Here is a 57,671-nt window from a genome sequence, read left to right on the forward strand (position 1 = left end):
GTGGCGAGGATCGGCGGCTTCACTACCCCGGCGTAGACCGCCGCCGATTGTGATTGCCGAAAGGCAGTCGAACATGCGCCGGCGTCGCCGACGAGGACGTTTATCTCGGTGACGTCAACGCCTGCTTCGATAACGTATTGGTAGGTGTTGAGCTGATCGAACGAGAACTTTTTCGTCTCGTCGCCGACCGTGGCTATCGTTGTCCAGGCGTCGTCGTTCATGCCTGAGCGGACGTAACGTCGCGGCTCGACCGGGTCAAGCTTGCCGCCCGAGGTCGATACCGTCACTTCGATACTGTCTGACACGCTCGTTGCTGGGTCCGAGGAACTATCCGAGGAACTATCCGAGGAACTATCCGCTGGATTGTCCGACACACAGCCGACTGTCAAGAGGGCCAGTACCGTCAAGGTTGCTAGGCTAGCAAGTCTGAGAGGTCTAAACATGACCGAAACCTACTTGATCTGAGACGGGGCTTCTGTCGGGCGGTTTTGGATTTACGTCCGAAACCCACCCCCTCCCCCACGCCCAGTGGTTTCCAGGGTCGAATGGTTCACCGTCGCCACGACGTCGACGCTGCTGCGATCCGGCGGTAGGTGGCGCTCCGGCCAGCCAGACCGCGGGGATTATGGGGCACCCGGTAAGGGTCGAAGTGTGCGGGTCATCCTGGAATTGCGGACGGATAATTGAGCGGTGATACGGAGCGGTTTGGACGGCGGTCCAAGGCTTGCGGAGAGCGCCGAGATCGGGCATTCGGAGGGCTCGCGAGGGCAAGCGCGCTGGCCCGAGTGCGGCGAGAGCACCCGCCGAGCAGCAGGTGGCTCGCTCGGGTCTGATCGTCGAAGGTACTGGGAGTCATGAGCGCGCCGAGGGTTTGGGCGGCCCAGCGGTAGGCGACGGCGGGTCGTGCGCTGCGATCAGGCTGAGCGATGTTCACGAGCGTGAGTCGCAATCCGCTCGAGGACGTCCGCGACGATCGGTCGTTCTCCGGGTTCGATGAGATCGATCAGGAATTCCCGGACGTCGCGCACGTGGCCGGGAGCGGCAGTTTCGATTCGAGTCATTCCTGCTGGCGTGATCACAGCGTGGACCCCTCGCCGGTCCTCGTGGCACTGCTCACGGCCCACCCAGCCCCGTTTGACGAGGCGATCGACCCGCTGCGTCAAACGCGACTGCGAATGCACCAGTCGCTGTGACAGTTCGGTCATCCGCATTCGATGATCGGGCGCTTCGGATAACAGGACGAGCACCTCGTAGTCGTCACCGGTCATGTCAGCGTTCCGTTTGAGCGCCTGCTCAAGCTCATGGGTGACTCGTCCGTACGTCTCGAGGAAGCCGCGCCAGATCCGCATCTCCTCGTCGTCGAGCCATCGAGTGTCGTCCATGAGGAGGATTCTACCTTCCAGGTTGCGTGTCGTTCAAAGTTAAAGTATTATACTTTAAATCTTAAGTATGTTCGACAAAGGAGATCACACACATGACCATCACCCCAACCACCGACGCCATCGCGGGCATTTGGAGCATCGAACCTGCCCACTCAGAAGTCGGCTTTACCGTCCGCCATCTCGGCTTGTCCAAGGTCCGCGGCCGTTTCAACAGCTTCAGTGGCACGATCCAGATCGCGGATGCGCGCCTGTTCAGCTCCGTCGAAGCAACGATCGACCTTGCCTCGGTGGACACCAACAACGAACAGCGCGACGGTCACCTGCGCAGCGGGGACTTCTTCAACGCCGACGCGAATCCTCAGATGACCTTCCGTTCCACCGCCCTCACGGCTGACACTCTCGTGGGCGATCTGACCATCAACGATGTCACCCGCCAGGTCATCCTCGATCTCGAGTTCCATGGCGTTGCCGTCGACGGCTACGACACGACCCGCGCGGGATTCAGCGCGGCCGGCCAGATCAGACGCTCGGACTTCGGCATCAACTTCAACGCGCCACTCGGCCTCGACGGTGCCCTCATTGGCGACAAGGTCACCATCGAACTCGAAATCCAAGCCGTCCCAGCAGGCTGAACCTCCCCAACATCACGACTCAGAAAGAGACAACACACACATGACAACTCAACAACACAGCGACGTGCTCCGCACCGGGACGTGGCACATCGACCCGGCCAAGACGACCGTCACGGTGGCCGTCAAGAAACTCGGCATGTTCACCGTCACCGCAGGGCTCAACGTCACTGCAGGCACCATCAGCCTTGGGAATGACGACAACACTGTGGAGGTCGATGTCACCGTCGATGCAGCCTCCTATGCGAGCCCGATGGCCAAACGGAACGAACATGTCCGCGGCGCCCACTTCCTCGACACCGAGCACAACCCGACCATCCGCTTCACCGGCGGCACCCTCGCTAGCGATGCGGCCGGTAACTATCGAGTCGCCGGAGACGTCACGATCAAAGGGCGCAAATCGCCCGTCGAGTTCAGGGTCACCGACATCGACGCATCGACGGACGTCGCATCGTTCAAGGCGACTGCGAGCGTGGACCGCAAATCGGTCGGAATCGACAAGATGCCTTCGTTCATCATCGGTAAGACGCTCAATCTCACGGTCACCGCATACATGAACCGCTAACAGCGTGGGGCACACGACCCATTGAACCGGCGGTCGCGAGATCGGCCTCATCGACTGAAGCGACCATCCACAGGCCGAGCAATGCGCGGCGAACGACTCCGACCGCGACATTCCCACCTCATCCCTACTTCTCACGAAAGCAGCAACACCTATGACAGTCACAACCCCCATCACGCTCGTCCTTGGCGCCACCGGCAATATCGGCGGCCAGCTCTCGCAGCCCTTCGAGACACTCCTCGGCGAGGAAGTGCGCCAGCACGTGGCACGCGGCGCCGAAGCGGAACTCACCGACGCCGTCGAGGACGTGTTCCGAATCGACCACGGCGGTGAACCACCAGTCGAACCCGAGCTCGCACTCGCCGGGGCCACCCCGGCGACAGTGCACGCCGCGCAGGGTTTGAAAGAGAAGACGATGGTGGACTCCGAGGGACTCGAACCCCCGACATTTGCCTTGTAAGGGCCAAGGAGTCCTTGCCTGTGACCTGCGGAAACGCTGGGATGCCAGGCAGAAGCGTTGCACCACCCCCCTCTACTCCCCGTTGGTGACCCCTACTCCCCGTCTGCTGTGGCACACGTGTGGCACGAAGTCAGACCACGACCAGGGAAACGCGGCAGGACACCGCTTCACTCATGGCGTAGGTCGTCGATCGCAGCGAGGAGGGCCAGGAGGCGCGTGCGTCGGCGTTGGGCTTCCCCCTCGGCCACGCCTGCCGTGATCGCCGGGAGGCTCGCACCACCGGGTCCAAGTTCTGCCCGAAGGATCGGCAAGACCGCCACCAGGTCTGGATCCTCAGCGGCCACGTCGATGCCGAATTCCGTATTCACGAGCTCGATGCAGCGCCACAGATCCTCGGCGTCCCGGGTCTCGGTGCGAACCGACCGGACGCGAGCTTTTAGGACGAGCATGGCGATCAGGTCCGGGATCTGAACTGTGGCCTCAACCTGGGACCCGTCGGTCAGGTGCATCACCGCGTTGACCTCTACCGGCGAGCGACGCAGGGCCTCGCTCAGCCCGGGTACCTCCGTCGAGTTGACCGATCCGACCCGATGCGCTGATCGAAGGCGCGTGGTGTATCCGGGGATCAGGATGTCGATGGCGGCACGGCGTCGATCATCCACCTGTCGTGCCCAGCGGTTGCCAGCCTCCTTCCGGTAGCCGGTGGCCTCGATTAGATCGACGAGCAATGCATCGTCTTGGAGCAAGCCGAGCGGGATCCCGAAGTCAGCGTCGCCGGTCGCCCTGATCGGCAGGTCCGAACCGAGACGTTGAAGGTGGATCATCACGGCGATGCCACCGATCAACCGATGATTGCGGCCATCGAGGATCCTCGCCATGTCCCCAATCGCCACGTAGCCCCCATCCGTGGCGAGGGATTCGGAGACGAGGTGAATAGGTGAGATGCCTCCGTCGTGTTTGTCGCCAACGTTCAACGGAGCACCTCCGGTGAGATTCCCATCAAGATGGCAGCCGCCTCCGCCCTGTCGCTCCCTCCGAGATCCATGAGGTCCGTCGCCTGCTGGAAGCGCTCGGTCAGCGGTAGGCCATCCACGACCACCCTGTCATCGAAGAGTCGGGCGTCATCGGTGACGCGGACGATCACCGTCGCCACGGCCTTGCTCTCCGCAGACACAAACCCGATCACAGACAGATCCAGCGGTTCAGGGGCCCAGACGATCGCCGTCGAGGGCCGCCTCCATGGCGTCGTCAGATCGGCTGCGAGATCGGCGCTCACGGCCAGCGAGCCATGCGCATCGACGATCCGGTGCGCCTGCTCGCTCAACGTGTCGAGGGCGTACCACCAGGCTTCTCGATCGGTCTCCCGAGGTCGGTATCGGTCGAGGTAGGTCATGACGAGCGGCTGTCGATCCGCTGTCCAGCCGTCATCCATCCGACGCACGAGGCCATCTTCGGCAAGGCGCACCAGCACCTGGGAGACCCGCGGCTGCGATGTGGCGCAACGCTCCGCGAGCTCCCGCTGCATCAGTGGCCGTTCGGCGTTGACCAGCTCACGAACGACGGCTGCCGTTGCCGAGCCCCATCCACGCGTCTTCATGAGAAGCATTATATAAGTCTTCTCCCCTTTCTGACAAGAACACTTATATGGCCACTGCCACGGCACGTTTGCGGGACGCAAACCAGCCAACAACTGCCCATCGTGGGGCACGACACAGCCAGCCGATGCCGTGACCTGGCGGTGGGCGCGAAGGGACTCGAACCCCTGGCCTCTGCCGTGTGAAGGCAGCGCTCTAACCAACTGAGCTACGCGCCCCGAGTGCGGGAGGGTCACGGTACCAGAAGGCCACCGCACCATGGCCACCCGCCCGTTGCTCAGATCGGCGCCACCTGGTCAAAGGCGAGATCATCCTCGAGCAGCGCGAGAAGTTGCAGCACCGCCACATCATCGTGTTGGCGACCCACCACCTGCAGACCGATGGGAATACCGTTGGACCCGAAGCCGGCACACACCGTGCCCGCTGGCGATCGGGTCATGTTGAAAGGGTAGGAGAAGGCCACCCATGCCGGGGTGGGGTGTCCATTGACCGTTCCATCAGACCCCGGCGGTCCCGGGAAGCCAGCCACCGTGGGCGTCAGCAGCAGCGGCACCTGTTCGAACACCTCGCATAGTTGCAGGTTGGTGGTGTGGCAGGCATCGAATGCCTCCAGCAACTCCGAGCCGGTTTGCCTGACCCCGAAGGCGTCGATCAACCGTCGGTGGCCCGCATCAAGGCGGTCCCAATCCGCAGTACCGCGCAGATGCCCGAGCGCCCGCTCATTACCGGTCATAGCCATCTGAATCCACGACATCGCCGGATCGCCATGGAACACCGGGTCCACCAGCACGACCTCCGTACCGAGGCTCTCCAACCGGGCCAACACCGCCTCACAGGCGGCGAGAACCTCGGCATCCACCACGGCGTAGCCCAACGTGGGCGACCATCCCACCCGCGCCGGCGGCTCCACGTGCTCCAGCGCCCCCGACCACGCCATCGCCGGGCTCGGCAAGGAACGCAGGTCGGTGGGATCCGGACCCACCACGGCATCAAGGGCCAGCGTGATGTCCCGGATGCGCCTCGCCATCGGACCCTTGGTGGACAAGTCGCCCCAGCCGGGGGGCTTTGCCCCGCCCACCGGCACCCGACCGAGCGAGGCTTTCATCCCCGACAGACCACACACCGATGACGGGATCCGGATGGAACCGCCGCCATCGGATCCGGTGCACAGCGGAACGAGCCCCGCCGCCAGGGCGGCCGACGAACCACCGGAGGAACCCCCGGCCGAGTACGCCAGATTCCACGGATTGCTCGTGGCCCCAAAGAGGGGGTTCGTGGTGTCGCCTTTGTGGCCCAGTTCGGGGGTGTTCGTCTTGCCGATCACCACACACCCCGCCGCTTTGAGACGCCCCACCAGCACGGAGTCGGTCTGCGCAATGGCGCTATCGGCGTACACCACCGACCCCTGCGTCGTGCGGAACCCGGCGGCATCTTCGAGATCCTTCACCCCGATGGGGATCCCGGCCAACGGACCCACGTCCTCGCCCGCCGCCAGTCGCTCATCGATGCGAGCCGCCTCCGCCAAGGCCGCTTCGCCCTCCACCGCCACGAACGCGTTGACCACCGGATTGAACTGATCGATCCGCGCCAGGGCCGCTTCGGTGACTTCGCGTGCCGACGTGCGTTTAGCCCTTACATCAGCCGCCAGCGCGGCCACGGTGACGTGACGAAAGTCCATAAGAGAAGAACTTAGAACGCCCGACCACCCGCCCGCTCAATATCCCGTGTCCACATCCACCGGACCCACCAGGACCTCACCGGCCAACCATCGGCCCACGTTCTCCTGAATCCGCTCACTCAGGAGGGGAATCGCCATGGCAATCGTGTTGGCGGAATGGGGCGTAATGATGCAGCGCGGCTCACTCCAAAGCGGATGATCTCGCGGCAACGGCTCTGGATCGGTGACGTCAAGAGCCGCCCCCCCGATCCCGCCGGACGCCAGCACCGCGACGAGGTCTTCGGTCACGATGTGCCCACCGCGGGCCACGTTCACTACCCATGCCTCCGGGGCCAACAACCCCAGCCGACGGCGGTCGATGAGCCCACGAGTTTCCGGGGTGAGAGCCAACGCCAACACCACCAGCCGTGCCCCCGCCAAGGCGTCGTCCACATCGGCGAGGCCCACCACCCGAGCCGCCCCCTCCATCGCACACGGGGTTCGGCGCACCACGGTGACATCGCATCCAAACGGCCCCAACAGGCGCAGCAAACTCTCGGCAATCCCCCCGCCTCCGAGAATCACCACTCGCCCCCCGAGCAGGTTCGTGCCCGACGCCCGCGTCCACTCCGATGCCCGTCCGTAGTGCGCCACCTGGCGAAGCCCCGCCAACGCCAAAGCCAGCGCATGCTCCGCCACGGGCTCCGCGTAGATGCCCTTCCCGCAGGTCCAGAGGCGGTGCCGGTGGGCTTGGAACACCTCGCGATAGGGCTCCACCCCCGCCCACGGCAGTTGTATCCATTCGATGTGGGGACACTCCTGCAACAGCCGGTGGAGACCCTCGGGATCGTTGGGGTCGGCCCACACCAGCCCACTGGCATCCGACGGCACCACCACGGTTCCTCCACCCGCCCGCACCGCCTCACCCAACCAGTCCCCCGTACCCTCCGGGGCCAGCGCGATACGAGATCGATCACTCACCGTCATCGCCTGATCCTAGAGAACGCTCCCCCGGCGGCACTCCCTCACCCGCTCGATCAGTCGCAACACGAATCGCGCCAGCCACAACCACACCGGTAGTGAGCGTGCTCGGGCCGCATCTCGCCGCCGCACAGCGGGCAACACGGGAACGTCCCCATCGGATCGCGGTTGATCACACACTGCCGCGGCGCAGGACCGTCCGCATCGCCAAAGGGAAACTGCAACTCCTCGAACTCCACCGGCATAAGCGGAAAGGATACGGGCTCGCCCCCACTCCCGGCCGGATGGCAGGCTGCGTCGTCATGCCGTTCGATGTTCCCCTGCCGCGCCCATCGCCGGAGTCTGCCGAGGACGCCGTGGACGCCGTGGACGCACTGATCGACGGCGACCGCGTCCTGCGCCCCGGACCAGCCCGGGCCGCCCTGCGGCACCCCGTGTTCCGCCGCGTGTTCATCGGCGCGTTCCTCTCCAACATCGGCAACTGGATGCAAAACGTGGTCCTGGGCGCCATCGCCTACGACCTCACCGGATCAGCCGAGTTTGTGGGGCTCTTGGCCTTCGCCCAACTCGGCCCGCTGCTGTTTTTCTCCCTGATCGGAGGCGTCCTCGCCGACATCTTCGACCGGCGTCGCCTTCTCATTCTCATCACCGCTCTGCAATCGACACTGTCAGTAGTGCTGGCGTGGGAGGTCCTCGGCAACAATCCTTCACCCACCACCCTGGTGATCATTGTGTTCCTCATCGGGTTGTGTAACGCCATCTTCGGACCTACCTACAGCGCCCTGCTCCCGGCCCTGGTAGGCCGAGCGGACCTACCCGGCGCAATCTCGCTGAACTCGGCCCAGATGAACGGCTCACGGGTCATCGGGCCGGTGGTCGGGGCAGTGGTGCTGTCAACTTTCGGCGCGTCGTGGGTGTTCATCATGAACGCCGCTTCCTATCTGCTCGTCATCTGGGCCCTCGTCACCGTGACGTTGCCCACTCCGGTGATCGACAAGTCGGGGCCCCAGGGTGTCAGGGGGCTCGCCGAGGGATTCCGGGTGGCTCGCCGAGACCGCGTCGTGCGCCGCAGTCTCCTGATCATCTTCAGCTTTTCCCTGATCTCGCTCACCTTCGTCGCCCAATTCCCCACCCTGGCCGACCGGAACCTCGGCATGGCCCCCCGGAGCCAGGAGTACGGCTACCTCTACGCCGCCTTCGGCTTCGGCGCGCTTCTCGGGGCCATTTCCGTCGGAACCGTGCTGTCGTCCTACAACCTCGCACGGGTCGTGCGGGTGAGCCTGGTGGCCTTCGCCATCTTTCTCGCCATCTTCGCCTTGCTCCGCAGCCCCGTCTTGGCCTATCCCATCGTCATGTTGGTGGGGCTGGCGTACTTCGCCATGGTCACCTCGCTGTCCACTGTGTTCCAGCAACGGCTCGACGACGCCAGTCGCGGCCGCGTGATGGCGCTGTGGATCATGGGCTTCGGCGGCACCGTCCCCATCGGCGGTTTGTTAGCCGGCGTCGCTATCGAGGCGTTCTCGGTGACCACCGTGGTGCTCGTGGGGGCGGGGGCCGCCCTCGGCCTCGCCGCCTACGCCGATCTCTCTCCGGGGCCAGCGGTACCCCCACCGCCAGAAGCCTGACCCACCCGGGCTCGAGCCGCCGGTTCACGAGGGTGCGCCCCTCAGCCCAGCAGGGCGGCGGCCAGGCGTTCGAGCCCGGCCACCCGACTGCCCTTCACCAACACGGCATCGCCGTCTCCCAATGCCCCCAGCGCCGCCTGCGCGGCATCAAGGTCGGCCACGTCCTCGCCCCCGTAGCCCGGCGCCGCCACCGCGATCAGTTGGATGCCCAGCTCCGCCGCCAACTCGCCGATGGCGCGATGGTCCGCCAGTGAACCCTCGCCCAGTTCGGCCATCACCCCCAACACCGCGAAGCGCCGCCGAGCGGGCAGGGCCGCCAGAGCGCGCAGGGCCGCCGCCACCGACGTGGGGTTGGCGTTGTAGGAATCGTTGAGCACCCGCGCACCACCCGCCGCCGTGTCCAGTTCCATCCGCCAGGGCGAAAGTTCCCCGGTCTCCAGCCCCGCCACTACCGCCGCCAGATCCTCTCCCGCGGCCAGGGCGGCGGCGGCGGCGGCCAATGCGTTGTCCACCTGATGCCGGCCCCGCGCCCGCAACGCCACCTCGGCGCGGCCCCAGGGTGAAACAAGCCAGAACCGCGGGCGCAAGTCCTCGGCCACCACAATGGACTCCGCCGCCACGTCGCCCCCACTCCCAAAGGTAACCACCCGGGCCACCGTGCGCTCCGCCATGGCCAGCACCAATGGATCGGCGGCGTAGAGCACCGCAACGCCCGAGGCCGGCAGCGCTTCCACCAGTTCGCCCTTGGCGCGCGCCACCTCCGCCAGAGTGCCGAACACCTCCGTGTGCGCCGCGGCCACCCGGGTGATCACCCCAACGGTGGGCGACGCCATAACGCACAGGTGCGCAATGTGGCCCACCCCACGGGCGCCCATCTCCACCACTACCGCCTCGGTGCCTTCGGGGGCATTCAACAAGGTGAGGGGCACCCCCAACTCGTTGTTGAACGATCGGGTACTCGCCGTGGTGGGCCACTGCTGGGCCAGCGCGGCGGCGAGCAGATCCTTCACTGATGTCTTGCCCACCGATCCCGTAACCGCCACCACCCGATCCGGCAACCGGGTGCGGGCGTAACCGCCGGCGGCCCCCAAGGCGGCCAACGTGTCGGGCACCACAATGGCGCTGCCCCCCCGGCGAGAACCGGCGGTGAGATAGGCAGCCGCGCCGTTGGCCAGAGCCTCATCGATGAAATCGTGACCGTCGCGTTCCGCCACGATCGGCACGAACAACTGACCGGGGGTAATCGACCGCGAATCCTGCGCCACGCCGTCGCAGATCACGTCAGGACCATCGAGCCTTCCCTGGATCGCCCCGGCAAGGTCACTGGTACGGATAAGCATCGCCCCGAGTCTCGCAGGCCGTCCTCCTATGCTTGGGTCATGCCCGATCGTGTGCGTCTCGTGGTCCTCTTCGGCGGCCAGTCCGCCGAACACGACGTCTCCTGTGTCTCGGCATGGCACGTGCTGCGCGCCGCCAACCGGGATCGCTACCAACTCGAGGCCATCGGCATCGATCGCCAAGGCATCTGGCGCCAGGCCGACGACCCCACCACCGCCCCCGAGGCCGGCGGGGAAACCCATGATCACCTCTCCGCCGTCGGCTCCCCCATCAACCCGATGGTCGCCCTGGCCCCCCAGGCGGGCCAGCCCGCACTCACCGTGGTGCTCCCGGTGCTCCACGGCCCCGGCGGCGAAGACGGGACGGTGCAGGGTCTGCTGGAAATGGCCAACGTGCCGTTTGTGGGTGCGGGGGTACTGGGCTCCGCGCTGTGCATGGACAAACTGAAGGCCAAAGATGTGCTCGCCGCCCACGGAATGCCCCAGGTTCCCTGGATCGGTCTGCGAGAAGGCGACAGCGCCGCGGTGGTGGCCCTCGCGCGGGCCGCCGGGCTGCACTATCCGTTGTTCGTGAAGCCCGCCAACCTCGGATCATCCGTGGGGGTGAGCCGCGCCACCAACGAAGCGGCCTTGGAGATCGCCACTGCCCTCGCGGTCAGATACGACGAATGGATCGTGGTGGAGGAGAGCGCCCACGGACGCGAAATCGAAGTGGCAGTGATGGGGAACACCGAGCCGCAGGCGTCGGTGCCCGGCGAGATCATCCCGGCGGGGGACTTCTACGACTACAACGACAAGTACCTCAACGGCGCCGCCGACCTCATCATCCCCGCCGACCTGCCGCCCACCACGAGCGAGGAAATTCGCCGCCTGGCCGTGGCCGCCTTCACGATCCTGCGGGTCGATGGGATGGCCAGGGTCGATTTCTTCTACGAACCCGACGGACGCGGCCTGCTCATCAACGAGGTCAACACGATCCCCGGCTTCACCCCTATTTCCATGTATCCCAAGCTCTGGGCGGCCACGGGCGTTCCCTACGACGCACTCATCGACGAGTTGGTGCGCCTCGCCCTCGATCGCCACGCCCGTCGATCACGCTTCTCCACCACGCGCTGAAGGTCCCACCGACGGCCGGCGGCGCCCGTCAGTCCGGCCGACAAATGAAGTAGTGCTGGATGATGGGGAGCTCCGGCGGGTGGAGAGCCTCGACCCGCCAGCCGGAACCATCGATGAGCTCGCGGGCAAAGCGCTACGAGTACACGGCCTCCATCATCGGTCGGTCGGGCACGCGATCCACGAAGTCGGGGATGTCGGTGCCCCGCGCCTGCCGCTCGGCGATTGCCTCCAGGACGGCCGGGTCGCCCGCATCGGCCCGTCGCTGTACCTCCCGGCTGAAGGCGTCCCGCCGGCTCGGGTCGATGCCTTCGTCCACAAAGAGCGAGAACAGGAGTCGTCCATCATCGGCGATGTGGGGCCGGAGCACCTTGAGCATGGCTCGATAGTCGTGCGGAGCCAGGTGAGTGAACACCGAGAAGAGCGAGATGACGCCGAACTGCTCGTCGGGTATCGGGAGTCGGTCATACGACTCCAGTGGTCGTCCGGTGGGGTTGTACAGGTCGTTGTGGGCATCGAGGTGGTGGAACGAGAAGCGGGGGTCATGCACGCTCGTGCCGAGGAAGGCAACGATGTCTGCGTCGGTGTCGACGCCGACATAGCGAGCTATCGGAAGGTCGTGGTTGATGATCGCCGCCGTGAACTTCGTCCCGCACCCGACATCGAGCAACGACGTCGTCGAGAGGTCCGCCTGACCGAAGGACCGGGCCAGCAGATCAATCAGCCGGAAGGCGTTCCGCAGCCACTCGTCGTCGTTACGTCGCTTGCCGCGCCGCCACTTGGGCGGCACCGACAACTGATCCGCCCCGTCCGCGCCCGTGGTCTCTCCGTCCATCCCTCCACCTTAGGTATCCGTCCACCACCCACCCCGCCCGGCGGTGGTCTCGAGTCGGGCACCCGCCCGGACCGACCACGACGAATCGCCCGTCTCACGGCTCCAGGGCCGCCCGCAGAAGCGACAGCAGCTCATCGCGTCGCCGCAGCAGCGACGGGAGGGTGGGTTCCTCGCCGAAGGCCCGGAGGACGTCGACCTCCGTCGCCATCCCCGTCACCATCGAGTACGCGGCGAGCAGCAGGAGCCGCGGCTCATGACGCTGCATCCGACCGGCGTCCATCTCCGCCTGGAGGAACGCAGAGGCCCGCTCGATGAGGGGCTCGATGCGGGCCAGGAGACGGGTGGACGAGGGCGGCCCCAGACGGGCCACCTCGCGCAAGAAGCCGAGCGTCGCGGGATGGCGAGCGGCCAGGCGGAACATGGCCCGCACCATGGCGTCGACCCGGCTGAACCCATCCGGGGCGCCATCCAACCCACGGACGAGGCGACGGGTCACCTCGTCGGCACACCGATCGACCACGGCCTCGAGGAGCGCGTCCTTGGAGGGGAACCAGTAGAGGATCGTCTGCTTGCGGATGCCGAGCTCACCGGCCAGGTCGTCGAGTGACGTGGCTTCGTAACCGCGGGTGCCAAAGGCCGTCATGGCCTCCTCGAGGATCCGCTCCGCCGTGGTGTCTGCCACTCCACCTCCCGTCCTTGTCTACCAAATGGTAGACAGACCTGCATGATTCACGAGGCCCTCGACGGCAAACGCATCGCCATCACCGGCGGTACGGGTTTTCTCGGGACCGCGCTGATCGAGCGACTCCTGCGGTCGATCCCCGGATGTGAACTCGTCCTGCTCATCCGACCGGGGAAGCGATCCTCGGTGGAACAGCGGGCCAAACGGGAAATCTTCAGCAACGATGCCTTCGACCGGCTCCGCCAAGAGCACGGCAAGGAGGGCTTCGCCGCCTTAGTGGCGGCGCGGGTCACCCCGATTGCCGGCGACGTGGGCACCGACGGCCTGGCCCTCGACCCCCACGGTCGCGCCGCGCTCGAATCGTGCGACATCGTGATCCACTCGGCCGCCACCGTGTCCTTCGACTCCCCCCTCGACAGCGCGGTGGAGGTGAACCTGCTTGGCCCCACCCGCATCGTGCGCACGCTGCAGGACCTCAACCTCACCCCCCACCTCGTGTCGGTGTCTACCTGCTACGTGGCCGGCAACCGTCGCGGCGCGGCGCCGGAAATCCCCGTCCACGACAGCCCGTTCTTCATCGACGTGGACTGGCGCCGCGAGGTAGCCGGGGCCCGACAATCACGCGTGATGGCCGAAGCCGACAGTCGCCGCCCCGACCATCTCACCCGCTTCCGCAAAGAGGCCCGCACCGAACTCGGCGCGGCCGGCATCCCGGCGTTGGCCGCCAAAACCGAGCAGCGTCGCAATGCCTGGGTGAAGGCACAGATGGTGGAAGCCGGACGGGCCCGAGCCGCCTCCCTCGGCTGGCCCGATGCCTACGCCTATACCAAGGCCCTCGGCGAACGAGCCCTCCTCCAGAATCGCGGCCCCATCCCGGTGTCCATTGTCCGCCCCTCCATCATCGAGTCGGCCCTCCTCGAGCCCTTCCCGGGATGGATCCGCGGTTTCCGAATGGCCGAGCCGGTGATCGTCTCCTACGCCCGCGGCCTCCTCAAGGAGTTCCCCGGCGTCCCCGAAGGCACCATCGACGTCATCCCCGTGGATCTCGTGGTCGCCGCCATCATCGATGCCGCCGCCGGACCGGTGCCCGATGCCCCCGCCATCACCCAGGTGGCCTCCGGTTCGGTGAACCCCCTGCGCTACCGCCACCTCGTGGACATGGTGCGGGAGTTCTTCACCACCCACCCGATCTACGACCTCGAGGGCCAGCCCATCATCGTGCCGGAATGGTCCTTCCCCGGCCGCGGGCGCGTGCAACGCCAGCTCGAACGAGCCCAGACCGCCATCGACAAGGGCGAAAAACTCCTCCAGTCGTTGCCCCTGCGCGGCAAGCAGGCGGCCTGGGCCGCCACGCTGGAGGAAAAACGCGAGGAAGTGGAGCGGGCCCTCGCCTACGTGGAGCTCTACGGCGCCTACGCCGAATGCGAAGCGATCTATGGGGTCGACAACCTGCTGAGCCGCTGGGACCGCCTGGACCCGGCCGATCAGGCCACGTTCTGTTTCGACCCCCGGGTGATCGACTGGAGTTGGTACGCCCCCCACGTGCACCTTCCCTCGGTGGTGGAACACGCCCGGGTGCGCACCACCCCGGGTGGCCGACAGGGTGAGAAACGTGAGGACCGTCTGCGGGGTCAGGTGCTCGATCCCGCCCGCCACTTTGCCGCCTTCGACCTCGAGAACACCCTCATTGCCTCCAACGTGGTGGCCTCCTACTCCTGGCTGGCCACCCGCCGTCTTCCCCAGGAAGACCGGATCCGCTTCGTGCTCCAAACGCTCAAGGAGGCGCCCGCCCTGCTCGCCGCCGATCGCCGCGACCGAAGCGATTTCCTGCGCCAGTTCTACCGCCGTTACGACGGGGCCGACGCCGCCCAACTCGAAGCCGACGCGCTGGAAATGTTTAGCGACCTCATCCTCATCAAGTCCTTTCCCGCAGCCATCCGACGGGTGCGTGAGCACCGCCGTCTCGGCCACCGAACCGTGCTCATCACCGGCGCCCTCGACGTGGCCATCGGTCCGCTGCGCCCCCTCTTCGACGACATCATCGCCCCCTCGCTCGCCATCCGCCCCGACGGCACCTACCGGGGCGAACTCACCGCCGTGCCCCCCACCGCCGAGGCCCGCGCCCAGGCCCTCTACGACTACGCCGAGGCCCACGGCTTCGACGTGGCCGAGGGCGTGGCCTACGCCGACTCCACCTCGGATCTTCCGATGCTCGAAGCCGTGGGCTTTCCCGTGGCGGTCAACCCCGAAACCCGCCTCGCCGCTCTGGCTCGCAAGCGCGGCTGGCTGGTGGAACACTTCGACCAAGCCCACGGCGTCGACACCCCCCTCCTTCCTATCGGCCCAGCCTGGGGTCGCCCCCGCCGACGCCGGGTGGGCAAGATCGCCACCGCCACGAGGTCCCCGCGATGAAGGCACTCGTGTTTTCCCGCCAGCCCGCCAAGTTCGCCGCCGCCATGGTGGCGGGTCGGCTTCGGCCCGGCGGCGGTGCCCGAGTGGGGCCACTCTCGCTGCGAGATATAGATCCGCCTGCCCTCCCCGGCCCGGGATGGTTGCGGGTCCGACCCCGCCTCGCCGGTATCTGCGGCTCCGATCTCGCCACCATCGATGGCACCTCCTCGCGCTGGTTCGAGCCGATCGTCTCCTTCCCCTTCACGCCCGGCCATGAGGTGGTGGGCGATCTCGACGACGGCACTCGGGTGGCGGTGGTGCCCGTCCTCAGTTGCGTCACTCGCGGCTTCTCCCCGGCCTGCCCCGCCTGCGCGGCCGGCCGGATCAACCACTGCGAACGCATCGCCTTCGGCGACTTGGAGCCGGGACTGCAATGCGGCTTCTGCGAAAGCACCGGCGGGGGCTGGTCCACCGTGATGGTCGCCCACGAAAGCCAGTTGGTGCGCCTGCCCCCCGATCTCACCGACGAAGCCGCCGTGTTGGTGGAACCGGCCGCCTGTGCGGTCCACGCCGCCTCGCGAGTAGACAACGACAACATTGCGCTGATCGGCAGTGGCACCCTCGGCCTGCTCACCATCGCCGCCCTGCGAGCGGCCCGACCCCAGGCGGTAATCATCGCCACCGCTAAGTACCCGCACCAGCGGGACCTCGCCACCACCCTCGGGGCCACCACGGTGGTAGCCCCCGGCGAACTGGACCGCACCGTGCGCGCCCGATCCGGCACCATGCGTCTCGACAACGGCCAACTCGGCGGTGGCATCGCCACCGTGGTCGATTGCGTGGGCTCAGCTTCCTCCATCGCCCAGGCCCTGCGGATCACCGCCCCCGGCGGCACCATTCATGCCGTGGGCATGCCGGGGGTGACCACCGTGGACCTCACGCCACTGTGGCAACGAGAAATAGCACTGCAGGGTGCCTACGCCTACGAGCGGGCCAACTTCGATGGGGCCGTCGAACTGGTGGCCACCCTCGATCTCGGCCGCCTCGTGAGTGGCACCTACCCGCTCCATCGTTATGAGCAAGCCATCGCCCATGCGGCCCACGCGGGTTCCCGCGGTGCCGTGAAGATCGCCTTCGACCTCCGGTCGGAACGAGAGAGAGACACCATCTGATGCCACGCCCCGGCTTTGTCCTAGACGTAGACCGCTCCACGCCACCCATCCTCTTTCACCACGGCGAGACCCTTCGCCTCGAGCGACTGCCCGCCGGCCGCAGCCGGGTGCTCTATCCCGGCGAGCCGCTTGAAGCCCTCGATGATCCCGACGCCGCCATCCGGCTGGCGCTCGACAATCCTCTGGGCGATTCGGCGCCGCTGCGGGCGCTTCTCACGCCCGGCATGAAGCTCACGATCTGCTTCGACGACATCAGCCTGCCCCTCCCCCCCATGCGTCGACCCGATGTGCGCCAGCGCGTCATCGAAGCGGTCCTCGACCTCGCCGCCGCCGCCGGTGTGGACGACGTGCACCTCATCGCCGCTTTGGCCCTGCACCGACGCATGACCGAAGCCGAACTGCGCCATGCCGTGGGCGACCGGGTCTACGACGCCTTTGCCCCCGATGGTCTTCTCTACAACCACGACGCCGAGGACCCCGACAACCTGCTCTTTATCGGCGAAACCAAGCATGGCGAGGAGGTGGAGATCAACAAGCGAGCCGCCGAGAGCGACCTCATCGTCTACGTGAACATCAACCTCGTATCCATGGACGGAGGATGGAAGTCAACCGCCACCGGACTGTCGTCCTACAAGTCGTTGCGCCACCACCACAACGTGGCCACGATGCTGCAGTCGCGCAGTTTCATGGACCGCCACAAAAGCGAACTGCACTCCTCCAACTGGCGCATGGGCGAGGTTCTGAAGAACAGCGGCATCAAGGTGTTCCAGATCGAGACCACCCTCAACAACGACACCTTCGGCACCTCAGGACCCATGTCGGTGCTTCAGAAGCGCGAGTGGGAGTGGACCGCCCGTGACCGGGCCAGCTTCGTGGGGATGAAGGCGGGCCTTGATCGCCTCCCGGTGAAAGCCCGTCGGAAGATTTTCAACTCGTGGCAGGCCCCCTACGGCATCACCTCGGTACAGGCCGGTGAGGTGGAAGCCGTGCACGAAGTGACCACCGCCAACGTCTTCAAACAGCAGCTGGTGGAGATACAGGGCCAGACCGACATCCTCACGATGGGGCTTCCGTACATTTGCCCGTACAACGTGCATTCGATCATGAACCCGATCCTGGTCATGTGCCTCGGCCTCGGGTACTTCTTCAACATGTACCGGGGCAACCCCCTCGTGCGAGAGGGCGGCGTGTTGATCATGAGCCACCCCACGCCGTGGGAGTTCCACCCGGTTCACCATCCGAGTTACATCGATTTCTTCGAGCAGGTCTTGGCCGATACCACCAACCCGCTGGAGATCGAAGCCAAGTACGAGAAGCAGTACGCCGAGGATGAGTGGTACCGCCACCTCTACCGCACCAGCCACGCCTACCACGGCGTCCACCCGTTCTACATGTGGTACTGGGGAAGCCATGCGCTGTCCCACCTCGGCAAGGTGATCATCGTGGGCGGCGAAGCCCGCTCGGTACGCCGCCTCGGCTTCACCCCGGCATCTACCCTCAACGATGCCCTGGAGATGGCCGCCGATGTGGTGGGTCGGGATGGCACCATCACCCACCTCCACAACCCGCCCATTGTCATGGCCGACGTGGTGTAGCGACGTGGTGAACCTGCCCCGGGTGCCAAAACTCCCGTTCCCCTATTCCACCCCCACGGTGCCCGACACCGTCGAGGCGCTTCCCGCCCCGCGCCGCCTCGGGGCCCACTACCAAACAGACTGGGCTCGCCGTTACCCGGCCCGGTTGGCGCGTGTCGTGTTTCTCGAGGCCGTCTTGCGTCCGGCGGTGGCCGCTCTCGGTGCCCCCGAACGCGATGGGATCGACCGGCTCGAGGGTCTCACCGCTGGTCCTGTGATCTTCGCCCCCAACCACCACAGCCACCTCGATACGCCCACCATGCTCACGTCGATCCCGGAGCCGTGGCGGTACAAGATATTCGTAGGGGCCGCCGCCGACTATTTCTTCCGAACCCACCTCAGCGCGGCGGCGTCGGCCCTGGCCCTCGGAGCCATCCCCATCGAACGTTCCAAGGTAAGTCGTCGTTCCGCCGACGAAGCGGCCGCCTTGATCAACGAGGGCTGGTCGATGCTCATCTTCCCGGAGGGGGGCCGATCCCCCGACGGCTGGGGCCAACCGTTTCGCGCCGGTGCGGCCTATCTGGCCAACCGCTGCTCGGTCCCGGTGGTTCCCGTCCATCTCGAGGGCACGGCCAAGATCCTTCGCAAGGGACAGCGGCTGCCTACCCCCACCCACGTGCGCGTCACCTACGGCACCCCCTTGCGCACCGAGGAGGGGGAGAGCACCACTCGCTTCGCCGAGCGCATCGAGCGATCGGTAGCCGAACTGGCCGACGAAGCCACCACCAACTGGTGGCAATCTCGCCAGCGGGCCGCGCTCGGCACCACCCCGTCGCTGGCGGGTCCCAATGCTCCGGCATGGCGACGGGCCTGGGCGCTGGGCGATCGATCCCGCAAGCGCCGCCGCCAAACCCGCCCTTGGCCCAAGCTCTAGGACTACCGTTCCCTGGGTTCACGATGCGGCCCCTGGCGGCCCCCACACCAAAGGACACCAACAGATGGTAAGACGCGGTCGGTTCGGGTTGCGTTTGGCGACGGTGCTCCTCATGGGGTCGCTGGCGCTCACGGCATGTTCATCGACGGACGAGGGCACCACGGTGACCGTCACTCACGGCGAGGTGCCCGCCCCCACCCTCGTAGACAACGGGGTACCGGGCAACTCCGTAGGCGATACCCGACTCTGGCGCTTCGACGCCACCGACGAGGAGGGTGAAATGGTGCACACCGATTGGGTGATGACCACCACCGCCTTGGATGTAGCCCCCGATGGGTTCGAATCGCGCGTCGCTACCGGCGTGTTCGCCTTCGGTGATGTGTCGAACCAGTTGATTCTCGAAGGCGCCGCCTTCTACCCCGCCGCCGGAGCCACCCTGAAGCCCTCCTCGTCCACCATTCGATCCATCATCGGCGGGTCCGGCACCTACGCCGGAGCTACCGGGTGGGTGAAGTCCACTCACCTCGCCGACGGCACGTGGACCCACGTGTTCCACATCCAATAGCGCCCATTCCCGAAGCGGTCAGTCCACCAGACGCATACCGGTAGGGGCGATGCTGCGCTCGGCCATCGGCAGGTCCACCACAAACTCGGTGCGATGGGCCGGAAATACGTGCTCGGACAGCAACACCGGTCGGCCGGCGGGGGTAGACGTGATCCGTTCGCAGCGCAGCACCGGTGATCCGACCGGCACCTTCAGCAAGCCCGCATCGCTCGCACTCACCACAGCGGCCCCGATGGTCTGCACGGCCCCGCCCAACGGCTCCGAGAGGAGTTCATAGAACGGGGCGCGCTCCACGTCGGAGCGCGACAGCGACGCCCCGAGTTCCTCCGGGCACCACACCGTGACCCGAGCAAACGGTTCGCCGTCGGCGAGGTTCAGTCGCCGCACCTCGAGCACGGTTGGGCTCACCAACACCGCGGCCACATGCGCCGGTGCGGTCACGAAGCCGAAGTCCAGGATGCGACGTTCGGAATGCACTCCCGAGGCTGTGAGTTGCGCCTCAATCGTCCCGAGCCGCCCGAGCGACTGTCGCAGGGGATCCACCGCCACGAACCACCCGAACCCTTGTCGGGCATCCACGAGGCCATCGGATCTGAGGAGTTCCAGCGCCCGGCGGATAGTTACCCGACTGGCCCCGTAGTGCCCGGAGAGATCAGCCTCGCTCGGCAGCGTGCGGCCGAGGGCAAACTCTCCGGCCGCCACCCGGTGACGCAGTTGGTCAGCGATGGTTCGATAGCGGATCTGGCGCACTTGTCCTATACTTGTATCTTCTATTGGACGACGCAAGAGGCCCGCCATGTCTGCCGAACCCATCTCCTCCACCACCCCGCTGTCGCTGGTCGAGGAGGTCTACGCCCGCCTTCCCGAGCGCGTGGCCATCGCCCGGGAGCGGCTGGGCCGGAGCCTCACGCTGACCGAGAAAACTCTCGTCAACCACCTCCGAGACGCGCAGGAAGACATCAGCCGCGGGATCACCTACAACAACTTCGACCCCGACCGCGTCGCCATGCAGGACGCCACGGCCCAGATGGCGCTCCTGCAGTTCATGACCGCCGGCCTGCCGCAGGTCGCGGTGCCCTCCACGGTGCACTGCGATCACTTGATCCAGGCCCGAGCAGGGGCCAACATCGATCTGAGCTTTGCCCTCGACATCAACAGCGAGGTCTACGCCTTCCTCCGCACTGTGTCGGCCAAATACGGCATCGGCTTCTGGAAACCGGGCAGCGGGATCATCCACCAGGTCGTCCTCGAAAACTACGCGTTCCCCGGCGGCATGATGATCGGCACCGACAGCCACACGCCCAACGCCGGCGGCCTCGGCATGGTCGCCATCGGCGTGGGTGGCGCCGACGCCGTCGACGTGATGACGGGCTTCCCGTTCAACGTGCGCTGGCCCAAGCTGATCGGCGTACACCTCACCGGCTCGCTGAGCGGGTGGTCCAGCCCGAAGGACATCATCCTCAAGGTCGCCGAGGTGCTCACGGTGAGCGGCGGCACCGGCGCCATCATCGAGTACTTCGGCCCGGGGGCGGACACGATCACCGCCACCGGCAAGGCCACCGTCTGCAACATGGGCGCCGAGATCGGCGCCACCACGTCGATCTTCGGGTACGACGACAACATGGCCGCCTACCTCCGGGCCACCGGACGGGCCGCCATCGCCGACACGGCCGACGGCGTCGCCGCGGACCTGCGCCACGACGACGAGGTGCTGGCCAACCCGTCCGCCTACTTCGACCAAGTGATCGAGATCGACCTCGATCAGCTCGGCCCGATGATCAACGGCCCCCACTCCCCCGATCGCGCCCACCAGCTCGCCGACCTCGGGGCCACCGCCACCGCAGAGGGGTGGCCGCTCGAGATCTCTTCCGCCCTCATCGGCTCGTGCACGAACTCCTCCTATGAAGACATCACCCGCGCCGCGTCCATCGCTCGCCAGGCCTCGGCCAAGGGGCTGCGGGCCAAGACGCAACTGCTCATCACTCCCGGCTCCGAACAGACCCGCGCCACCATCGAACGCGACGGCCTGCTCGCCGACCTCGAGGCCATCGGTGGCACCGTGCTGGCCAATGCCTGTGGGCCCTGTATCGGCCAGTGGGACCGGACCGACCTCGACACGTCGAAGCTGAACACGATCGTGAACAGTTACAACCGCAACTTCCCCAAGCGCAACGACGGCAACGCCAACACGCTCAGTTTCGTCACCAGCCCCGACACCGTCATTGCCCTGGCCCTGGCCGGCACACTCGACTTCGATCCCCGCAGCGACACGCTCACCAACGATGCCGGTGAGGCGGTGCGCCTCGACCCACCCGTGGGCCAGGCCCTACCCGCCGCCGGTTTTGATCCCGGCGAGGAAACTTTCCAGGCCCCTCCTGCGGATCGCTCCGGCATCGAGGTCGTGGTGAACCCCCAGAGCGACCGCCTGCAACTCCTCGACGCCTTCGAGCCCTGGGACGGCGAGGACTACGTCGATCTCCCCGTGCTGATGAAGGCGCAGGGCAAGTGCACCACCGACCACATCTCCGCCGCCGGCCCCTGGCTCAAGTACCGGGGCCACCTCGAGAACATCTCGGGCAACCTCTACCTCGGGGCCATCAACGCCTACACCGGCGAGGCCGGCACCGGGAAGGACCCGCTCGACGGCGAGACCCGCACGTTCCCCGAGATCGCCCAGCGCCTCCACGAGGCCGGCGTCGGCTGGGTGGCGATCGGCGACCAGAACATGGGCGAGGGAAGTTCCCGCGAGCACGCCGCCATGGAGCCGCGCTTCCGCAACGGCAAGGTGATCCTGTGTCGCTCGTTCGCTCGTATCCACGAGACGAACCTGAAGAAGCAGGGTCTCCTCCCGCTGACCTTCGCCGATCCGGCCACCTACGACCAGATCGGCGAGGACGACAAGATCAGCGTGCTCGGCCTCGCCTCGCTGGCGCCGGACACACCCGTCCAGTGCCGGATCACCAAGCCCGACGGCAGCACGATCGACTTCCAGGCCAACCAGACCTTCAGCCCCGAGCAGATCGAGTGGTTCAAGGCCGGTGGCGCCCTCAACATCATCCGCCAAACGCAACTCGGCTGAGCGATGCTCATCGGCATCGACCACGTGCAGCTCGCCATGCCGGCGGGCGGCGAAGACCGAGCCGAGGCGTTCTACGCGGGCCTGCTCGGGCTGACGCGCGTGCCGAAGCCGGAGCCACTGGCGGCACGCGGCGGCTGCTGGTTCCAGGGGCCGGGCGTCGAGGTCCACCTCGGCGTCGAGGACCCGTTCGCGCCCGCCCGCAAGACCCACCCCGCCTTCCGGGTGCGCGGCTACGACGCGCTGCTGTCGGCGCTGCGCTCGTCCGGGACCGAGGTGCGCCCTGCCACCGCACTCCCCGGCGTCCGCCGCGCCCACGTCGACGATCCCTTCGGTAACCGCCTCGAGCTCATCGCCGCTGAGCCCTAGTCGGTGCCGGGGCGGCGGGCGGCTTCGTCGCGATCCTTGACCTTGCCGCCGGGGTACGTCTGGGCGAGCTCCTCGGCCGTGGGCGTGCGCTGCTCGCGTGCCTCCGCGGGGAGCAGTTTGGTGATGGCCTTCATGATCTTCTTGGTATCGGCGTCGGGCGACTCACCCTTCAGGCCGCCGACGGGCTTGCCCACGGTGATCGTGATGGTCGGCGGGTTCCCGATGGCGAGGAGGTTGGGCAGGCGCTCGCGGCGGGGCCACACCTTCTCGGTGCCCCACAGCCCGACCGGGATCACTGGTGCGCCTGTCATGGCGGCCAGTTTGGCGGCCCCCCAGCGACCCTTGAGTACCGGGTCGAAGAAGGCTGGCCCGCGCGGGATCGTGCCCTCGGGCATGAGCGCGACGAGTTCGCCGGCGGCAAGGGCGGCGGCCGCCTCGGACAGCGGTTCGTCGGATCCGGTGCCGCGCTCGACACGGATGCCTCCCATGGCCTTAGCCAGTTGGCCCACGATCGGCGCGTCGAACACCTCTTTCTTGCCCAGGAAGCGCACCGGGCGGCCGCGCTTGGCCAGGGCAACGGCCATAGCCAGCGGGTCGAAATAACTGCGGTGGTTACCCACCACGATCGCCGGCCCGGTGGCGGGGATGTTCGATACACCGGCGATGTCGAAGCGGGCATAGGGGATGAGTTCAGGCCGCAGGAGGGCCAGCACCGCCTGCTGGGGCTCGATGCCCAGCACCGGAAGCTTGGGCACACCAGCGGGGACGTCGAGGTGCACCATCGGCCACCGCCGCACCAGAGCCACCATGGCGAGACGGGGATCCGGATTCACCACCACAGGGTGCGTGACTGCCGAAAGCATCGGGATGTCGTAGTAGCTGTCGGAGTACGCCCAGCTCTCGGTCAGCGACACCCCAGCGTCCGTGGCCCACGCCTGGATGGCCCTCAGTTTGCCCCGGCCCCACACGAACTCACCGTCGAGCGTGCCGTCGTACACGCCGTCCTTCTCGCCGTACCGGGTGGCCACGACGGCATCGAAACCCAACGCCTCCGCTAGTGGCTTCACGAGGTCATACGGCGTCGTCGTCGCGAGCACGAGCGGGCGGCCGGCGGCACGGTGCTCCTCGAAGATCGGCCGGGCGAACGGCTGCAGGCTGGCGGCCAGCCCTTCGGCGGCGAGTTGACCCGCCTCCTGCACCTGCTCGCGCACCCATCCCGAGGCGAACCGAACGGCCCGCTTGGTGACCTCCATCGAGGGCCGATTCTCCCCAAAGAGGTCATACATCCGATAGACGACCCCCTCGCCGGGGATGGATCGATCAGTGACGCCCGCCTGCTTCAAGGCCTCCCCGATGATCGGCCCCGATGCCCCCCGCAAGAGGGTCCGGTCCAGATCGAAAAAGGCCGCACCGGAGACTCCCACCGAGCCGACGGTACTGGGTTCGGTTACCACGCGGCAACGCTGGCCCGGGGGAAGGACCAGCGTTCCGCTGCTTGCGAGGGGCCAACCGGGGGGGATTGGCCACACCTCGCTGAGGCGCCTTCGGGGGGGAAGGTGCTGCCTCTGATGACCACCAGCCTAAACCCTCGCGAGCGATTCGGCAAACAGGTACTACAGATACGTAGTATCATTATTACCGATGGACTTTCGTCAACTCGCCGCCTTGGTCGCCGTATCGGAGACCGGCAGTTTTTCGGGAGCCGCCCGCGCCCTGCACACCGTCCAATCCAACATCTCCACCCACATCGCCCACCTCGAACGCGAACTCGGCGCCCCCCTCGTGGATCGCCGCAGCGGCGAACTCACCGCCGAGGGCAAGATAGCCCTCCAGCGGGCCCGCCATGTGCAGCAGGAACTCGAAGCCCTCCGCGACGACGTAGCGGCGATGGGCGCCGAGGTCGTCGGCAGCGTGCGCCTCGGGTGCATCGGAACCGTTGCCCGTTGGCTCATACCCCTCGTGCTGGAGAGCGTCAGCGCCGCCCATCCGAAGGTGCGGGTGGTGGTGGTAGATGCCACCACCACATCGCTGGTACCCCAACTCATCGCGGGTGACATCGACCTCGCCGTGCTCAGTATCCCCACCCTGGACAACGATCTGGTGGACGAAGCGCTCTTCGAGGAGGACCGCATCGTCATTGCCCCCGACCAGCACCCCCTCGCCCAACTCACGCGGGTGTCCATCGCCGACCTCGCGGCCTACGAACTGCTCCTCGGTCCACCGGGGACGGCCTTCCGCGACGAGTTGGATGCCGAGGCCGCCAGCGCCGGCGTAGTGCTGCGCCCGCAGGCCGAGGTAGACGGCCTGCGCCTCATCGCCACCCTCGCCTTCCAGGGCTACGGAGCGGCCATCGTGCCCGCCACCGCCGCGCCCCGCTGGCTCGAGGGGAAGTGGAAACGCGTGTCGGTAGACGGACTACCCCGCCGCCACGTGGGCCTGGCCCAGCGGCGCCGGGGGCGGCCGTCGGCCCCGGTACGAGCGTTGCGCGAGTCGCTAATCGACGTGGTGCAAAACCAGGGCCCCGCCATGGAGGGTGTACACCCTCTCGCCCCCCGGGTAACGCCGTGACCCCTCCGCCAGTCGCAGCCCCCGTGCTCGTTGTCCCCGTCGCCGCCGACCACCCCGGGTCCCTGCAAGCCAACCTCACCACCGTGGCCGGCCGACAGGTCGTGTTAGTGGAGATCGCCGACGAACGACGCCGAGGGGCGCTCACCGCCGCTGACGGCCACACCTTCGCCGAGGCCGCCGCCCACGCCCTCGATGCGGGCCTCCCCCTCCTGATCGTCCTGTCCTCCAGCGGGGCCGATGCCCACGACGGCATTGCGGCTCTGCACGGCTGGGGCAGCGCCGCCCGGATGATCAGCCGTTGCTCCGGTCGCGTGCCCGTGTTGATGGCCGCTACCGGACCCGTGCTCTCCGGGCCCGCTCTCCTCCTCGGCCTCGCCGACCACGTGGTGATGACCGAAGATGCCTACGCCTACGTAAGCGGGCCTCGCATGGTGGCTACCTTTACCGGGGAAACCCTCGACTCCGCCGAACTCGGCGGGGCCAGTGTCCATGCGGTAGAGACCGGCGTGGCGGCGCTGGTGGTGCCGAAGCCGGAAGATGCCCTCGATGCGCTCGGACACCTGCTGGCCTATCTCCCCTCCTCGATCGATGAAGAACCACCGCGCTGGCCTAGCGACGACCCACTCGATCGCTCTACCCCCGAGGCCGGGGACTGCGTGCCGACCTCCCCCACGGGCGGCTACGACGTTCGCGACATCATCCGCAGCCTCGTGGACGACGGCGACTTCCTCGAGCTGCGAGAGCGCTGGGCGCCGAACCTCGTCACCGCGTTGGCCACCATTGGTGGGAGACCCGTAGGGATCGTGGCTAACCAGCCCCTGGCGATCGCCGGCACGCTCGACATCGCCAGCTCGCAGAAGGGCGCCCGCTTCGTGTCTTTCTGTGATGCCTTCGGCATCCCGCTACTCACCCTCATCGACACCCCCGGCTTTTATCCCGGGAAAGACCTCGAGTGGCGCGGCATGATCAGACACGGGGCGCAGTTGGCCTTCGCCTATGCCCGGGCCACGGTCCCACGCGTGGCGGTCGTGCTCCGCAAGGCCTACGGCGGGGCCTACATCGTGATGGATTGCCGCACCATGGGCAGCGACCTCTACCTGGCGTGGCCGTCGGCTGAGATCGCGGTAATGGGGGCCAAAGGAGCCGTGGAGGTGCTGCACCGCCGGGAGTCCCCGGCGCGCCGGGCGGAACTGGAACAGGAGTACGAGGAGCGCTTCCTCAACCCGTACATCGCCGCTGATCGGGGGGCTGTAGACGCCGTGATCGACCCCGCCGATACCCGACGGGAGGTAGCCCATGCCCTGGAAATGCTCTCCTCCAAACAGGAACGCCTCGTGCAAAGAAAGCACGACAACCAACCCCTCTGAGCAACCGCACTAGATTCGCGGGGTGGACAACTCCGTAACCATCACCGACAACCGCTCTGGCCAATCCGTCCAAGTGCCCATCGTGGATGGCGGCGTGGACGCCTCCGAATGGCGCAAACTTCTCCCGGGCGTCTGGTTCTACGACCCAGCCCTCATGACCACGGCCTCCACCTCGAGTGCCATCACCGACCTCGACGGCGAGAACGGGATACTGCGCTACCGCGGCTACCCCATCGAGCAGTTGGCCGAGCACTCCACCTACCTCGAGGTGGCCTACCTCCTGATCCACGGAGAACTGCCCACTGCGGAGCAATACGATCCGTGGGTTCACGAAATCACCTACCACACGTTCATTCACGAAAACGTGCGCAAACGGTTCCTCGAGGGCTTTCACCACGATGCCCATCCGATGGGGATGTTGGTGTCGGCCATCGCGGCGCTCTCCACCTTCTATCCCGACGCCAACAACATCAGCGACCCCGACAATCGCTACAAGCAGATCGTGCGGTTGATCGCCAAAATGCCCACCCTGGCCGCCGCCTGCCACCGCAACAGTGTTGGCATGCCCTTCGTCTACCCGGATAACTCCCTCAACTTCACCGAAAACTTTCTGGCGATGCTGTGGAAAGTGGCGGAGCCGCGCTATGCCGCCAACCCGACGTTGGCTCGGGCGCTCGACGTGTTGTTCATCCTCCATGCCGACCACGAACAAAACTGCGGCACCACGGCCATGCGCACGGTCGGGTCTGCCCATGCCGACCCCTACGTCAGCACCGCGTCGGCCGCCGCGGCCCTCTACGGTCCTCGCCACGGCGGGGCCAACGAAGCCGTGATCCACATGCTCACCCAGATTGGCTCGGTGGATCGGGTTCCGCAGTTCATCGAGGATGTGAAGGCCGGCCGCGGGCGCCTCCAGGGCTTCGGCCATCGTGTGTACAAGAACTACGACCCCCGGGCCGCCATCATCAAAAAGAGGGCCGAGGAAGTATTCGCCATCACCGGGAAGAATCCGCTCCTCGACATCGCTCTCGCCATCGAAGAAGTGGCGCTGTCCGACGACTACTTCATTTCCCGCAAGCTCTACCCCAACGTGGACTTCTACTCGGGCTTGATCTACCAGGCCATGGGGTTCCCCACCGAAATGTTCACCGTCCTCTTCGCCATTCCCCGCACCTCCGGGTGGCTGGCCCATTGGGTGGAACTTCTCGAGCAGGACCAGAAGATCGTGCGTCCCCGCCAGCTCTACACCGGAGTGGGCGCCCGGGACTATGTGGCGATGGACGGTCGAACCTGACCAGTCGATGACCCCTCGCGGCGGCGCTCAACACCGCCTTCCAGGCCCGGACAGGGGGTCTGATCGGCTGCTCCCCGTGCGTGCAGGGACCGCCGGGGGCTACGGTCCGGCCATGCACACCACGGCCACCCGCTCCCACCTTCGCACCACCGGGGCAGCGCTGCTTCTCGTCCTCGCCCTCACGGCCTGCGGGGGAAGCGACAAGACCGACCCTGGCAGCGCAGAGGCCTGTGGGGCGCGGGGCGCGGGGGTTGACCTCCACGGTTGCGACCTGTCCGGTGCCGACCTGTCCGGTGCCGACCTGACCGACGCCGACCTGACCGACGCCGACCTGAGGGGCGCCAACCTGAGCGGTACCGACCTGAGCGGTGCCGACCTGAGTGGCGCCAAGCTGACCGACGCGGTTTGGGATGGCACGACGTGCCCGGACGGTTCGATGCAATCCACCGAGTGCACTCCGTAGGCGCTGCTGCGGGGTATCCCGTGAGCCATCGCCCCGGACCGTGAGTTTGCGACCCGCAACAACGCGGTGTGGAAAACCCCCCATTGAAGTTCCCGGCGAGGCGGGCGTAGCGGCGAGTGACCATCCCGGCGGCGGCCGCATGACATCCTGACACCCATGTACGCAGTCACGATCCTCAACGGCAGCCTTGCCTGGCAGGAGCACCCGGACCCCACCCCAGGTCACGGCGAGGTGGTGGTCGCGGTACGAGCGGCTGGGCTCAACGGGGCTGACCGTCTCCAGGTGGCCGGGTTTTATCCCGCTCCCCCGGGCTCCCCGGCGGATATCCCCGGCCTGGAGATCGCCGGCGAGGTCCTCACGCTCGGGCCGGGCTCGAACCGCTTCGCCGTGGGTGAGAGGGTCATGGCGGTGATCGGCGGCGGCGGCCAGGCCGAGCGCTGCGTGGTGCATGAGCGCCACCTCCTGCGCGTGCCGGAGGGCATGGCCTGGGATCACGCCGGTGGGTTCCCCGAAGTATTCAGCACCGCCTTCGATGCCCTATTCACCCAGTGCGGATTGGCGATGGGTGAACGAGTGTGCATCCATGGAGCGGCCGGGGGCGTGGGGATAGCCGGGGTGCAGTTGGCCCGGGCGGCGGGGGCAGAGGTAGTGGCCACCGTGCGGAATCCGACGCAGCGGGCGCAGGTAGCAGAGATGACCGGCGCTACTGCGGTGGACCCAGAGCACTTCGCCGAGCACGGTCCCTTCGATGTAGTACTCGAACTGATCGGTGCCCCCAACATGGCCGCCAACCTCGTCGCGCTGGCGATGGGCGGTCGTATCGCGGTGATCGGGGTGGGGGGCGGAAGCACCACCGAGTTGAACCTGCTTGATCTCATGGGCAAGCGGGCCAGGATCCACGGCTCCACGCTGCGCGCCCGCTCACTGGAGGACAAGGCCACCCTGGCGCGGCGGGTGGAACAACACGTGCTGCCCCTGCTGGCGGCGGGCCTTCTGCAGGTGCCGGTGCACGCAAGTGTTCCCATGTTCGAGGCCACCCGCGCCTACGAGTTGTTCGCGGCCGGCGGCAAACTGGGCAAGATAGTGCTGAGGTCCTGAGGCCGAATAGGTTCGAGGAATGGATTTCGTGCTGCCCTTGCCGTTACTGGATCTTCAGCAGGAGGCGCTTGAACTAGGCCGTCAGGCCGCGGCCAGAGCCGCCCTCACTGAGGACACCTGGATCGCCGCCCCCGACCGCACCTTTTCCCTTGAACTGGGTCGTCGCGGCTGGCTGGGCATGACGTGGCCGGTGGAATCTGGCGGTGGCGGGCGCAGCGCCTTGGAGCGGTTCATCGTGTTCGAGGCGCTCATTGGCAGCGGGGCCCCGCTGGCCACATCCTGGTTCGCCGACCGGCAAATGGGCCCCACGCTCTTGCAGTTCGGTACCCCAGCACAGCAAGAACAACACCTCCCCGCCATCCTGGATGGAACATCGGCCTGGAGCATCGGTATGTCCGAACCGGATGCCGGGTCCGACGTCGCCTCGATCCGCACCCGGGCCGTGCGTGACGGCGATGCCTTCGTAGTGAACGGTCAGAAAATTTGGAACTCCGGGGCAGCCGAGGCGGATTGGATCTACCTCATCGCCCGCACCGACCCCGATGCCAAACCGCATGCTGGATTGTCGGAGTTCATTGTGGACATGCGCTCCCCCGGCATCACGATCCTGCCCATTACCGACATGACCGGCAGTAGGCATTTCTGCGAAGTCTTTTTCGAGGATGTACGGGTGCCCGCCGAAAACCTGGTGGGCCAACTGAACGGTAGTTTTCAGCAAGTCATGCGGCAGATGGAGCACGAGCGGGGAGGCATCGACCGGCTCCTCAGCAACCGAAAACTCTATGAAGACGTCCTCGCCGTCACTGACACCGCTGATCAACGGCGGCGACAGGAAATCGCCGCCATCGAAACGGGTTACCGGATCGGCCGCCTGTTGGTACTACGCGAGGTGCTCGGCCAAGCCCCCCCGCAGTTTTCGGCGGCCACCAAGACGTTCTGCACGGAACTCGAGCAGCGCATCGCCGCCTTCTGCGCCCATGCCCTCGGCCCCGCCGCCATGCTCGCCGAACCCGACCTCGCCGGCCGGGTGAGTCGCGGCGTGGCCTACGCCCCGGCGTACACGATCATGGGCGGCACCACTGAGATCCTGCGCAACATCCTCGGTGAACGGGTCCTCGGCCTGCCACGCTGAACCACCACCCCTGGCCTCACTCCCCGGTTCCAGGGTGCCAGGGGCATCTGACCTCGTTGGTCGTGTTGCCTCCCTCGGTAGTAATCAACGATTGCCATCGTTCGCCTGGGTGGCGGCTACCACTGGTAACGCCGGTCTGGGGGTGACCCCATCGGTGTTTGTTCTGGGTGGAAAGGCGACGGCGGCGAGGGGACGGGCGGTTCCTCGGGGTTGGCCGGCCTGTTGATCCCGATGGTGTTCGGCGATGCCCTCGTGCCGCAGTCGGCCTCGCCGGTATCGCGTCGGTGATCAATTTCCGCCCAATAGAAACGACCAACGGTGCACTCGAGTTTCCCAGCCGGCCCGACCGGCACCAGCCCATACCGGCCTCCATGACCCGTACCAGGCCATTGCCCCCCTACGGACCGTTGGGGTCCTGTGATCGGAGTCGCCGTGATTGCCGCGCTAGGTGCACCGCTGCGCCCCCGATCACAACAACCACGACGGCCAGGAGTCCGAGTTGCGACGCCCCGCCTCGATCCCCGGAGGCCTGGGGAGCCTCGCCGGAGTTGGGCCGGGGAAGGATCCTCGGCCGGGATTGACCCACGGCCTCGGTGGTGGGCGGCGGGTCCTGGGCGAGCGCCGCGGAGGAAAGACTCAGCAGCAAACTAGCGAGGACCAACACGACCAGGAGACGACGCATCGACGCACCCGTCAGCGGGATCGGCGGCGTCGATGAGCCGGTGCCAGGGGCGGCCCCACATGACCGGCATCGATCAGGCGGGTGTCGTCGAGGTCCCATAGCCAACGTCCCCCATCGTGGCGAACGCGACCCAGCGCCACATCGGCGATCGCTCGGTCGGTGAACACCACCACTCGGTACCCATGAGCCAATCCCTTACTGGCAACCTGGCGCAAAAAACCCGTGGTTCCCTCCAGGGCACCAGCGGGCGCACACACGATGGCCCCGGCAATGATGTCGCCTTCGAACATCGCCGCATCAGCGCTGGGCACGTCCCATTTCAGAGCGGGATCGCCGAGAACGGCGACGCTCACCTCAGGATGCTGGCAATACAGGTGGACGAGCGACTGGTGGAGTTGAGCCAGTGAGGGTTTCGACAACCGGAAACCGGCGGCCATGCCAGCATCGACGAGTACGAGGGTCCGATCAGACATGAAGACGGAACGCTACCTTTGTCTTCTAATGACTACGAACATCCTCCTCGCTGTCCTGATCCTCACCCTGGTGCTTTCGGCGGTGATCGCCGTGATGATTGTGCGCCGTGGTCGCGCCCGGGCCATGGAGAACCTGTCGGCCCTGCCCGGCGTGCTCCAGCGGTCTATGGCGGCCACCTCGCTCGGGGTGGCCAGCCTGGGGTCGAATGAGGCCCGGGGCACCGGCACCCTCGTGCTGACCAACGACGAGGTGGCGTTTGCCCAGTGGCGCCCGGAGTATCTATTGCGAATTCCGCGAGCCCAGATCATCCAGGTGGACACCACCCGCACCCATCTGGAGAGGACCATGAAACACGACGTGTTGCGCCTTCGTTGGACCGATGCCACCACGGGGGCCGAAGACACCTTCGCCGCCTTTGTGCGGGACCTCGATCCCTGGCTGAGCGACCTGGGGGGCCAGCGTTCGCCCCACGACGCCGATTGACTCCAACTGGCTCCCGCTAATGGGCTACATTAGAACTTGTTCTAGTTTCCCGACGAGGAGTGTGTGCGATGGAGTTCGGCTTGTTCATGAACGGCTACCTGCCCGGACCGGCGGCCCACGACCGCGAGGCCGAGCACACCATGATCATGCGGGAACTCGAATACGCCATCCAGGCCGACCGACACAACTGGAAGTACGCCTGGTTCGGGGAGCACCACGCCCTCACTGAGTACTCCCACATGTCGGCGCCGGAGGTCTTGTTCGGATACATGGCGGCCAAGACCGAACGCATCCATCTCGGTTCGGCGATCATGAACCTCTCGCGGCCGGTGAATCATCCGGTGCGCAACGCCGAGCGCGTCGCCATGCTCGACCACGTCACCGAGGGTCGCTACGAGTGGGGCACCGGCCGGGGGGCGGGGAGCCACGAAATGGCCACATTCGATTTGCTCACCTCGGACACCAAGGCCATGTGGGATGAAGCGGCACCGGAAATCCTTCGGATGTGGGAGCAGCGCGACTACACCTTCGAGGGCGAGTTTTTCAAGGTCGAGAAGCCCCACAACATTCTGCCCAAGCCCTACCAGCACGGGCATCCGCCGCTGTGGGTGGGCTGCGGTAATCCGGGCACCTTCACCAAGGCCGGCGAGTTGGGCATTGGGGCTATCGCCTTCAACTTCGAGCCCATCTACAACCTCAAAGGGCGCATCGAGACCTACAAGGAAGGCATCGCCAACTGCACGGAGCCGCTCGGGCAGTTCATCAACGACAACATCATGATGACCAATGCCGTCGTATGCGTTGGCAGCCGCGAACGAGCGCGAGCTATCGCCATGTCGCCGGGTCGGGGCTACCTCAACACCATGGTGAACATGTACCACGACACGATGCCCCCCCAGCCCGACGCGGTGAAGTGGCCCAATGCACCCCGAGCCATCCCCGATGAATCCACCCTCGACTGGCTCATCGAAGCCGGTTACCTCCTCTGCGGGGCCCCCGACGATGTGCTCGAACAGATCGACAAGTACCAGCAGGTGGGCTGCGACCAACTCGTCTTCGGCATCCCCAACGAGGGATTTGAGCACGAGGAGGTGGTGGAGATGATCGAACTGTTCGGCGACAAGGTGATCCCCACCTTCGACACCGATCCGGTGCACCGCACCACCCGCTTCCGGGCCACCGCTCAACCCAAGTTCCCGGCCTTCGCCCATCCGGTGCCCGACGACCTGAGCGTCAGCGTAATCCCCACCAACGCCCTGATCCCCCTGGCGGGCTAGCACGACCGTTATTGCCGTCGCCACCCGCGACCGACTGCTCGACGAGGCCGAACGCCTCTTCGCGTTGCGCGGCGTGCAGGGGGTAACAACCCGTGAGATCACCGAGGCGGCGGGGCAGCGCAACGTGTCGGCCGTGAGTTACCACTTCCAATCGCGCCAGGGGCTACTCGTGGAGGTCCTGGCGCGGCGAGGGGGCCCCGTGGATCGCGCTCGCGGCGAAGCACGAGACGCCCTCGGTTCCCATCCGGCCCCCGGAGACCTCCTGGGCTGCCTGATCACTCCCTATGCCGCCCTCCTCCACCACCCCGAGGGGCGCAACTACCTGCGGATTGTGGCCCAACTGCGGGGCCGGTTCGCCCTGTGGCGAGACGCGTCAGACCCCGCCACCACGGCGCACCTCACCCGGATCCTCGCCGAGGTGGAAGCCATCCCCCGTGCCCCCGCCCCGGTTCGCCGCGAGCGAGTGGTGGCGTTGATCATGCTCCTGACGGCCAGCGCGGCGGAACGGGCCCGTCGTATCGATGACGGCACCGGCAACGAACTCGATCACGCGGCCTTTACCGTGAATCTCATCTCCATGTGCACCGCATTGCTGTCGCCCTGAGCCGACCGGCCGGTTCGGGATCCCACCCCCCCACCGCTGACCAACTACCTCAGGGGGTCCAGCGCACCGGCATGGATTCGAAGCCGGTGATGAAGTTCGCGGGACGCATCGGGGTGGGGCCGGCGAGTTCCAGGTCGGGCATCCGCGCCATCAACCGTTCGGTCATCACACTCACCTCGAGCCGGGCCAGGCTGGCGCCGAGGCAGAAGTGTGTGCCAAACCCAAAGGCAACGTGATCGTTAGGACTGCGTTCAATATCGAACTCAAACGGGCGATCAAAGATCTCCTCGTCACGATTAGCGGAGTGGTAGAGCAGCACCACCTCCTGTCCTTTACGCAACTGCTGGCCGCGCAACTCCGTATCCTCGGTGGCCACGCGGGACATCGTTTTGATCGGCGTCACCCAGCGCAGCATCTCCTCCACCGTCGAACCCAACAGTTCGGGCCGGTCGAGAAGTTTCTGCCGCTGATCGGGGTTGCGCACCAACTGTGCGATGCCTCCACTCACCACGTGACGGGTGGTCTCATCGCCTCCGACCAAGATCAGCAAGGACTCCTGCATCAACTCATCGTCGTCGAGCATGTCGCCGTCTACCTCGGCGTGGACCAGCACGGACATCAAATCGATGTCCACCGGCCGGGTGCGTCGCTCGGCGATCACCTTGGTTGCATAGGCCTGGTACTCCAAGAAGGCGGTGGCCGCCGCCATCAAGGCCTCGTCGGTGGCTTTATTGGACTGGGCGGAAACCATGTCGTCGCTCCAGGTGAGCAGATCAGCCCGGTCCTCAGGAGCCACGCCGAGCGCATCACCGATCATGACCATCGGCAGTGGGGCGGCGATGTCGCGTACCAAGTCGCATGACCCCTTCTCGTATACCGCATCGATGATCTCGTCGCACACGGCACGAATCTTGGCTTCGAGGTCCCGAACCCGACGGGGCGTGAATCCCTTGCTCACCAACTTCCGGCGACGGGCATGATCGGGATCGTCCATGTCGATCATCATCGGCATCGGGCCCATACCCGGGACCGCCCCACCGGCGCTCGAAAACGTATTCGGGTTGCGCTCCACGACCTTCAGGTCCCGGTAGCAGGCAATCCCCCAAACGCCATTGGCTTCGTCGAAATACACGGGAGCGTTGGTCCGCATCCAGCGGTAAAGGTCGTGGGGGTCGCTGGCGTAGAACTCCCCCGCCAGTAGGTCGATCTCCGGGCGCGTGGGATGGTCAGCCATCCGGCGATTCTCGCATACCGGACCGGATCAACCCGATTGCGAACAGCCGATTACAGGAAAGAATCCGGGGCCACGGCGAGCCCCCGCCGGGCGGCGGAAACGCCGATCCGCTCCGACCCCCACGCGGGGCCGGAACGGGGCAATCCTCGGGCGGCGTAGGCCCGGCATACTGGGAGTCCCCCTACCCAAACCTCTCACAGAAGCCCGAGACCCAGATATGGCGCTACACGCCCGAAACACGATTCGCGACGAACTCAACGCCAGTGTGTTTGCCGGCCAAGACCTCTCCACGGCCCTGCCCAAGTATCGCTTTCCCGACCGGGAGATTGACCCCGACCACGCCTATCAGGTGATCGCCGATGAGATCATGCTCGACGGCAACGCCCGCCAGAACCTGGCCACGTTCTGTCAGACATGGGAGGAACCGCAGGTCACCAAACTCATGGAGTTGGCGATCAACAAGAACATGATCGACCGCGATGAGTACCCGCAGACCGCCGAGATTGAGCGGCGGGCCACCCACATGATGGCGGATCTCTGGAACGCCCCCGATGCCGCCAACACCGTCGGCACCTCCTGCATCGGATCTTCGGAGGCATGCATGTTGGGCGGCATGGCCGCCAAGTGGCGCTGGCGAGCCCGCCAAGCCGCCGCCGGCCGACCCACCGACCGACCCAACATGGTGTGTGGTGCAGTACAGGTCGTGTGGCACAAGTTCGCCAAGTATTGGGATATCGAAATGCGCGAGGTGCCCATGGCCCCCGGCCAGTACTTCATGACTCCACAAGACGTGCTGGACCGAGTGGACGAAAACACCATCATGGTGGTGCCCACCCTGGGACTCACCTACACCGGTGTCTATGAGATGGTGAAACCCATTGCGGATGTTCTCGATCAACTGCAGATCGACAGCGGGCTCGACGTCGACATCCACGTCGATGCCGCCAGCGGCGGATTCCTCGCCCCGTTCTGCGCCCCACACATGGAGTGGGACTTCCGATTACCGCGGGTGAAGTCGATCAGCGCATCAGGCCACAAGTTCGGTCTTGCGCCGCTCGGGGTTGGGTGGGTGGTCTTCCGTGACAGCTCCGAACTCCCCGATGACCTGATTTTTCATGTGAACTACCTCGGTGGCGACATGCCGGTCTTCCAGATCAACTTCTCCCGGCCGGCCGGTCAGATCGTGGCCCAGTACTACGACTTCCTGAGGCTCGGACGCGACGGCTACCGGCGGGTGCACGACGCCACCTACGCCACCGGAAAATATCTGGCGGAGGAGATCACCCAAATGGGGATCTTCGAACTGCTCCACGACAGCGATTCCACCACCGGCATTCCCTGTGTCACCTGGCGCATCCCGGAAGGGGTTGACCTCGGCTTCACCCTCTACGACCTGGCCGACCGTTTGCGCATCAAAGGCTGGCAGGTGCCCGCCTACACGCTCACCGGCGATGCCTCGCACATCGCCGTGCAACGTATCCTGGTGCGCCAGGACGTGAGCCGAGACCTGGCCAGCCTACTCATGGACGATTTCCGCGCGGCCCTTGCCCACCTCGGTCGGCACCCCATCTCAGTGCCGATGAGCAAGGAGGAATCCGCTGGCTTCAACCATCTCTGATCCAGCCGGCCCCGGCCCCCACCGAACCGGGTGTTCCCGGTGGTGGTGCTCACACCCGGCCAATGCCCGGATGTGAGCACTCGCCCCTCAGGCGTCACGGGCTCGGTGCCAATCGCCAAGCAAAGTAACCACCAGTAATCCCAGCAGGGTGCCAAAGGACCATCCCCCGATGACATCAGCCGGAAAGTGGAGGCCATAGACAATCCGGGCGATCCCCACCAGCGCGACGAGCACGAGGGCGACCGGCCGGGCCCGCACCGGAAGCACTGCCATGCCGACCACCGCGATAGCGGCTGCCACGGCGGCGTGACCGGAGAGATAGCCGAACCCGGTGGCGTCCCCACCCGGAAGAACAATGTCGGGCATAAACACCTGGGGACGACCCCGGGCGACGAGTTCCTTGACGCCATGGACCGCTAACCAGGCGGCGCCACCGATGGCGACTGCGAGGCACGCCACGACACGATCCCGTCGGAATATCAGGATGGCTCCTCCCACCATGACCGGCCCCACCAAACTTCCCAACTGCATCACGGGCCACAGGCCTTCGGCAACGAGCGGGGGCGCCTGGTTGAGCCAGCGGGTGACCTCGATCTCCCACGAGGCGATCGGATCGCGAGCGGCCACCAGGTAGGAAACCACCAGACCGACCCCCGCCATCGCGCTGATCGCCACGGGGTGAGCGAATGGTTGAACGAACAACGCGTCGACCCGGGGGGACGTCGGGGTGGGGTGGGTGTCACTCATTGGGTTTCATCCACCTTCGCTCGGGCTGATCAGCCGATGGTGTTTATGCTCACCCGTCGGGGTGGGACGTCACCGTGGTGCCGCCTCGCCCAGAGACACGAACAACTCCGGGAGGGCCGACTGACGGTGCGCAGGCTACTCGCGAACCATGAACGTCAGGCCTCGCTGGAGCCGATGGTCGGTCGGCGCGGTAACCGCCCGATAATCGGGGCGAAGCGGGGCACGGGCCGTGGCGATGGCGCAGTACTGAGCCACGGGCCCAGATGGTCTCGCTCTGCGCCCGCGATCCGACATGCGTAGGATCGGAGGCCGATGGCTCTCACGGACACGACGGTGGCAGTGACGCTCGGCTTCTTGCCCGCCTCGTTGGCCGTGCCCGACACCGATCACCCCGGGCTTTTGCGGGCCGGCCCGCGTGCGGCGGCTCCCTATGGTTGCGGGAGCATCGAGCGGCACGAGTGTCCAGCAACAGACTCGTGTCGGGACGATGCCGTCCAGCCCGACCTGCTCGACTTCGGCTTCGACAGGGTAGATCTGTCGGGCATCGACACCCTTCAGAGCACGTTCGCCCGCGTGGCGGCGGCCGGCCACATCTCCGACGATGAGGCCGCGATGATCCGCTCGGCGCTGGAGGGCACCGTCCTGCGAACCTTCAGCGGCCACACCCTCACGGTGAGACACGTGGCCAGCGAGGGCTTCATCATGCGAAAGAGCGGCCCGAACGGGATGCCCGTCGTCGGGACGCGCTCTACGGGCATAAACGACCACGGCTCGGCCACCTCGGTACACATCGACCAGGACGTGTACGGCACACCCCTGACACAGGTCATGGACGGTCGGGCACCGCAGCTGTTCCGCCACGACTCACCTGACGGGAAGAACCACGACGTCGGACTCATGCTGGTCAACCTGTGGATCCCACTGCAGCAGATCACCCAGCCGCTGGCGCTGGCCGACGGGCGCAGCGTCGATCGGCGCCGCCACCAGCTGCGCTTCGGGCTCGGCACCCAGTCCTTCCTCGAGCGCGACGGGGACATGGTGATCAACGACATCTGGACACTGCTTCACGATCCGGACCAGCGCTGGTACCTCCGCTCCGACATGGACCACCAGAGCGCCTACGTGTTCAACACGTTGAGCACGCCGCATGGGGCGTGCATCCTGCCGGGGGAGGACGTCGCCGAGCAGTGGTACCACTGGTTGGAAGATGCCGAGGCTGCGGTCACGGCCGGTGATGTCGCGGCGCTCGACGAGGCGGTCTCGCTGGTCACACCGGCGCTCCCGACGGACGTGCCCTCGGCGTTGCGGGCCGCCATCGCCGCCATGGCCGCCTTGGTCGACGAAGCGCGCCGCGATCCCGCGGCGGTGTGCGGGCGGCGGGCCGAGGAATGGCTGACAAGGTCGCGGGCCGCCCGTAACCGGGTGATCCGCATGTCGCTCGAACTGCGGATAGTCATCTCGGTCGACACCTAGCCGAGCGAACCAGAACACCCGGCGTTGATGTCGGTTACTCGATCTCCTCCGGGCTGCGGGCTCAGTGGGGGCGTAGGTCACCAGTGGCGATCAGGTGTCCAAGCCGATCGAGTTGGTGCCGGGCCGAGCCGAGCTCGTGCTCTAGCTGCATCGCCCATCGGAAGTAGCGGTGGAGCGGGTAGTCGGTGTCGATGCCGATGCCGCCGTGGAGGTGCTGGCACGCGAACGATGCGGACTGCCCGGCCTCGGCGGCCAGGTACTTGGCCACCAGGACGTGCTCGGTGGCCGGTCGCCCGGACGACAGCCGCCAGGCGGCCTCCCATGTGGTCATGCGGATCGTCTCCGCCGCGATGTACGCATCGGCCGCCCGCTGGTGAACGGCTTGGAAACTTCCGATCGGGCGGTCGAACTGGACCCGTTCGCGCACGTAGGCGGCGGTCATCTCCAGCGCCCGCTCGATCACCCCAAGCTGTGTGGCGCAGATCGCGACCGTGGCCCGCTCGCTCAACCAGCGGAGCACCTCGCCACCATGCCCGTCGGTGTCGAGCCTTGCACTGGGTTCCGCGCCCGCCAGCTCGAGGCGCGAGCGCGGTTGGCCATCAGGCGTGCGTTGTTGCACAACGTCGACCCCCGCGGCGGTCGGCTCCACCCAGAACAGCCCGATCGTGCCATCGTCGCAGCGGGCCGGAACGAGGATGTGCGAGGCCTGCTCGGCGTAAGCGACGTTGACCCGCACGCCGGTCAGTCGAACGGACGCGCCGTGGCGAGCGGCACGCGTGGACGGTGCCAAGGGGTCTGCCGCACCGCCATCTTCGAGAGCGACGCTGAGCAGGCGGTCACCGGCAACCACCTCGGCGAGCCACGTCCGTTCGGGCCCGCTTCCGAACTCGGAAAGGACCAACGCCCCCAAGGCCAACGTGGCCTGCGCCGGCACCACCGCCACATGGCGGCCCACTTCCTGGAGCACCCGGCACAGCGCCAGGAACCCCAAACCCGAGCCTCCGTCTGCCTCCCCGATGCCCACGCCGAGAAGATCGGCGGTGGCCAGCGCCCGCCAGGCCCGCTCGTCCCACCCACCGGGGGTCGCCTCGATCTCCCGCAGGCGCTCGACGGTTACGAGGTCGCCAAGGATGGTGCGAACAAGCGCACCAACCTCCTGCTCCTCCTCAGTAAAGGTGAAGTCCACGGCCTCAGTCCTTGTAGTGGGGCAGACCGAGGCCAGCCATGGCGATGATGTCCCGTTGGATCTCGTTCGTGCCCGCACCGAAGGTCAGGATCAGGCCGTTGAGGTAGGCGGAGCGAACCCTGCCTTCGACCACCGATCCCGGGCTTCCCTCGTCCAGCAGCCCGGCGACGCCGATCACCTCGAGGAGCGCTTGGGCGGCTTCGAGGTTGAACTCGCTGCCGAAGACCTTGATGGCGGAGGACTCGGCCATGTCGGGGCGACCCCGGTCGGCCGCCCACGCCTGCTTCCAGTTCATGAGGCGCAGGGCCTGCGCCTTCGCGTACACCCGAGCCAGGTTGTGCTGCACCCAGGCCACCTCGATGACCGGCCGACCGTCCACCACGGTGTGGCGAGCCCAGTCGGTCACATCGGCGGTCAGGCGCTGGAGCCGACCGACCGTCATGAGCGAGATCCGCTCCCGATTCAACTGGCCGACGATGAGCTTCCAGCCGTTGTTCTCCCCGCCGATGAGATGATCGCCCGGCACCCGAACGTCGTCGTAGAACGTGGCGCTGGTGGTGACACCGCCCACGGTGTGGACCGGCTGGTAGGAGAACCCCGGCGCCGAAGTGGGGACCATGAAGATGGACAGCCCGGCGTGTTTGTCGACATCAGGATCGGTGCGAGCCGCCAGCCAGACGTAGTCGGCGTAGCTGGCGAGGCTCGTCCACATCTTCTGGCCGTTGATCACCCATTCGTCGCCGTCGCGCACCGCTTTCGTGGTGAGGCCCGCCAGATCGGTGCCGGCATCGGGCTCGGAGTAGCCAATGGCGAAGAACAGCTCGCCGGCCATGATGCGCGGGCAGAAGAACTCCTGCTGAGCCTCGGTGCCGTAGTCCATGAGCGTGGGGCCAACGGTGTTCAAGGTGAGGAAGGGCAGGGGGAACCCCACCGCCTGGACCTCGTCAGCGAAGATGAACTGCTCGATCGCGGAGCTCTCCCGACCGCCGAACCGGATCGGCCAGCTCTGCCCGAGCAGTCCAGCCGCGCCCATCCCTGCCATGGCGGCACGAAACTCGGGCCCCCCGCCCTCCAAGTCGATATTCAGTTCGGCGCGAAGCGCGGGCGTCATCATTTCCGAGAGGTAGCTGCGGAGTCCGGCGCGAAAGGCCAGCTGGTCGGCGGTGAGCTCTAGCTGCATGCTCAGGTGTTCGCCTTCCAGTCCTCGATCAACAACTCCATGGTCACTTCGATCATCGGGTTCATGTGCTCGTCGAGGATCTCGTAGAGGGTGCCCCGATCCGAGTGGCAGCCAAAGAAGACCAGGCCGCCTTCGGGGCCGCCGGTCTCGAGGTGGGGAAGCGATTCCTCCCCGGTGAGCGCGTAGTCGCCCGCCTTGCGGACCCGGTGCCGCAGCACGCAGCCGTCAGGAGCGAGGTCGTCGAGGTGCTGCTCGCCCTCGAGGACAAGGACCGTGGTCGTAGCCGTGTGACGGTGGATGTGGCAGTGCCCACCGCCAGGCTTCCACCTCACCAGCATGTCGAGCGTCCCGGCGGCGAGGTCGTGGCCCAGAATCGTGTAGTCGTGGTCGATCACGAACGACGTGGTGTCCTCGTCGGTAACGTGCCGCCACTTGTACCGGCCCTGATCGATGGCGCTCTGGTTCACGTGCACTCCAATCCGTCGAGGCGGCCATCGGCGCGCCAGGCTTCCAAGATGTCTGCGTACTCGGTGGGGCCGCCGAAGTAGAACCCGGCCTGCAGGGTCTTACGTTCGACCTGCCCCTCATTGTTGTAGAAGCCGGGGGTGCAGTTGGCCGAGAACTCGGCGGTCCGGCCGCTGCGCTCCAGGACCGCTTCGACCCAGTCGGCGACCGCCTGGGGCGACGCCTCGATGCGTTCGATGTCTCGCTTGAGGGCGGTGGCGATGGTCCAGGCGCCGTGACGGGCCTGGATCTCGAGGAGGTAGACGAAGTTCGTGGTGAAACCCGACTGCGCGATGGACACCATGGTGAGGTTCGGAAACCCTTCGAGGTACAGCCCGTGGAACGTTCGCACGCCGTCGGCCCACGCCTCGCTCAGGCTCAGGCCGTCGACGCCCACGATCGGGAACCCGGCGCGCTTCGAGTAGTCGGTGCCCATCTCGAAGCCGGTGGCCAGGATCAGGCAGTCCAGTTCGTATTCGACACCGCCCACCACCACGGCCGTCTCGGTGATCTGGTCGACACCGTGACCCTGGGTGTCTACCAAGGTCACGTCGGGCCGGTTGTACGTCGGCAGGTAGCCGTCATGGAAGCAGGGGCGCTTGCAGAACTGGCGATACCAGGGCTTCAGGGCCTCGGCGATTTCCGGGTCCTTGACCAGAGCATCGACGCGCGCTCGGATCTCCTCCATCTTCACGAAGTCGGCGGTCTCCACGGCACGGTCGATCGCCTCCGGTGATAGGTCGGGATCGTCATCAGCGGTGATGATGGCCAGGAGTTTGGTGAGGATGTCGGTCCAGCCGTCGCCGACCAGGTCTTCCTCCACGAAACCCCCGGCGGTGAGGGTCTGGAAATTGTCGATCCGCTCGCGCTGCCAGCCCGGCCGCAACGCCTCGGCCCACGCCGGGTCGGTCGGGCGATTGGCTCGCACGTCGACCGACGATGGGGTCCGCTGGAAGACGTAGAGGTGTTCGGCGCTCTCGGCGAGGTGGGGAATGCACTGCACCGCCGAGGCACCGGTGCCGATGATCCCCACCCGCTTACGGGCCAGGCCGGTGAGGTTCCCGGAGGCATCGCCGCCCGTATAGCCGTAGTCCCAGCGGCTGGTGTGGAAGGCCCGCCCGGCGAAGGTGTCGATGCCGGCGACGCCGGGCAATTTGGGCTTCTGGAAAAAACCGTTGGCCAAGCACACGAAACGGGCTCGCATGGCGTCACCCCGATCGGTCTCGATGATCCAACGCCGGGCGGACTCGTCCCAGCGCAGGCCCGTCACCGTCGTCTGGAGGCACGCGTCGCGGTACAGGTCGTAGGCCTCGGCGATGCGACGAGCGTGGGCGAAGATCTCCGCGCCGTTCGCGTACTTCTCGGTGGGGACGTAGCCCAGATCCTCGAGCAACGGCAGGTAGACGTAGGACTCAATGTCGCAGGCCACCCCGGGGTAGCGGTTGAAGTACCACGTGCCGCCCACGTCGGCGGCCTTATCGATCAACCGGATGGACTCGACGCCGAGCTTGCGGAGGTGGGCCCCCAGCAGCAGGCCACCGAATCCGGCGCCGATGAGGGCCACGTCGACCTCGTCGGTGAGCGGCGGACGCTCGATCGGTTCCTGCACGTAGATGTCATCAGCGAACCCGGCGCGGTCGCCCTCCACCCAGACGTACTGCTCGATGCCCTCGGGGCGAAGGCGACGCTCGCGCTCCTCGAGGTAACGACGACGCAGTGCATCGGGGTCGAACGCGAGGTCCTCGGCGCTCACCGGCTCAGACCGTGTCGGATCAGACCGAGGTAGGCCTCGACGACCGCTGCGTCCCTGGAGGCGTCGCCCCCGTGGAGCAACTCCTCGAGGAAGTGGCGAGCGCCCAACAGGAAGTGGGCTTGGGCATCGACCTCGAGGTCGTCCATCTCCCGGATGACCCCGTCGGCGATGCCGGCACGGATGCGGTCGCCCAACTCATCGACCCAGGCCGACATCCCGTCCCGGTACAAGTCGGGCTCGAGCAGCTTGATCTCGTCGGCGAGGCGCACGTGGGCGGGATTGCGCCGCAGGTATTCGACGAAGGCCAGCAGTTCCGCTCGGCTGCGATCGAAGAAGTCCGCGCCGTCCGGCAGGACCAACCCCGCCAACCGGTCCGACAGGTCGAGCATCAGCTCCTGCATGAGCTCGCGCAGCAGATCTCCCCGGGAACCGAAGTGGTAGTGGACGCTGCCGACCGCCAGGTCGGCGCGATCGGCGATCCGGGCCACCGAGGTGTTCATGAACCCCCGCTCGGAGGCCTCGGCCAGCGCGGCAGTCAACAGGCGGGCTCGGGTGTCGGCAGACTTGGCGTAGCCCCCCTCCGCACGGTGCACCCCAGCGCCGTCCGTGAAGGGCAGGGCCGCCATGGTCAGATCTTGATTCAAGATTCAGTTTCGATCAAGATCGCGCCATGGCCGATGCGTGGACCATCCTGTCCACCACCGAGATCGAGATCCTCGGAGACCCGCACTATCGGGCGCTGACCGTCGACAATCCAACCCTCGTGGCGGTCAAGGAACCCACGGTGCGGCGGTGGTGACCGGCGCCGAACCGGGTCCGTTCGTGGGCCTTCGAGGGCTCCGGATCCTGGACTTCTCCACCCAGATCGGTGGCCCTTACTGCTCCAAGCTGCTCGTGGACGCCGGCGCCACGGTCATCAAGGTGGAGCCGGTTGGCGGCGATCCGATGCGGACCTGGTCGTCCACCGGCGCCGACCTCCACGACGAAGACTCGGCGCTCTTCCGATTCCTAAACGCCGGCAAGCAGTCCGTCGTCGGCACCATCGACGACGACGCCATCGCCGGCCTGGTGGCCGAGGCAGACGTGGTCATCGAGGCCCACGGGCTCAGCGGCGATGCCGGCGAACGGCTCGACGTTGAGCGGCTACGTCGGGAACGGCCCGAACTGGTGGTGGCCTCCATCACCCCGTACGGCCTCACCGGACCCTGGGCGAACCGAGCGGCCTCGGAGTTCACCCTCCAGGCCGAGTCGGGATCGCTCGGCATCCGCGGCCTCCGGGGCGGCTCGCCGTTCCAGGCCGGCGGTCGTATCACCGAATGGTCCTCGGGCGTGTACGCCGCCGCCGCCGTGGTCCCCGCCGCCCTCCACGCTCAGGCCACCGGACGGGGCTGCCACCTCGACCTGTCGATGCTCGAGACAGCCAACATGGTCTTCACCAACTTCTCCGACACTATGAACCGCCTCCTCAACGGCGGCCCCGGGCGGGCCGAGCACGCCTTCTTGGCCCCCACGGTGGAGACCCCGTCGATCGAGGCGACCGCCGACGGGTGGGTGGGCTTCTGCACGAACGCTCGCAAACAATTCGAGGCCTTTCTGCTCCTCATCGAACGCCAGGATCTCGTGGGCGATGAGGAACTGGCCTCGGTCTTCGGGCGGATGGTCCGCTTCGAGGAGTGGACCGGACTCGTCAGCGACTGGTGCTCGGGCCACCGCACCGATGCCATCGTCGACGCCGCCGCCGCCCTTCGGATCCCCGTGGCCCCCGTCGGCGACGCCGAAGCGGTGCTGGCCCACCCGCACAACATCGACCGCGGTGTCTTTGTGGCCGATGCGTCCAACCGCTTCCGCCAACCGCGCCGGCCCTGGCGCGTCGATGACGCCGATCCGCCGCCCCCATCCCCGGCCCCCAGCCTCGATGAGAGCGGCGACACTCCACGTTTTCCTCCGCGAGCCGAGCCGGGCCCGTCGCTGTCGGCCGGCGCCGGCCCGGATGACCTCCCGCTGCGGGGCCTGCGCATCCTGGACCTGACGGCCTGGTTCGCGGGACCCTCGTGCACCCAACTCCTGGCCAGCCTCGGGGCCGAGGTGATCCATGTGGAGTCGGCCCGCCGACCCGACGGGATGCGGGGGATCGGCGTGATGATGGTCGGTAGCTACGAGCAGCACTGGGAGGCCAGCCCCCACTTCCTTCAGGTGAACACCAACAAGTCCGGGTTGACCCTCGATCTCGGCGATCCCACCGGCTTCGCGCTGCTGCAGCGGATGATCGCTCACTGCGACGTGGTGGTGGAGAACTTCACCCCCCGGGTCCTCGACGAGTTCGGGCTCACCTGGGACCTCGTGCGACAGATCAATCCCCGGGCGATCCTGGCCCGGATGCCCGCCTTCGGCCTCACCGGAGCGTGGCGGGATCGCCCCGGGTTCGCGCAGACCGTCGAGCAGTTCTCCGGCCTGGCCTGGATCACCGGATTCCCATCCGACCAGCCGCGCATCCCACGAGGACCGTGTGACCCGGTGGCCGGCATGCACGCCGCTCTGGCCGTCGTGGTAGCCCTGGCCGATCGGGACCGAACGGGTCGCGGCCACCTGGTCGAGAGCCCGCTGTCCGAGACGAGCCTGAACATTGCCGCTGAACAAGTGCTCGAGTGGACGGCATACGGCCGCCGGATGCAGCGGGAGGGAAACCGCTCGGCGTTGGCGGCCCCCCAGGGCCTCTACCCCTGCGTGCCTGGGGTTGTCGCCGTCGATTCGTGGGTGGCCATCTCTGTCGGCGACGACCGGCAGTGGCGGGCGCTCCGCGCCGCGCTCGGTGATCCCGCCTGGGCGCTCGATGCTGCCCTCGACACGCGCGAAGGCCGACGCCTCCAGCATGATCTCATCGACGAACACCTGGGGCGCTGGACGGCTCACCACCGGGCGGTGGACGCGGCGGCTGCGCTCCGGGCCGTCGGAGTGACCGCGTCGGCGGTGGTGGACGCGTCGCGTGTCCTTGAGGCCAACCCACAGATGGAAGCCCGGGGATACTTCGAAGCCCCCGATCACCCGGTCGTGGGGCCGATGCCGCTCCCCTCGCTGCCGTTCCGCATGAGCGGCGTGGACCAATGGCTGCGCCGCCCGGCCCCCACCCTGGGGCGCGACAACGGCACCGTTCTGCGGGATTTCCTCGGCCTCTCAACCGAAGAGATCGATGCCCTCGAGGCGAGCTCGGTGATCGCCCAGCACCCGGTCGAGCGATAGCGAACCAGGTGGTCTCTGTACCGCCGTGCCCGCTGGCACCACCAAACCGGCGCCAGCGATCGACCACGAGATCGGGCCCCTGACCAGACCAACCGTGGTGAGACCCTCTCCCAGGCACCCAGGCCGTTGCCGTAGCACCGACGGTGGCGGGCGACCGTGCGTTCAGCGGTAGCGGACTCCCTGACGATCGAGCTCGCGCTGCACCTCGTGGATGGGCGCCTCTGCGACCTCCACGCCCGCGTGCAGCGAGCAGGCGGCTGCGATGCCCGCCCCCTGGCCGAGGACGGCGCAGCAGGACATGTTTCGCGTGGCGGCGTGTGAGATGCGGTCGCCGCCCGATGATCGACCGGCCACCAGAAGGTTGCCGACCCCCTTCGGGATGAGGTTTCGGAACGGGATCTGGAAGTAGCGACCGGTCGTGGGGAGGACCAGCACGCCGTAGCCGTCAATGAACTCCGGGTAGATGCCGATCGAGTCTTCGAAGTGTGCCTGGTTCCGCACATCGGCCTCGGTGAGGTTGTACTCGGCGTCGATCTTGCGGGTGTCGCGGATGCCCAACGTCATGCCGAAATTGCGGAGGCGGGCACCGGAGCACCCCGGAGTGAAGGCGCGCAGCGCGTCGATGGCGTGCATCGCCTGCCGTCGACCTTCGATCTCACCGCGAGCCAGATCGTCAGGGTCGGTGCCGTCGAGGCCGTTGAGGTGCACGATGTTCATGTAGGTGAGTTCGCCCGTCTCGTGAAGCGCCCCCCAGGTGCCCGCCAGCGTAGTGAGATCGGACGGGATGATGCCCTCCTCGATGGCCCTGCGGAAGGGCTTCTGCAAGAACGGCGAGAACAGAGCGTCTTCCTTGTCGTCGGTCTCGATAACCCACTCCCCTCCCCCCGACCAATCGCCATAGGTCTGAGGATCGTCCCGCACTCCGTCCATGAACTTCCTCGGGTCGACACCCACCAGGTGGAACATCACCGAGGTGGCCATCATCTCCTCGCGAGGCGTGAGGTGGGTCAGCGCCCCCGCTCGATGAGCAACGTCGGCGTCGCCCGACGCGTCGATGACGCGCCGGGCCCGAATCGCCTCGCGACCGGCCTTGGATTCCGTGATGACCCCCACAACCTCGTCGCCCGAAACGAGCGGGGCCACGAACGTGCGATGGAGCATCCCCTCGATGCCCGCCTCCTCCACGAGGCGATCGGCCACCACCTTGAAGCCCTCGGCATCGAGCTCGAAGGACAGCGACTGGCTTTCCGCCACCGCGGCTCCCATCTCGTGCGCGCGGGTCTCGAACTCGCGACCGATGCCGTTCGCCTCAACGGTCTCCTCGTGGCGATACCAGGCCATACCCTCCACCCCGACCGCCGTGATATTGCCTCCGAAGCATCCGAAGCGCTCCAGCAGCGTCACCTGCACTCCGGCTCGCGCGGCGGCCAGCGCGGCGGCCAGACCCGCCGGGCCCGACCCCACCACCAGCACGTCGGTGTCGTGGATGACGTCGACCGTTCGGGCCGGTTCGGTGATCGTCCCGAGGACCCGCCGTGGCATGGCGTCATGCTGCCATACAACCAACGATTTGGTGGGCGCAGGGGGGACGGCTTTCAAACCCTGTCCAACGCAGGCTATCGGCGGCTGAGATCGGTGAGCTGTGCCACCTCTACTGCGAGGGTGCGCCGCTCGATGCCCTCGCTCGTCAGCACAAGGTGAACCGGATCACGATCATCACCCACCTGGATCGAGCAGGCATTCAACGGCGGCGCGTAGCCCGCAAGATGACCGACGACTCGGTTGCCAAGGCGGCGACACGATACGCGCAGGGCGCTTCGCTCGCCGGTCGTAGCGAAGAAGTTCAATGTCGGCGCCAGGACTCTGGCCCGCGAGTTCCGCCTGGCGGGGGTGTCGATCCGGCCCCGGCACGGCTGCTAACGCTGGGAGGGTCCCTACCCACCGTCAACCAAACCCTCGGCAGACCCGGGTGATTCATCCCTGGGGCGGCATGGATCAACCAACCGTCCAAGACGCCCCTGGCACCCACCGCCATCTGAGCAGCCGATGTCTCACCGACGTTGACACGTGCCGGTCCAGACTCCGGCGTCACAGCCTCCGTGTACGGTTCGATCGTGCTGCAGCTGCAGGGACATGAGCAGATGGGCGGCCTGGCTGACCAGTTGGCGGCCGTGCTCGCCGCGCCCGTGGCGGATCCGATGGCTGCGGAATGGATCGTCGTGGGGTCCGCCGGGGTTGACCGTTGGCTTCGCCTCCAGCTCTCGCAGCGGCTGGGATGCTCGGTGGACCCGTCATCGACCGACGGCGTCGCCGCCAATCTCGACCTGCTGTATCCCCAGCGACTGGTGCAGCGAATCCTCGCCCCGCGGGACCCGAACGAGCCCGATCCATGGGGTGTCGACCAGCTCACATGGGTGGTGCTGGAGGTGCTTGCCGGCCTGGGCTCCGATGCGCGCCTCGGTCCGATCGCACAGCTGGCACCAGGTGCGACCCGCTGGTCGCGCGCCCGGCGTCTGGCGGATCTCTTCGACCGCTACCTCCTCCACCGTCCGCACATGGTGCGGTCGTGGGGAGCCGGCGATGACGTCGACGGATTGGGTAATCCCCTTCCCGAGCGAGCGCGCTGGCAGCCGTACCTGTGGCGTTCGGTGCGCGAGCAGGTCGGCATGCCGAGCCCTGCGGAGTTGATGCCCGATCAGCTGGCCGCTCTGCGGGCAGGTCAGTGCCCCGACGACGTGCCCGAACGGGTCTCGCTCTTCGGCCTGACCACCATCCCGGGTGGGGCACCGTTCCTCGAACTGCTCGACGCGCTCGCGACCCAGCGAGACGTGCACCTGCTGCTCCACCACCCGTCAGCCGCGCTGGCCGACAAGGTCCGGCGTCCGCCCGGTGTTGTGGGTGGCCTCCACCCGCTCCTGCGCTCGTGGGCCCGCCCGGCGCGAGATACCCTCGTGCTGCTGGGCGACCGCGGGGCGGACGAGCCGATCGGCCCGGCCCCCACCCCTAGGTCCGCTGTGACCACCGTGCTCCAGCAGGTGCAGGCCGACCTCCGTGCCGATCAGAAGCCGGCCGGCCAGCTGGTCCCATCCGCGGACGACCGATCGCTGCGGATCCACTCCTGCCATGGCGCCAGCCGTCAGGTGGAGGTGCTCCGGGATCAGATCCTCCACCTGCTCGCCGACGACGACCATCTCCGGGAGGACGATGTCGTGGTTCTGTGTCCGTCGCTCGAGGAGTTCGTCCCCCTGATCGAGGCGGCCTGGGGTCCGAGCGCCTCGTCTAGCCCGGTGGCAGATGACAACAGCGGGTCGCCAGCGCTGGCCTACCGCATGACCGATCGCTCCCTCGGATCCATCGTGCCCGTCCTGGCCGCCCTAGCCTCGCTTCTGGAGCTCCTCGACAGCCGCTTCTCGGATGCGGCCGTGCTCGACTTTGCGAACCTAGCGCCGGTCCGCGAACGCTACGACCTCGATGACGAGGACCTGTCTCGCCTGGCTGACTGGGTGGAGCAGGCCAATGTCCGGTGGGGCCTCGACGCCGCTCACCGACAGCGATGGGGGTTGCCGGCCGGCCATGCGGACGGCGCGTGGTCCACGGCCCTGGACCGCCTGCTGCTAGGCGTGATGGTCAGCGACGATCCGCTGGCGCTCGGCCCGGGCGAGGTGCTCCCGATCGGAGTCGAAGGTTCAGGCGTCGCGCTGGCCGGACGCTTCGCGGAACTCCTCGACCGGTTGAAGCTGCTGGCAGACGAGGCCCAACGCCCACGGCCCGTCGGCGAGTGGATAGACCTGCTTCGCGACGCCTCGGACCAGTTGTTCGCCACCGAGCGCGGCGGAGAGTGGCAGGCAGCCAAGCTGGCCAACCTGTTCGAGGACATCGCCCAGCAGGCGGCGATCGGTGGCCAGCCCTCCGCCGTGGATCTCACACTGGCGGAGGTTCGAGCACTCATCGGTCGTCGCCTCCAGGACACCGCCGGTCGGGCCGAGTTCTTCCGCGGTGGGATCACCGTGACCTCCCTCACGCCGCTACGAGGGCTGCCGCACCGCGTCGTCTGCCTCCTCGGGGTCGACGAATCGGCATTCACATCAGGCGCCCCCGACGGAGACGACCTCACCTCGCTCGCTCCCGAGATCGGGGATCGAGACCGCCGCGCCGAAACCCGTCAGGCGCTGCTCGATGCGGTCCTGGCCGCGGAGGACCACCTCATCATCACCCGCACCGGCCACAGCGTGGTCACCAACCAGCCCGTCCCACCGGCGGTGGCGGTCGCGGAGCTGCGCGAGGCCGTGGCGGCCACCATCGCCGATGGCAAGCGCCAGGAGGCCATGGCCGCGATCGAGATCGCCCATCCCAGGCAGGGCTACGACGAGCGGAACTTCCGGCCGGGTGCGATCGATCCTGGCGCCACCGTGGCCTGGGGGTTCAACACTTTGGCTCGAGACGGTGCCGATCGACGCCGGATGAACCTGTCGCCGCCCGCGTTCCTGGAGGAGCCGCTCGCCGTCGACCCCCTGCCGGTGGTGGACCTCGGTGAGCTCCGAGACTTCCTCGAGAACCCGGTGCGATACTTCGTACGTTCGTGCCTCAGGGTCAACCTCCCCGAGGTTCCCTCGCGCTCCGGGGGCAAGCTCGTCGCCCCGTCGTCGACCTCGAGTGGCTTGGCCCGCGCCTCCGAAGGCCGCAACCTCGTGCTCGAGCTCGATTCGCTCGAGAGCTGGAAGGTGGCCGACCGCCTGCTGGCCCACCGGCGCTCCGGCGGCGACGTCGGCTCGTTCCGGCGACGGGAACGGGCGTCAGACCTCCTGCCGCCCGGCCGTCTGTCCGATCGGGCCATCGACCTCACCGTGGAGAAGGTGGACCCGCTCGTCGATTGCCTCGACGATCTTGGGGTACTGGGCACGGAACCGATCCAACGGCCCGTCGACGTGAGCCTCCCCGATGGCACGCGGCTGGTGGGATCGGTCCGAGACGACCGCGGGGTCGCCCCCGGCCCGGTCACGGTCACGGCGTCGCACTGGCACCGCAAGCGCGAGCTCGGTCCGTGGCTCGACCTGCTGGCGCTCACCGCGCAGGATCCCAGCCGTCCGTGGACCGCCCAGCTCGTGGCGTCCGCGAAGAGCAAGGCGCGCGTGAAGTCCGTAGCGATCACGCTGCCAGGGGAGTCCGCAACGCAACGTCGAGATCGAGCGCTGACCGCGCTGTCCACTGTGGTCGGCCTGTTCCAGCGCGGTCGGACCGAGCCGCTTCCGATCTTCCCCGAGACCTCGATCGACCTCTACGAGGGCAAGCCGAGGGCGGCCACGTGGAGCGGCTACCAGGGCATGGGTGAGGGTGTCGATCGCTGGGTCCAGCTGGTGTTCGGCTCGATCACGTTCGCCGAGCTGCTCGCCATTGAGTGCCGGCCCGACGACCCCCCTGGTGGGAACGGGGGACGGGCGGAGCGCTATGCCTCGGTCCTCTGGGGTGCGTTCCACGACTCCCAAGCCGCACCCGACGATGACGGGGCCGATCTGTGACCGCCTTGGAACCCTTCTCCCTGCACGATCCGCTGCCCACCGGCCGCTTGGCCATCGAAGCGAGCGCGGGCACGGGCAAGACCTATGCGCTGGCGTCCCTGGCTGCTCGCTACGTGGCCGAGGAGGGAATCCCGATCGGGGAGCTGCTGGTGGTGACGTTCACCCGGACGGCGGCGGCGGAACTGAAGGACCGGGTGCGGGCCCGGCTGGTGGAGTTTGCCGACCTCCTCGACTACACCGAGATCCCCGAGGATCTGGCAACGGACGCGGTCGCGGCCGCAGTCTGGGATCGCGACGGCTCCGTGCGGGCACTTCGCTCCGAACGGGTGCGCGCTGCGATCACCGACTTCGACAGCGCCACTATCACCACGATCCACGGGTTCGCCCAGCAGATCCTCGGCACCCTCGGTTCTGCCGTGCTGGCCGACCCCGATGCCGTGCTGCTCGACGATGCCAGCTCGATCGTGGCCCAGGTGGCCACCGACCTCCTGGTCGGAGAGGCGGTGCGGGCAGACCACGACCTCGATGATGTGCCCGACCTCAACGCGCTATGCGTCGCTGCGTCGCTGGCCATCGGGAACCCCGGTGCTCGCCTGGTGCCCAACGCGGATGACGACGTGCTACCCGCCGCCACCAGGTTGCGAGGACTGGTCGACCAGGTGGTGGCCGAGGTGGACCGCCGCCGCCGTGCAGCAGCGACGCAGTCGTTCGATGACCTGCTGGTCCGCCTGCGAGATGCCATCGCAGACGACACCTTCGGTCCGGCGGCCCGAGAGGCGATCCAGAGCCGGTACTGCGTTTCCCTCATCGACGAGTTCCAGGACACGGACCCGGTCCAATGGTCGATCTTCGACGCGGTCTTTGGACACCTCGCGTCCGGTGACCGCGGAGCGGGAACGGCGCTCGTCCTGGTGGGCGACCCAAAGCAGGCCATCTACGCGTTCCGGGGCGCCAACGTCCACACCTATCTCCAGGCGGCGCACGCACCGGGCACCGACCGTCGCAACCTGGACACCAACTGGCGGTCGGACCCCCGGGTGCTGGAGGCCACCGAGGTACTCCTGAGCGGCGCCACCTTCGGCGACGCCGGCATCGGGTTCCAGCGCGTAGCTGTAGCTGAGAAGAACAAGGGTCGGGCCTTCGTCACGGCCGACGGAACGCCGCTGCCCGCACTGTCGCTTCGGCTCGTGGATGCGCACGACGTGCCTCGCGTGAAGAAGGGCGATACCCGCTTTGCCCACGGTGATGGAGCGGCCGTCACCTTCGACGAGATGGGCTCGTACCTACGGGATCTCCTGGAACGAGCCCACATCCCTGACCCAGCCTCTGACGACCCTGGTGCCACCCGGCCGCTGCGCCCCGACGACATCGCCGTCCTGGTGAGCGCCAACTACGAGGCGGTCGAGATCCGTAAGGCGCTCGGGCGGATGGGCATCCCCGCCGTGATCTCACGTGGCGACAACGTGCTGACATCCGAGGCAGCCGGTCACTGGCACCGGCTGCTCGCTGCGGTGGCCCGTCCCACCGACCCCCGTGCCGCACGCGCCGCCGCGCTCAGCTGGTTCGGCGGTCGCGATGCGGGCTGGGTCGCGGCCGCGTCCGACGCCGATCTCGTGGAGCTACAGGAGCGGTTGCACCGCTGGGGCGAGCACCTGAACGCCCATGGCGTGGCCGGCTTCATCGGCCTGCTGCGCTCCGAGACCGGCGTGGCCGAACGGGTACTGGCCCGTGAGGACGGCGACCGGTCCATGACCGACGTCGACCACATCGCCGAGCTGCTGGTCATCGCCGGTGGACGGCGACCCAGCCCAACCTCGTTGCTCGCGCTCTACGAACAGCTGTCGGGCGGCAACGACGACGGCGATCCCGAGGCCGATCTTGCCGCTCGCCGGGTGGAATCCGAGGCTCGCGCCGTCCAGATCATGACCACGTTCGTGGCCAAGGGCCTCGAGTTCCCGGTCGTGTGCTGCCCGTCGCTGTGGCGCCCTCGCGGTGCGAAGGCAGACCACAACGTCTGGTGGGACCACAAGGACAGCACACGCGTCATCGACGTCGCCAGCAAGCTGGAGTGGGGCGACGCCGACGCTCGTGCGGAGCGCACGAGGGCGGCGGCGGCCGAGGCGGTGGGTACCAACCTGCGCGTGCTCTACGTGGCGCTCACCCGGGCATGCCACCACCTGGCGGTGTGGTGGCTGCCCACCGGCGATGCGCCGATCACGGGCCTGGCTCGGGTCCTGTTCGCCCGCGGGGAGGACGGGCAGATCGACCCCGAGGCCTTCACCGCTGACGAGGTCGATGTCCCCTTCGGTGAGGATGCGGTCGCGGCGCTGGAACCGTTGGTGGCACGTGGCGGCGGCACCCTCGACGTGGCCCTGGTGGGGCTGTCCACCATCGATCGGCGGCGGTGGGCCAGACCCGACGACCGTGTCGACGATGACCTCGTCGTAGCGTCGCTCGGACGCACGCTGCCGAGAGACTGCGCCCGCTGGTCGTTCACCTCCATCACCGCCCTGGGCGGTGGTCACCACGCCGTGCTGGATCCCACCGATGCCACCCTGGGAGACGGGCGATCGGCCGATGAGCACGACGTGGACGGAGCGGCCGCGGATCCGGACATCGTCGTGGGCCATGGCATCGACCTGCCGCTGGGCGACATCGCTGGTGGCGCTGGGTTCGGCAACCTCGTGCACAAGGTCTTCGAGGTCGCCGACTTCACCGCCGCGGACCTGGCGGCCGAACTCGGTGACGCGGTCGACGCGAGCCTGCGGTGGAACCGCTGGCCAGTAGATCCCGGCCTACTCGTCGAGGGACTGGAGGCGGTGCTGCGCACGCCGCTCGGGCCGTTGTTCGACGGTCGAGCACTGTGCGAGCTGCCTCGAACCGACCGGCTCGACGAGTTGACGTTCGATCTCACCCTCGGGATGGCCGGATCGATCCCGTCCGACGCCGATGTGGGTCGGGTCCTGCTCGAGCAGCTCGATCCGGATGATCCGCTGCGCCCATGGGCAGAGCACCTCGCCTCGGGCCCGTTCGGCGCCCGACTGGCGGGCCACCTCACCGGGTCGATCGACCTCGTGGCCCGCATCCACCGCGCGGGGACGCCCGACCGCTTCGTGGTCTGTGACTACAAGAGCAACCGACTGGCCGCACGAGGTGTCACCCCTACCTCTTGGCACTTCGAGCCCGATCAGCTGGTCGCAGCGATGGCCGATGCCGATTACCCGCTCCAGGCGCTGCTCTACAGCGTGGCCCTGCACCGCTACCTGCGGTGGCGGGTTGCGGACTACGACCCGGGGGTCCACCTCGGCGGCGTCGGTTACCTCTTCCTTCGCGGGATGGTGGGGCCTGACACCCCGGTACACGGCGGCGCCCCAGACGGCTTGTTCGAGTGGCACCCGCCGGCGGCGGCGATCCGCGCGCTGTCCGATCTTCTCGATGGCCGTCCCCGTCGTCCGGGCGGTGGGTCGTGAACGATCCGATCACCGTACACATCCCGCCCGAAGCGGCATCGCTTCGTCCGTTCGTCGACGCCGGCGTACTGCGCGTGCCTGAGGTGCAGGTGGCAGCTGCAGTTGCCCGCTCGGTGCCCGGGACACCCCACGAGGTCCTGTTGGCCGCCGCACTGTGCGTCCGGGCGTTGCAGCTCGGGCACGTCTGCGTAGCGCTCGACGAGGCCTTGCCCGGCCTGGGTGCTGAGCGAGCCGGTGATAGTGACCCCAGTTCCGACGGCGACAGCGAGGCCGATCATGCTCTCGACGCGGCGGTCGCTGCACTGGTGTGGCCGGAGCCCGCCGCCTGGGCCGCTGCGTTGGGGTCTGCTGCGGCCGTGGTGGTGCGTGACGCCGCCACCGGTGGACCGGCGACAGCCGTTGTCGGCGATGTGACGCTTCCGCTCGTGTTCGATGGTCGGCGCGTGTACCTCGAGCGTTACTGGCGCTATGAACGCCAGGTCGGCGACCGGCTGATCTCCGCCGCTGCCGAGGACGATCTCGCCGCCTCCGGGTCCCTCGACGCGGTGCTCGACACCTACTTCGGAGCCGACGATCCGGCTCAGCCGGACCTCCAGCGACGGGCGGCGTCGGTAGCGCTGCGGCGTCGAGTGACGGTCGTGGCCGGTGGTCCCGGCACGGGCAAGACCTACACGGTGGCGCGCCTTTTGGCCGCGGCCCACCAACTGGCGATCGACGCAGGGCGTCCGCTCGTGGTGGCGCTGGCGGCACCCACGGGGAAGGCCGCCGCTCGGATGAGCGAGGCCGTGCACCAGGCGGTGACCACCGCGTCGCTCCCTCCCGAGGTGGCGGGCCCGTTGCTGGCTACAGAGGCCGGCACGATCCATCGGCTGTTGGGTTGGCGTGACGGGATGTCGTTCCGCCACGACCACACCGATCCGCTTCCGCACGATCTGGTGGTGATCGATGAGACCTCGATGGTCGATCTGCCGCTGATGGCCAAGGTGCTCGACGCGCTTCGCCCACAGACCCGTCTGGTGCTGGTGGGTGATCCGTTCCAGCTCGCGAGCGTCGAGGCGGGAGCGGTCATGGGCGACATTGTCGGGCCGGCAGCCCGCGGCCCACTAGTAGTCTCCGGGAAGCTCGAGGACAGCATCGTGGTCCTTGATCGTGTCCACCGGTTCGGCTCCGATTCCGCCATAGCCCGGCTGGCTGACTCGGTGCGAACGGGCGATGTGGATGGGGCCCTCGATGTGCTGCGCGATCCGAGCGTCGACGATGTGACGTTGATCGACCCCGGCGATGCCGATGCCCTCACGATGCTCCGACGGGAGGTGGCCAAGCAGGCAGCGATCGTGGTCCGAGCCGCTCACGCCGGCGACGCCGAAGCGGC

General features: G+C 67.2%; 49 protein-coding genes and 1 tRNA gene (1 of these 50 running past the window's edge). 27 read left to right on the top strand and 23 right to left on the bottom strand.

Annotated elements, in window-relative coordinates:
- A partial coding sequence (locus EXQ71_08775) for a hypothetical protein (GenBank protein MSO87600.1) occupies positions 1 to 305 on the bottom strand: 305 nt, incomplete at its 3' end.
- 609 nt (positions 306 to 914) lie between these two features.
- Positions 915 to 1,391, bottom strand: a complete 477-nt coding sequence (locus EXQ71_08780; GenBank protein ID MSO87601.1) for a MarR family transcriptional regulator — start codon at positions 1,389 to 1,391, stop codon at positions 915 to 917.
- Positions 1,392 to 1,474: 83 nt separating this feature from the next.
- Between EXQ71_08780 and EXQ71_08785 the strand changes: the two genes are divergently transcribed.
- The 3 genes from EXQ71_08785 to EXQ71_08795 all read left to right on the top strand — a co-directional run bounded on the left by EXQ71_08785 (position 1,475) and on the right by EXQ71_08795 (position 3,033).
- On the top strand, positions 1,475 to 2,014 hold the full coding sequence (locus EXQ71_08785) for a YceI family protein (protein ID MSO87602.1): 540 nt from the start codon (positions 1,475 to 1,477) through the stop codon (positions 2,012 to 2,014).
- A gap of 40 nt (positions 2,015 to 2,054) precedes the next feature.
- Positions 2,055 to 2,576 carry a YceI family protein gene (locus EXQ71_08790; GenBank protein MSO87603.1) on the top strand — a complete coding sequence of 174 codons (522 nt, stop codon included), beginning with the start codon at positions 2,055 to 2,057 and terminating at the stop codon, positions 2,574 to 2,576.
- Between the two features lie 151 nt (positions 2,577 to 2,727).
- Positions 2,728 to 3,033 carry a hypothetical protein gene (locus EXQ71_08795; protein ID MSO87604.1) on the top strand — a complete coding sequence of 102 codons (306 nt, stop codon included), beginning with the start codon at positions 2,728 to 2,730 and terminating at the stop codon, positions 3,031 to 3,033.
- Positions 3,034 to 3,200: 167 nt separating this feature from the next.
- Here the strand turns inward: EXQ71_08795 and EXQ71_08800 are convergent, their stop codons facing one another.
- The 5 genes from EXQ71_08800 to EXQ71_08820 all read right to left on the bottom strand — a co-directional run bounded on the left by EXQ71_08800 (position 3,201) and on the right by EXQ71_08820 (position 7,272).
- Positions 3,201 to 4,007, bottom strand: a complete 807-nt coding sequence (locus EXQ71_08800) for a hypothetical protein (protein MSO87605.1) — start codon at positions 4,005 to 4,007, stop codon at positions 3,201 to 3,203.
- Positions 4,004 to 4,741, bottom strand: a complete 738-nt coding sequence (locus EXQ71_08805; GenBank protein ID MSO87606.1) for a MarR family transcriptional regulator — start codon at positions 4,739 to 4,741, stop codon at positions 4,004 to 4,006. The genes EXQ71_08800 and EXQ71_08805 overlap by 4 nt, the downstream gene beginning before the upstream one ends.
- A gap of 28 nt (positions 4,742 to 4,769) precedes the next feature.
- Positions 4,770 to 4,846, bottom strand: a tRNA-Val gene (locus EXQ71_08810).
- Between the two features lie 59 nt (positions 4,847 to 4,905).
- The gene (locus EXQ71_08815) at positions 4,906 to 6,306 is read right to left on the bottom strand and encodes an amidase (protein ID MSO87607.1); all 1,401 of its coding nucleotides are present in this window, start codon (positions 6,304 to 6,306) and stop codon (positions 4,906 to 4,908) included.
- A gap of 36 nt (positions 6,307 to 6,342) precedes the next feature.
- Positions 6,343 to 7,272, bottom strand: a complete 930-nt coding sequence (locus EXQ71_08820) for a hydroxyacid dehydrogenase (protein MSO87608.1) — start codon at positions 7,270 to 7,272, stop codon at positions 6,343 to 6,345.
- 92 nt (positions 7,273 to 7,364) lie between these two features.
- Here EXQ71_08820 and EXQ71_08825 point away from each other — a divergent pair, with 92 nt between their 5' ends.
- Positions 7,365 to 8,891, top strand: a complete 1,527-nt coding sequence (locus tag EXQ71_08825) for an MFS transporter (protein ID MSO87609.1) — start codon at positions 7,365 to 7,367, stop codon at positions 8,889 to 8,891.
- Between the two features lie 41 nt (positions 8,892 to 8,932).
- On the opposite strand, the gene EXQ71_08830 is transcribed toward EXQ71_08825, so the two are convergent.
- Positions 8,933 to 10,225, bottom strand: coding sequence for a UDP-N-acetylmuramoyl-tripeptide--D-alanyl-D-alanine ligase (locus EXQ71_08830; protein MSO87610.1), 1,293 nt, complete (start codon positions 10,223 to 10,225; stop codon positions 8,933 to 8,935).
- A gap of 45 nt (positions 10,226 to 10,270) precedes the next feature.
- On the opposite strand from EXQ71_08830, the gene EXQ71_08835 reads away from it, so the two are divergent.
- Positions 10,271 to 11,344 (top strand): D-alanine--D-alanine ligase, encoded by a 1,074-nt coding sequence (locus EXQ71_08835; GenBank protein ID MSO87611.1) that lies wholly within the window; start codon positions 10,271 to 10,273, stop codon positions 11,342 to 11,344.
- Positions 11,345 to 11,477: 133 nt separating this feature from the next.
- On the opposite strand, the gene EXQ71_08840 is transcribed toward EXQ71_08835, so the two are convergent.
- Together EXQ71_08840 and EXQ71_08845 are read right to left on the bottom strand one after the other, a co-directional pair.
- Positions 11,478 to 12,176 carry a class I SAM-dependent methyltransferase gene (locus EXQ71_08840; protein MSO87612.1) on the bottom strand — a complete coding sequence of 233 codons (699 nt, stop codon included), beginning with the start codon at positions 12,174 to 12,176 and terminating at the stop codon, positions 11,478 to 11,480.
- Between the two features lie 94 nt (positions 12,177 to 12,270).
- Positions 12,271 to 12,858 (bottom strand): TetR/AcrR family transcriptional regulator, encoded by a 588-nt coding sequence (locus EXQ71_08845; GenBank protein ID MSO87613.1) that lies wholly within the window; start codon positions 12,856 to 12,858, stop codon positions 12,271 to 12,273.
- Between the two features lie 42 nt (positions 12,859 to 12,900).
- Between EXQ71_08845 and EXQ71_08850 the strand changes: the two genes are divergently transcribed.
- From EXQ71_08850 to EXQ71_08870, 5 genes are all read left to right on the top strand, one after another.
- Positions 12,901 to 15,270 (top strand): NAD-dependent epimerase/dehydratase family protein, encoded by a 2,370-nt coding sequence (locus EXQ71_08850; protein MSO87614.1) that lies wholly within the window; start codon positions 12,901 to 12,903, stop codon positions 15,268 to 15,270.
- Entirely contained in the window at positions 15,267 to 16,421 is a 1,155-nt protein-coding gene (locus EXQ71_08855) for a zinc-binding alcohol dehydrogenase (GenBank protein MSO87615.1), read from the top strand. Before EXQ71_08850 ends, EXQ71_08855 begins: the two co-directional genes overlap by 4 nt.
- Positions 16,418 to 18,016 (top strand): DUF2088 domain-containing protein, encoded by a 1,599-nt coding sequence (locus tag EXQ71_08860; GenBank protein ID MSO87616.1) that lies wholly within the window; start codon positions 16,418 to 16,420, stop codon positions 18,014 to 18,016. Before EXQ71_08855 ends, EXQ71_08860 begins: the two co-directional genes overlap by 4 nt.
- Positions 17,925 to 18,929 (top strand): 1-acyl-sn-glycerol-3-phosphate acyltransferase, encoded by a 1,005-nt coding sequence (locus EXQ71_08865; GenBank protein ID MSO87617.1) that lies wholly within the window; start codon positions 17,925 to 17,927, stop codon positions 18,927 to 18,929. The genes EXQ71_08860 and EXQ71_08865 overlap by 92 nt, the downstream gene beginning before the upstream one ends.
- Before the next feature lie 64 nt (positions 18,930 to 18,993).
- Positions 18,994 to 19,494: a hypothetical protein gene (locus EXQ71_08870; GenBank protein ID MSO87618.1), complete on the top strand. Its 501-nt coding sequence runs from the start codon at positions 18,994 to 18,996 to the stop codon at positions 19,492 to 19,494.
- A gap of 18 nt (positions 19,495 to 19,512) precedes the next feature.
- Here the strand turns inward: EXQ71_08870 and EXQ71_08875 are convergent, their stop codons facing one another.
- Positions 19,513 to 20,307, bottom strand: a complete 795-nt coding sequence (locus EXQ71_08875) for a GntR family transcriptional regulator (GenBank protein ID MSO87619.1) — start codon at positions 20,305 to 20,307, stop codon at positions 19,513 to 19,515.
- Between EXQ71_08875 and EXQ71_08880 the strand changes: the two genes are divergently transcribed.
- Together EXQ71_08880 and EXQ71_08885 are read left to right on the top strand one after the other, a co-directional pair.
- Entirely contained in the window at positions 20,291 to 22,573 is a 2,283-nt protein-coding gene (locus EXQ71_08880; protein ID MSO87620.1) for an aconitate hydratase, read from the top strand. The genes EXQ71_08875 and EXQ71_08880 overlap by 17 nt on opposite strands.
- Before the next feature lie 3 nt (positions 22,574 to 22,576).
- Positions 22,577 to 22,939 (top strand): glyoxalase, encoded by a 363-nt coding sequence (locus EXQ71_08885; protein ID MSO87621.1) that lies wholly within the window; start codon positions 22,577 to 22,579, stop codon positions 22,937 to 22,939.
- Here EXQ71_08885 and EXQ71_08890 read toward each other — a convergent pair.
- Positions 22,936 to 24,363, bottom strand: a complete 1,428-nt coding sequence (locus EXQ71_08890; protein MSO87622.1) for an HAD-IB family hydrolase — start codon at positions 24,361 to 24,363, stop codon at positions 22,936 to 22,938. The genes EXQ71_08885 and EXQ71_08890 overlap by 4 nt on opposite strands.
- 217 nt (positions 24,364 to 24,580) lie before the next feature.
- Here EXQ71_08890 and EXQ71_08895 point away from each other — a divergent pair, with 217 nt between their 5' ends.
- The 6 genes from EXQ71_08895 (at position 24,581) to EXQ71_08920 (ending at position 30,861) form a co-directional block, all read left to right on the top strand.
- Complete coding sequence (locus EXQ71_08895) at positions 24,581 to 25,507, top strand: LysR family transcriptional regulator (protein ID MSO87623.1); 927 nt, start codon at positions 24,581 to 24,583, stop codon at positions 25,505 to 25,507.
- Complete coding sequence (locus EXQ71_08900) at positions 25,330 to 26,874, top strand: methylmalonyl-CoA carboxyltransferase (protein MSO87624.1); 1,545 nt, start codon at positions 25,330 to 25,332, stop codon at positions 26,872 to 26,874. Before EXQ71_08895 ends, EXQ71_08900 begins: the two co-directional genes overlap by 178 nt.
- Before the next feature lie 22 nt (positions 26,875 to 26,896).
- On the top strand, positions 26,897 to 28,168 hold the full coding sequence (locus tag EXQ71_08905) for a citrate synthase (protein ID MSO87625.1): 1,272 nt from the start codon (positions 26,897 to 26,899) through the stop codon (positions 28,166 to 28,168).
- Entirely contained in the window at positions 28,143 to 28,631 is a 489-nt protein-coding gene (locus EXQ71_08910) for a pentapeptide repeat-containing protein (protein MSO87626.1), read from the top strand. The genes EXQ71_08905 and EXQ71_08910 overlap by 26 nt, the downstream gene beginning before the upstream one ends.
- Positions 28,632 to 28,787: 156 nt before the next feature.
- Positions 28,788 to 29,729 carry an NAD(P)H-quinone oxidoreductase gene (locus tag EXQ71_08915; protein MSO87627.1) on the top strand — a complete coding sequence of 314 codons (942 nt, stop codon included), beginning with the start codon at positions 28,788 to 28,790 and terminating at the stop codon, positions 29,727 to 29,729.
- Positions 29,730 to 29,748: 19 nt separating this feature from the next.
- Positions 29,749 to 30,861 (top strand): acyl-CoA dehydrogenase, encoded by a 1,113-nt coding sequence (locus EXQ71_08920; GenBank protein ID MSO87628.1) that lies wholly within the window; start codon positions 29,749 to 29,751, stop codon positions 30,859 to 30,861.
- Positions 30,862 to 31,258: 397 nt separating this feature from the next.
- On the opposite strand, the gene EXQ71_08925 is transcribed toward EXQ71_08920, so the two are convergent.
- Together EXQ71_08925 and EXQ71_08930 are read right to left on the bottom strand one after the other, a co-directional pair.
- On the bottom strand, positions 31,259 to 31,543 hold the full coding sequence (locus EXQ71_08925; protein ID MSO87629.1) for a hypothetical protein: 285 nt from the start codon (positions 31,541 to 31,543) through the stop codon (positions 31,259 to 31,261).
- An 11-nt stretch (positions 31,544 to 31,554) separates the two neighbouring features.
- Positions 31,555 to 32,016 (bottom strand): hypothetical protein, encoded by a 462-nt coding sequence (locus EXQ71_08930; GenBank protein ID MSO87630.1) that lies wholly within the window; start codon positions 32,014 to 32,016, stop codon positions 31,555 to 31,557.
- A 28-nt stretch (positions 32,017 to 32,044) separates the two neighbouring features.
- Here EXQ71_08930 and EXQ71_08935 point away from each other — a divergent pair, with 28 nt between their 5' ends.
- The 3 genes from EXQ71_08935 to EXQ71_08945 all read left to right on the top strand — a co-directional run bounded on the left by EXQ71_08935 (position 32,045) and on the right by EXQ71_08945 (position 34,381).
- Positions 32,045 to 32,500 (top strand): hypothetical protein, encoded by a 456-nt coding sequence (locus EXQ71_08935; GenBank protein MSO87631.1) that lies wholly within the window; start codon positions 32,045 to 32,047, stop codon positions 32,498 to 32,500.
- A gap of 68 nt (positions 32,501 to 32,568) precedes the next feature.
- A complete protein-coding gene (locus EXQ71_08940) occupies positions 32,569 to 33,777 on the top strand; it encodes an LLM class flavin-dependent oxidoreductase (protein ID MSO87632.1) in 1,209 nt (402 codons plus the stop codon).
- 10 nt (positions 33,778 to 33,787) lie between these two features.
- On the top strand, positions 33,788 to 34,381 hold the full coding sequence (locus EXQ71_08945) for a TetR/AcrR family transcriptional regulator (protein MSO87633.1): 594 nt from the start codon (positions 33,788 to 33,790) through the stop codon (positions 34,379 to 34,381).
- Positions 34,382 to 34,430: 49 nt separating this feature from the next.
- Here EXQ71_08945 and EXQ71_08950 read toward each other — a convergent pair whose 3' ends face one another.
- Positions 34,431 to 35,615 (bottom strand): cytochrome P450, encoded by a 1,185-nt coding sequence (locus EXQ71_08950; GenBank protein ID MSO87634.1) that lies wholly within the window; start codon positions 35,613 to 35,615, stop codon positions 34,431 to 34,433.
- Positions 35,616 to 35,832: 217 nt separating this feature from the next.
- Here EXQ71_08950 and EXQ71_08955 point away from each other — a divergent pair, with 217 nt between their 5' ends.
- Entirely contained in the window at positions 35,833 to 37,233 is a 1,401-nt protein-coding gene (locus tag EXQ71_08955; protein MSO87635.1) for a glutamate decarboxylase, read from the top strand.
- Positions 37,234 to 37,320: 87 nt separating this feature from the next.
- Here the strand turns inward: EXQ71_08955 and EXQ71_08960 are convergent, their stop codons facing one another.
- Positions 37,321 to 37,980 (bottom strand): phosphatase PAP2 family protein, encoded by a 660-nt coding sequence (locus EXQ71_08960; protein ID MSO87636.1) that lies wholly within the window; start codon positions 37,978 to 37,980, stop codon positions 37,321 to 37,323.
- Positions 37,981 to 38,292: 312 nt separating this feature from the next.
- On the opposite strand from EXQ71_08960, the gene EXQ71_08965 reads away from it, so the two are divergent.
- Positions 38,293 to 39,453, top strand: a complete 1,161-nt coding sequence (locus EXQ71_08965) for a hypothetical protein (protein ID MSO87637.1) — start codon at positions 38,293 to 38,295, stop codon at positions 39,451 to 39,453.
- 61 nt (positions 39,454 to 39,514) lie between these two features.
- Here EXQ71_08965 and EXQ71_08970 read toward each other — a convergent pair whose 3' ends face one another.
- The 5 genes from EXQ71_08970 to EXQ71_08990 are packed head-to-tail and all read right to left on the bottom strand — an operon-like array spanning position 39,515 to position 44,702.
- On the bottom strand, positions 39,515 to 40,717 hold the full coding sequence (locus EXQ71_08970) for an acyl-CoA dehydrogenase (GenBank protein ID MSO87638.1): 1,203 nt from the start codon (positions 40,715 to 40,717) through the stop codon (positions 39,515 to 39,517).
- Positions 40,644 to 41,819 (bottom strand): acyl-CoA dehydrogenase, encoded by a 1,176-nt coding sequence (locus EXQ71_08975; GenBank protein MSO87639.1) that lies wholly within the window; start codon positions 41,817 to 41,819, stop codon positions 40,644 to 40,646. The genes EXQ71_08970 and EXQ71_08975 overlap by 74 nt, the downstream gene beginning before the upstream one ends.
- Positions 41,820 to 41,821: 2 nt before the next feature.
- A complete protein-coding gene (locus EXQ71_08980; protein ID MSO87640.1) occupies positions 41,822 to 42,286 on the bottom strand; it encodes a hypothetical protein in 465 nt (154 codons plus the stop codon).
- Entirely contained in the window at positions 42,283 to 44,076 is a 1,794-nt protein-coding gene (locus EXQ71_08985) for an NAD(P)/FAD-dependent oxidoreductase (protein MSO87641.1), read from the bottom strand. Before EXQ71_08985 ends, EXQ71_08980 begins: the two co-directional genes overlap by 4 nt.
- Complete coding sequence (locus EXQ71_08990; GenBank protein MSO87642.1) at positions 44,073 to 44,702, bottom strand: TetR/AcrR family transcriptional regulator; 630 nt, start codon at positions 44,700 to 44,702, stop codon at positions 44,073 to 44,075. Before EXQ71_08990 ends, EXQ71_08985 begins: the two co-directional genes overlap by 4 nt.
- 166 nt (positions 44,703 to 44,868) lie before the next feature.
- Between EXQ71_08990 and EXQ71_08995 the strand changes: the two genes are divergently transcribed.
- Positions 44,869 to 47,313 carry a CoA transferase gene (locus EXQ71_08995; GenBank protein ID MSO87643.1) on the top strand — a complete coding sequence of 815 codons (2,445 nt, stop codon included), beginning with the start codon at positions 44,869 to 44,871 and terminating at the stop codon, positions 47,311 to 47,313.
- Between the two features lie 162 nt (positions 47,314 to 47,475).
- On the opposite strand, the gene EXQ71_09000 is transcribed toward EXQ71_08995, so the two are convergent.
- Together EXQ71_09000 and EXQ71_09005 are read right to left on the bottom strand one after the other, a co-directional pair.
- A complete protein-coding gene (locus EXQ71_09000; protein ID MSO87644.1) occupies positions 47,476 to 48,855 on the bottom strand; it encodes an FAD-dependent oxidoreductase in 1,380 nt (459 codons plus the stop codon).
- 74 nt (positions 48,856 to 48,929) lie between these two features.
- Complete coding sequence (locus EXQ71_09005) at positions 48,930 to 49,160, bottom strand: hypothetical protein (protein MSO87645.1); 231 nt, start codon at positions 49,158 to 49,160, stop codon at positions 48,930 to 48,932.
- Positions 49,161 to 49,427: 267 nt separating this feature from the next.
- Here EXQ71_09005 and EXQ71_09010 point away from each other — a divergent pair, with 267 nt between their 5' ends.
- The 3 genes in view from EXQ71_09010 to recD are tightly spaced (each overlapping or abutting the next) and all read left to right on the top strand, a layout consistent with a single transcriptional unit that may run on beyond the window.
- Positions 49,428 to 52,829, top strand: coding sequence for an exonuclease V subunit gamma (locus tag EXQ71_09010; GenBank protein MSO87646.1), 3,402 nt, complete (start codon positions 49,428 to 49,430; stop codon positions 52,827 to 52,829).
- Positions 52,826 to 56,299: a hypothetical protein gene (locus EXQ71_09015; protein MSO87647.1), complete on the top strand. Its 3,474-nt coding sequence runs from the start codon at positions 52,826 to 52,828 to the stop codon at positions 56,297 to 56,299. Before EXQ71_09010 ends, EXQ71_09015 begins: the two co-directional genes overlap by 4 nt.
- Positions 56,218 to 57,671 carry the 5' portion of an exodeoxyribonuclease V subunit alpha gene (gene recD, locus EXQ71_09020; protein ID MSO87648.1) on the top strand. It continues 523 nt past the right edge of the window, so 1,454 of the gene's 1,977 nt are visible here — the first part of the coding sequence; the start codon lies at positions 56,218 to 56,220; its stop codon lies off the right edge, out of view. Before EXQ71_09015 ends, recD begins: the two co-directional genes overlap by 82 nt.

Source organism: Acidimicrobiia bacterium (assembly GCA_009694375.1).
Taxonomy (GTDB): Bacteria; Actinomycetota; Acidimicrobiia; order Acidimicrobiales; family VFJN01; genus VFJN01.

Bases quoted from the DNA above. Each gene is read 5' to 3' on its own strand.
- EXQ71_08865 (MSO87617.1), top strand. From the start codon at position 17,925: ATGCCCTGGAGATGGCCGCCGATGTGGTGGGTCGGGATGGCACCATCA.
- EXQ71_08930 (MSO87630.1), bottom strand. From the start codon at position 32,016: ATGTCTGATCGGACCCTCGTACTCGTCGATGCTGGCATGGCCGCCGGT.
- EXQ71_08885 (MSO87621.1), top strand. From the start codon at position 22,577: ATGCTCATCGGCATCGACCACGTGCAGCTCGCCATGCCGGCGGGCGGC.
- EXQ71_08940 (MSO87632.1), top strand. From the start codon at position 32,569: ATGGAGTTCGGCTTGTTCATGAACGGCTACCTGCCCGGACCGGCGGCC.
- EXQ71_08855 (MSO87615.1), top strand. From the start codon at position 15,267: ATGAAGGCACTCGTGTTTTCCCGCCAGCCCGCCAAGTTCGCCGCCGCC.
- EXQ71_08815 (MSO87607.1), bottom strand. From the start codon at position 6,306: ATGGACTTTCGTCACGTCACCGTGGCCGCGCTGGCGGCTGATGTAAGG.
- EXQ71_08935 (MSO87631.1), top strand. From the start codon at position 32,045: ATGACTACGAACATCCTCCTCGCTGTCCTGATCCTCACCCTGGTGCTT.
- EXQ71_09000 (MSO87644.1), bottom strand. From the start codon at position 48,855: ATGCCACGGCGGGTCCTCGGGACGATCACCGAACCGGCCCGAACGGTC.
- EXQ71_08895 (MSO87623.1), top strand. From the start codon at position 24,581: ATGGACTTTCGTCAACTCGCCGCCTTGGTCGCCGTATCGGAGACCGGC.
- EXQ71_08820 (MSO87608.1), bottom strand. From the start codon at position 7,272: ATGACGGTGAGTGATCGATCTCGTATCGCGCTGGCCCCGGAGGGTACG.
- EXQ71_08870 (MSO87618.1), top strand. From the start codon at position 18,994: ATGGTAAGACGCGGTCGGTTCGGGTTGCGTTTGGCGACGGTGCTCCTC.
- EXQ71_08840 (MSO87612.1), bottom strand. From the start codon at position 12,176: ATGGACGGAGAGACCACGGGCGCGGACGGGGCGGATCAGTTGTCGGTG.
- EXQ71_08850 (MSO87614.1), top strand. From the start codon at position 12,901: ATGATTCACGAGGCCCTCGACGGCAAACGCATCGCCATCACCGGCGGT.
- EXQ71_08925 (MSO87629.1), bottom strand. From the start codon at position 31,543: ATGCGTCGTCTCCTGGTCGTGTTGGTCCTCGCTAGTTTGCTGCTGAGT.
- EXQ71_08910 (MSO87626.1), top strand. From the start codon at position 28,143: ATGTGGCGATGGACGGTCGAACCTGACCAGTCGATGACCCCTCGCGGC.
- EXQ71_08790 (MSO87603.1), top strand. From the start codon at position 2,055: ATGACAACTCAACAACACAGCGACGTGCTCCGCACCGGGACGTGGCAC.
- EXQ71_08950 (MSO87634.1), bottom strand. From the start codon at position 35,615: ATGGCTGACCATCCCACGCGCCCGGAGATCGACCTACTGGCGGGGGAG.
- EXQ71_08785 (MSO87602.1), top strand. From the start codon at position 1,475: ATGACCATCACCCCAACCACCGACGCCATCGCGGGCATTTGGAGCATC.
- EXQ71_08920 (MSO87628.1), top strand. From the start codon at position 29,749: ATGGATTTCGTGCTGCCCTTGCCGTTACTGGATCTTCAGCAGGAGGCG.
- EXQ71_08975 (MSO87639.1), bottom strand. From the start codon at position 41,819: ATGCAGCTAGAGCTCACCGCCGACCAGCTGGCCTTTCGCGCCGGACTC.
- EXQ71_08795 (MSO87604.1), top strand. From the start codon at position 2,728: ATGACAGTCACAACCCCCATCACGCTCGTCCTTGGCGCCACCGGCAAT.
- EXQ71_08880 (MSO87620.1), top strand. From the start codon at position 20,291: ATGTCTGCCGAACCCATCTCCTCCACCACCCCGCTGTCGCTGGTCGAG.
- EXQ71_08835 (MSO87611.1), top strand. From the start codon at position 10,271: ATGCCCGATCGTGTGCGTCTCGTGGTCCTCTTCGGCGGCCAGTCCGCC.
- EXQ71_08955 (MSO87635.1), top strand. From the start codon at position 35,833: ATGGCGCTACACGCCCGAAACACGATTCGCGACGAACTCAACGCCAGT.
- EXQ71_08875 (MSO87619.1), bottom strand. From the start codon at position 20,307: ATGGGTTCGGCAGACATGGCGGGCCTCTTGCGTCGTCCAATAGAAGAT.
- EXQ71_08965 (MSO87637.1), top strand. From the start codon at position 38,293: ATGGCTCTCACGGACACGACGGTGGCAGTGACGCTCGGCTTCTTGCCC.
- EXQ71_08915 (MSO87627.1), top strand. From the start codon at position 28,788: ATGTACGCAGTCACGATCCTCAACGGCAGCCTTGCCTGGCAGGAGCAC.
- EXQ71_08990 (MSO87642.1), bottom strand. From the start codon at position 44,702: ATGGCGGCCCTGCCCTTCACGGACGGCGCTGGGGTGCACCGTGCGGAG.
- EXQ71_08960 (MSO87636.1), bottom strand. From the start codon at position 37,980: ATGAGTGACACCCACCCCACCCCGACGTCCCCCCGGGTCGACGCGTTG.